Consider the following 53,804-nt stretch of genomic DNA (forward strand, 5'->3'; position numbering starts at 1 on the left):
CGCCACCGCCCCGCTCCCCGCCCCCGGGAGTGACTCCTGCACACTCGCGGGAGCCGGCGAGGACCGCGCGCACCCGCGAGTGGCCGCGCGTCCGCGAAAGCCAGCACACATTGCCCGCGGCAGAATGTGGACATGCGCAGCCTCGAAGTCCTCCTCGATCCGGAGTCGGAGGCTCGCGTCCGCAGCCAGTGGGAGGCGCTCGAGGCGGCCGGCATCCCGAGCCTCGCACTGCACACGTCCGCCAGCAACCGCCCGCACCTCACCCTGGTCGCCGGGCCCGAGCTGACCGCCCCGGAGCCGGGCGCGCTCGGTCCGCTGCCGGCGACGGCCGACCTCGGTGCCGTCCTCCTCTTCCCGCACGCCGGGCGCTTCGTCCTCGCCTGGGGAGTGGTCCGCTCGCCCGCCCTCGACGCTCTGCACGATCGGGCCACGCGCCTCGTGCCGGGCGGCGTCGACACCTCGCTCCCGGACGCCTGGACGCCGCACATCAGCGTCTCTCGCCGCCTCCGCGCCGAGCAGCTCGGCGACGCCGTCCCCCTCCTCGGCGAGCCGTTCACCGTCGGCCTCGCGGGCGTCCGCTTCTGGGACGGCGACACCCGCACCCTCACCGACCTCTGATCCGGGCGCCGCAGAAGACCCCCGACCTCCCCGCATCCGCCTCCCCAGCTCCCTCCCTGCAGCCCTTCTCCACAGTTCCCCGGACCCCCGGGGCGGCGTCGGAGGCGGCGGGTAGAGTTCCCCGGGTGACAGAGCCCACCGCGACAGCCCTCCCCGCCCCGCCGCTCGCCGACCCCTCGGCGGAGTCCCGCGGCGGCGTCCGGAGCGACGCGGCGAGCGGCGCTGCGGGCTCCGGATCCTCCGAGGCGCAGGCGATCCTCGAGAAGGTCTTCGGCTACGGCTCCTTCCGCGGCGAGCAGCAGGCCATCGTCGAGCAGGTCATCGGAGGCGGCGACGCCGTCGTCCTGATGCCCACCGGCGGCGGCAAGTCGCTCTGCTACCAGATCCCCGCCATCGTGCGCCCCGGCACCGGCGTGGTCGTGTCCCCGCTCATCGCGCTGATGCAGGACCAGGTCGACGCCCTCCGTGCGAACGGCGTCCGCGCCGAGTTCCTCAACTCCACCCAGGACGCGGGCGAGCGCAGCCGCGTCGAGCGCGCCTACCTCGACGGCGAGCTCGACCTGCTCTACGTCGCCCCGGAGCGCCTGGGCAACGAGGGCATGAAGCAGTTCCTCGCCCGCGGCCGGATCGCCCTCTTCGCGATCGACGAGGCCCACTGCGTCAGCCAGTGGGGCCACGACTTCCGCCCCGACTACCTCGCACTGGGCGAGCTCGCCGAGCGCTGGCCCGACGTCCCACGCATCGCCCTCACCGCGACCGCCACCGAGGCGACGCACCGCGAGATCACCTCGCGCCTGCACCTCGGCGCCGCCCGCCACTTCGTCTCGAGCTTCGACCGCCCGAACATCCAGTACCGGATCGTCAACAAGGTCGAGCCGCGCAAGCAGCTGATCGACTTCCTGCGGCGCGAGCACGCGCACGACGCGGGCATCGTCTACGCCCTCTCCCGCAAGAGCGTCGAGGCGACGGCCGAGGCGCTGCGCTCGGCGGGCTTCGACGCCGTCGCGTACCACGCGGGCCTCGACTCGCGGGTGCGCGCCGCCGCCCAGTCGCGGTTCCTCCGCGAGGAGGGCGTCATCGTCTGCGCGACCATCGCCTTCGGCATGGGGATCGACAAGCCGGACGTGCGGTTCGTCGCGCACATCGACCTGCCCAAGTCGGTCGAGGGCTACTACCAGGAGACGGGTCGCGCCGGCCGCGACGGACTGCCGTCCACCGCCTGGCTCGCCTACGGCCTGCAGGACGTGGTGCAGCAGCGCCGGATGATCGACGAGTCGCCGGGAGACCTGGCGCACCGTCGGCGGATGTCCGCGCACCTGGACGCGATGCTCGCGCTCTCCGAGACGGTCCAGTGCCGCCGGGTGAACCTGCTCGCCTACTTCGGCCAGGAGAGCACCGCCTGCGGCAACTGCGACACCTGCCTCGAGCCGCCCGCCTCCTGGGACGGCACCGTCGCGGCGCAGAAGTTCCTGTCGACGGTCGTCCGCCTCAAGCGGGAGCGCAACCAGCAGTTCGGCGCCGGACACATCATCGACGTCCTCCGCGGCAAGACCACGCCGCGCACCACTCAGCACCAGCACGACGGCCTCGCCACCTGGGGCATCGGCGCCGAGCTCAGCGACACCCAGTGGCGCGGAGTCGCCCGCCAGCTCCTCGCGCAGGGCCTTCTCGGCGTGAACGACGACGGCTTCGGCACGCTCGTGCTCACGCCCGCGTCCGGCTCCGTCCTCAGCGGCGAACGGAAGGTCGAGCTGCGGCAGGAGCCGGAGAAGCCGGCCCGCTCCAGCGGATCCTCCCGCTCCGGACGGTCCACCGTGGCCGAGCTGTCGGGTGAGGCTCAGCCGCTGTTCGAGCGGCTCCGGGAGTGGCGCGCCGCGCAGGCCCGCGCGCAGGCGGTCCCGGCCTACATCGTCTTCAACGACGCGACCCTCCGCGAGATCGCGACCGCCGAGCCGGCGACGATGGACGCGCTCAGCATCATCGGCGGCGTCGGCCAGAAGAAGCTGCTCACCTACGGCGGGGCCGTGCTCGCAGTCGTCGCGGGGGAGAGCCCCGAGATCGCCGTCCCGGAACCCGGTGAGGAGGCTCCCGCTCCCCGCCGCGCGCCGGCCGCCCGTGGCGGGTCGTCCCGCTCGCAAGGGGCGAAGCCCTCGTTCGGCCGCGAGTCGTCCGGTCCGCCGGTGTCCGCCGCTCAGCCGCCGGAGGACGACTGGGTGCCGCCGGACGAGCCCGACTGGGAGCCCGGCTGGGACAGCTACTGATCCGTCGCTGAGGCGCGCGGTTCACCACCCGCGACGGAGGCGGGCGCCGGCGCGGGCGATCGTGTTCCGGGCTCCGCGTCGACGATCGTGCCCACCTCGTCACCGACGCGAGCGTCCTCGGTCCGAGGCGCCGGCGAGCGCCCTCAGCCGTTCGCGCCCGTCGACGCCATCCACCCGCCGAGCAGCGTGCAGCAGAACGACACCGCGAGGCCCGCCACCGGCACCCAGAACGCGATCCGCCGCCGCACCAGCAGCACGATCGAGACGACCAGCGCCGCGAGGAACGGCACCCACACTCCTCCCGCGGCGAGGACCATCCCGCCCTCGATCAGGCCGATGTCGCAGGCGTTCGATCCGCCGCACGAGTCGCTGGCCATCGCGAAGAACAGCCCGAAGAACGACAGCAGCAGCGTCACCGCGGAGGCCACGAGGATCAGCACGATCGTCAGCACCAGGTCCCAGACGCGGACCGGGTGCCGATGCGGCACCCCGGATCCCGGCGCGGCCGGAGGCGCGGGAGGCGCGGCCGCGACGTCCACGGGCGGCGCACCCGGAGTCCGGGGAGGCGCTGCCGCGACGTCCGCGGGCGGCCCGGCCGCCGGGTGTCGGGCGGGCGGAGGGGGAGGCAGCGGCGGCTCGCTCATGCCGAGAGACTAGCGAGGCGGCCTCCGGTGCGGCGTCCCTCCTCCGCAGAAGCAGCCCGCAGGGACAGCCCGTTCAGCACACGGACGAGCCGCCCCCTCCTCCGCTCCCGTCGGCAGGGACAGCCCGTCCAGCGCACAGACGAGGCGCCCCGCCTCCGCCTGGTCGGTTCCGACAACGCGCTTCCGCCTCCGCCCGGCGCCGTTTGTGCCCGGGCGACGGAACGTTTCCGCCGCGCCGCCGCGCGACCTACCGTGCGAGGACCGCCTCCGCTGCCGCGCCCGTCGGCACACGACGCACCGGGAGCGGCCCGAACCGCAGACGGTCGAAGGGACACGAACACCATGGTCAGCACCGCTCCCCACCCCCGCTCCGCCGCCGACGCCGCCGACCGGGCGGCCACCGGGCGCACGCGGGCCCGGCGCTCCCGCTCGGGCTCCATCGCGCCCACGCCGCCGGTGGACTCCCTCGGCTCCGAGGTCGACGCGCGCCTGGACGAGGACGGCGCCCCCTCCGTCGACGTCGCCGCCCTCGGCGAGACCCTGCTCGGCGCCTGGCGCGAGCAGCGCCTCGCCAGCCGCGCCCTGACCGCCCGCCCCGAGCTGCACCGCACCGACGGCCTCCCGATGAAGGAGCACCGCCTCCGCGTCTCGGAGCAGATGCGCGTGCTCGCGGCCGAGGGCGGCGTGCACCGCGCCTTCCCGGTCGACCTCGGCGGCGAGGCCGATCACGGCGGCAACATCGCCGGCTTCGAGGAGCTGGTCACCGCCGACCCCTCGCTGCAGATCAAGTCCGGCGTGCAGTGGGGGCTCTTCGGCGCCGCGGTCCTGCACCTGGGCACGCGCCCGCACCACGAGAAGTGGCTGCCGGGGATCATGAGCCTCGAGATCCCGGGCGCCTTCGCGATGACCGAGACCGGGCACGGCTCCGACGTCGCGTCGATCGCCACGACCGCCACCTACGAGGACGGCGAGTTCGTGCTGCGGACGCCGTTCCGCGCGGCCTGGAAGGACTACCTCGGCAACGCGGCGGTGGACGGGCGCGCGGCGGTCGTCTTCGCGCAGCTGGTCACCCAAGGGGTGAACCACGGCGTCCACGCCTTCTTCGTCCCGATCCGCGACGAGCAGGGCGCGTTCCTGCCCGGCGTCGGCGGGGAGGACGACGGCCTCAAGGGCGGTCTGAACGGGATCGACAACGGCCGCCTCCACTTCGACGGCGTCCGCGTCCCGCGCGAGAACCTGCTGAACCGCTACGGCGACGTCGCCGCCGATGGCACCTACTCCTCGCCGATCGCGAGCCCGGGCCGCCGCTTCTTCACCATGCTCGGCACGCTCGTGCAGGGCCGTGTCTCGCTCGACGGAGCCTCGGTCGCCGCGGCGAAGATCGCGCTGACGGTCGCCGTCACCTACGGCGATCAGCGCCGCCAGTTCACCGGCGGCGGCGAGCGGGAGGAGGTGCTGCTCGACTACCAGCGGCACCAGCGCCGCCTCCTGCCGCGCCTGGCCACCACCTACGCCGCCGCCTTCGCGCACGAGAAGCTGCTGACGGCGTTCGACGAGGTCTTCTCCGGCGCGAACGACACCGAGCAGTCGCGGCAGGACCTCGAGACCCTCGCCGCGGGGCTGAAGGCGCTCTCGACCTGGCACGCTCTCGACACGCTGCAGGAGGCGCGCGAGGCCTGCGGAGGCGCGGGCTTCCTCGCGGAGAACCGGCTCACGCAGCTGCGCGCCGACCTCGACGTGTACGCGACCTTCGAGGGCGACAACACCGTGCTCCTCCAGCTGGTCGCCAAGCGCCTGCTGACCGACGTCGGACGCCGCTTCAAGGGCGCCCAGCCCGCGGAGCTCGCGCGGTACGCCGCCTCGCAGGTCGCGGGGGCGACCGTCGACAACTCGGGTCTGCGCCGTCTGGCCCAGGTCGTCGCCGATCGCGGATCGACGGCCCGCTCGGTCGGCCAGCTGCGGGAGGACCAGCGCGAGCTGCTCACCGGCCGCGTCGAGAGCATGGTCGCGGGGATCGCCTCACGGCTGCGCCCGGCGTCGAAGCTGCCCTCCGACGAGGCGGCCCGCCTGTTCAACGCGCACCAGAGCGAGCTCATCGAGGCGGCGCGCGCGCACGCCGAGCTGCTGCAGTGGGAGGCGTTCACGGAGGCGCTCGCCGGCGTCGAGGACGCGGGCACGCGCACCGTCCTCACCTGGCTCCGCGACCTGTTCGGCCTGGGCCTGATCGAGAAGCACCTCGACTGGTACCTCATCCACGGGCGCCTGTCGTCGCAGCGAGCGGTCGCGGTGACGTCCTACATCGACCGGCTGCTCGCCCGCATCCGCCCGCACGCCGCCGACCTGGTCGCGTCGTTCGGCTACGGGCCCGAGCACGTGCGCGCGGCGATCGCGACCGGCGCCGAGGCGGAGCGCCAGGAGGAGGCGCACGCCTGGTACGAGGCCGCCCGCGCCTCCGGCACCCTCCCCACTCCGGAGAAGCGCCGCTGAGCCCCTCCTCGAGATGCCGCTCCGGTACGCGACACGTCGCGCGAGGCGCACCAGAGTGGCATCCCGTGGCGACAGGACGGGGAGGGGCGCGTCAGGACGCGAGGAACGCCAGCGCCTGGTCGCGCTCGGCGCGCAGCTCGAGCACGGACTCGTCGATCCGCGCGCGGGAGTGCGCGTCGATCTCGAGCCCCTCGATGATCCGCCACTCGCCGTCGACGGAGCGGACCGGGAACGAGGAGATCAGCCCCTCCTCCACCCCGTAGGAGCCGTCCGACTCGACGGCGGCCGAGGTCCACGACGTGCCGTCGACCCAGTCGCGCACGTGATCGATCGCGGCGGAGGCGGCGGACGCGGCCGAGGAGGCTCCGCGGACCTCGATGATCTCGGCGCCGCGCTTGGCGACCCGCGGCTCGAACTCCGTGTGCAGCCACTCCGCGTCGACCAGCTCGGGCACCGGCCGTCCGCCGACGGTGGCGTGCGTCGCGTCGGGGTACTGCGAGGCGGAGTGGTTGCCCCAGATCGCGACGCCCTCGATCGCGTCGACGGGGGCGTCGAGCTTCGCGGCGAGCTGCGCGACCGCCCGGTTGTGGTCGAGGCGCGTCATCGCGGTGAAGCGGCCGGCGGGGATGTCCGGGGCGCTGCGCCGCGCGATCCAGGCGTTGGTGTTGGCCGGGTTGCCGACGACCAGCACGCGGATGTCGGAGGCGGCGTGCGCGTTCAGCGCGGCGCCCTGAGGCCCGAAGATGCCCGCGTTCGCGGCGAGCAGGTCGGCGCGCTCCATGCCCGCGCTGCGCGGCCGGGCGCCCACGAGGAGGGCGACGCTCGCGCCGTCGAACGCGGCGGCCGGGTCGTCCGTCGCCTCGATCCCGCGGAGGAGGGGGAAGGCGCCGTCCTGCAGCTCGAGCGCCGTGCCCGCGGCCGCGCGGAGGCCGGAGGGGATCTCGAGCAGGTTCAGGCGGACGGGGACGTCCGGCCCGAGGAGCTGACCCGAGGCGATGCGGAAAAGGAGCGCGTAGCCGATGGCGCCTCCCGCTCCCGTGACCGTGACCGTGACCGGAGTGCGCTGCTGGTTCATGCGCCGAGCGTATTCCCGCCGGCTGGGGGAGGGGGAGGAGTCAGCCGGACGGCGGGCCCTCGGCGGGAGGCGCCGTCGACCCGCGGAGCACGAGCTTGTTGCGCAGCCGCACGTGCTGCTCGGCCACGCTCCCGCCGTCGATCAGCGTCAGGAGCGCCCGGGCGGCCGCGCGCCCCACGCGGTGCAGCGGCTGCCTCACCGTCGTGAGCGCGGGGACCACCCGGGAGGCGTCGGGCACGTCGTCGTAGCCCACGACCGACAGCTGCCCCGGCACCGAGAGGCCCAGCGCCCGGGCCGCCTCGATCACGGCGATGGCGGAGGCGTCGTTCGCGGCGAGGACCGCCGTCGGGCGGTCGGGCAGCAGCAGCAGCTCGTGGGCGGCGGCGAGGGAGGGGTCGTGCCGGTAGTAGCCGACCCGTACGAGCGCGGGGTCGTAGGGGAGGCCGGCGTCCGCGAGCGCCCGCTGGTAGCCGGCGCCGCGCCGGTGCGACGACTCCAGGTCGGGGCGGCCCGCGACGAAGCCGATGCGGCGATGGCCGAGCCCGATCAGGTGGCTCGTCGCCAGCTGCGCTCCGCCGAAGTCGTCGGTCGCCACCGAATGCAGCTCGGTCTGCGCGGTCAGCGGATCCACGACGACGAGCGGCAGGTCCGACGAGGGGATCACGCCGGAGGGAGTCACCAGGATCGCTCCCGCTACCTGCGCCTCGGTGAGACGCCGCAGGGACTCCTGCTCCCAGCCCGCCCGGCCCCGGCGGCTCGCCCCGCTGCCGGCGAGGAGGTCGAACCGGGTCCCCCGGAGCGCCGTCGCCACTCCCTGCAGCACCTCCGTGCCGAACGGCTCGAAGTCGCCCAGGAGCACGCCGATGACGCCCGAGCGCTCCGCGCACTCCGTCGTCACGACCTCCTGCTCGGCCTCCGCCGTCGCCGCCCCTGCGGACATCCTCGTCCCCTCCCGCCGTCCCCGCCCGGCCGCGGCGGAACGCGGTGATCGCCTCGCTGCGCTGCTCCGGACGGTTGAGAACACGTCCTTGCAATCGGAAATGTTCCCGGTAACATTGCCCGCAAGACTAGCTGAGGGAAAGCTCAGCAGTCGAGAGAGACGAGTGTCGGGCAGCCTTTCTCCCCTCAGTGCTGAGGGGGTCGAGAGCTGGAGCTCGCGTGGCCACGCTGTGGAAGCCGCCGCGCACGAGCCGTCCGCCGCTCTCCGCGCGTCCTGCGCTCCAGGCGCGGCCGAACGCCCCTCGGGCTGCGCCGCGCTCCGTCCTCTCGCGGCCTCGGGCCGCGCCACCACTCCGCGCCGTCCGGCGCTCGACCTGATCGGCGACGATGCCGATCGAGTGAGGAACACCATGTCCACGCGACGCACCCCCCGACCCCTCTGGCTCGTCCGCTCGGGCGCCGCTCTCGCCGGCTGCCTGCTCCTGTCCGGCGTCGCCGCCGCGGCCGCGGCCGCCGACACCGAGTACGGCTCCGACGACGTCGACGTGAACGTCAGCATCGAGGAGCTGGAGCAGCCCGGCGCCCTCTCGATGTCGATCGACGGCACCTCCGCCACGCTCGCCGAGGAGGGCTCCACCCCGACCGTGCGCGCCTTCACGGGGCAGCTGCCCGACGTGACCGTGACGGACACCCGGACCGTCGACGAGATCCCGGCCGGAGCCGGCTGGTACGTCCTCGGCTCGGCGAGCGCCTTCACCGGCGACGCGGACCAGGAGGACATCTCCTCCGACCACCTCGGCTGGACGCCGGTCCTCGTGGACGGCGGCGAGTCGGGCCTCGTGTCCGAGGGCGACCCGGTCGACACGATCCTCGACGAGGGCGCCGACGCCGTGGGCCTGTTCGACCAGGAGCTGCTCGCGCTGTCGCTCGACTCGCAGGAGACCGCGACGGACGGGTCCTGGACCGTGTCCGCGGGCCTCACCCTGAAGACCGAGGCCGACGTCGCCCCCGGCGACTACTCCTCCGTCCTGACGCTGTCGCTGTTCGAATGACCCCGATGCGCGCAGTCGCCTCCACGGCGATCGGCGCCCTCCTCGCGGCGGGCCTGCTCGCCTCCGGCGCGGCTCCGGCGACCGCGGCCGGCGCGTGGTCGCCGAAGGCCTCGTACACGTCGACGGACCGCGGCGACGGCACCTACTCCGTGCCGCTGCTGAACGCCGACGTGCCCGACGTCAGCGTCGAGCGCGTGCCCGCGGCCGAGAACGACGAGGGCCGCGACATCTACTACATGATCAGCACCACGATGCACCTCAGCCCGGGCGCCCCGATCATGAAGTCCTACGACCTCGTCAACTGGGAGATCGTCAACTACGTCTTCGACCGGCTCGAGATCGGCGACCGCTTCTCGCTCCGGAACGGGCAGAACTCCTACGGCAACGGCCAGTGGGCCTCGTCGCTCCGGTACCACGACGGCCGCTACTACGCGGTCTTCAACACCAACAACCTCGGCGGCTCCTACCTCTACTCGACCGACGACATCGAGGACGGAGCCTGGACCCGCACGGCCCTCGGCCGCGCCTTCCACGACCCGTCGCTCTTCTTCGACGACGCGGACGGCGGCACGCCGTACATCTTCTACGGCTCCGGATCCACCAGCGCCGTGAAGCTGAGCGAGGACCTGACGACCGTCGTCGCCGAGTACCCGAACATCCTCCGCACCTCCGACTACCCGGGAGCCGGCTACCTCGGCGGCCTCTTCGAGGGCGCGCAGGTGCAGTACATCGACGGGCAGTACTACATCGTCATCATCACCTGGCCCTCGGGCCAGGGCCGCCAGGTGGCGCTGTTCCGCTCGTCCGCGCTGCTGGGCCGCTACGCGACCGCCGACGGCAGCAACCCCTACGAGGGCAAGGGCGTGCTGAACTCCAGCGGGTTCGCCCAGGGGAGCCTCGTGCCGATCGCGAAGGAGGACGGCTCGACCGCCTGGCACGGCATGTTCTTCCGCGACAGCTTCCCGACCGGCCGCATCCCCGGGCTCATCCCGGCGACGTGGAAGGACGGCTGGCCGACGTTCGGGACGAACGGCTCGGTGCCGGTGGGCGGGAGCTTCCCGAAGCCGATCCGCCTCAGCCCCGAGGAGGAGCTGTTCGAGCGGCAGAAGAGCATCGTCGTCTCGGACGACTTCGACAACGACGCCCCGGCGAAGGCCTACCAGGACGAGTCGTGGACGATCCCGCCCGCGCCCGCCTACGACGCGTCGCTGCTCGGCGTGCAGCTGCTCCAGAACCCGGGAGCCGAGTCGGGGACGGCGCCGTGGGCAGGCCAGTTCGGCGCGACGCTGTCGGCCGACACGACCGACCCGGCGTCCGGCACCGCCGCGCTCCGCGTGGGCACCCGCACGCTCAACGGCTCCGGCCCGAGCCAGGTGCTCGCGAGCAAGCTGCAGCGCGGCGTGACCTACACCGTGTCCGCGAAGGTGAAGTACACGACCGGCCCCGCGTCGGTCCGCTTCAACCTCTGCGCCGACTTCGGCGCGGGACCCGTGACGATGGCCTCCGCCGCCGTCACGCAGGGGCAGTGGACGACGATCACGGGGACCTACACGGTGCCCGAGACCGCGAACGTCGGCAGCGTGAAGTTCGCCGTCGAGACGCCGTGGGGCAATCCGCAGCCGGCGTCCTCGAGCACCGAGTACCTGCTCGACGACGTCTCGCTCGTCGGAGCCGCTCCCACCCTCGAGCGCCCGACGGCCGCCGAGATCGAGCCGAACGGCTCGACCCTCGCCCTCCCCTGGCAGTGGAACCACGCCCCCGACAACCGCTACTGGTCGCTGACCGAGCGCGAGGGCTGGCTCCGCCTCACCAACGGGAAGGTGCTCAGCGGAACGGCCGCGCACACGCGTCTCTCGGGCTCGCCCGAGATGACGTACCTGGAGGAGGCGCGCAACACGCTCTCCCAGCGCATCGTGGCTCCGAAGCAGTCGGCGGAGGCGGCGTTCGACGTCTCCGGGATGAAGGACGGCGACGTCGCCGGCCTCGCGGCCTACAACCGCGGCTTCTCCTACGTCGCGGTCAAGCGCGTGGACGGCGTCACCACCGTCGGCGTCGTGAACCGCAGCCAGCCGTTCGCGACCACGTTCGACCAGGCGGCCGTGGAGTCCTTCCTCCCCGGCACCACCGCCGCCCTCGGCGACGCCTCGCAGGTGCGCCTGAAGGCCGACCTCGAGCTCTCGGCCCCGGCCGGACAGCTCTGGACGACCTTCTCGTACAGCCTCGACGGGACGAGCTGGACGAAGCTCGGCAGCCGCGTCGGCCCGCAGACCCTCGACGGTCAGCTCACGCACTTCATGGGCCACCGCCTCGGGCTGTTCAGCTACGCGACGAAGACCGCCGGCGGCCACGTCGACGTCGACGAGTTCCTCCTGAGCGACACCCTCTCCTCGGAGGGGAAGGCGCTCGACCGCTCGCAGCTCGACGCGGCCGTCGCTCACGCGGCGACGCTCCGCTCCGACGACTACCCGGCCGACGCCTGGTCCGACCTCCAGTCGGTCCTCGCGAAGGCGCAGGCGGTCGGCACCGCGGGATCGCAGAACCAGATCGACGCCCCGGAGCGCGCGCTCAGCTACCAGCTGGCGCGCCTCGGGACTCTGAAGGAGGCGTCGCTCGACGTGACCGCCGCCGCCGCGACCCGCTGCATCGCCGGGAAGGTCGTCGTGACCGTGCGGGCGACCAACGCCGACGACGTGCCCGTCGCCCTCCGGATGGAGAGCGCCTCCGGCGCGAAGACGGTCGCCGCGCTCGCACCCGGCGCCACGACGAGCCACGCCTTCACCACGCGGGCGGCCTCGGTCCCCGGCGCCGAGGTGGTCGTGACCGCGACCGCCACCCTCGACGGCGAGCCGGTGACGACCACGGTGAGAGCGCCCCACCCGGCCGCGTCCTGCGGCTGAGCACTCCGGGGGCGGCCCGCGCGGCCGCCCCCCCCCCGAACGCGTCAGCGGCACCCGTCGCCGACGATCTCCTGCACGACACGATCAAGGAGGATCCGTGAGATCACCACAACGAGAAGCCGCTCCGAAGGGGCGGTTGCGGCTGAGGCTGCTGGCCACGGCCGCGCTGACCGCGCTCCTGGTGGCCCCCTTCGCCGCCCAGACCTCGTCCGCCGCTGAGGCGGAGCTCATCGTCAACGGCGGCTTCGAGAGCGGCATCAGCAGCTGGTTCGTCAACAACGGCAACGCCGCCGACGCCGGCACCATCGCGACGACCACGGATGCGCGCACCGGCACCGCCGCAGCGCTCGTCACCGGCCGCACGACCACCGGCGCGGGCGCCATGCAGGACCTCAGCGGCAAGGTCGTCGCCGGCCAGACCTACCAGGTCAAGGCGCAGATCAAGTACGAGAACGCCGCGAGCCCCGCGACCAAGCAGTTCTTCGCCACCATGCACTACGGCGGAGGCACCTACACGAACCTCGCGAGCGTCACCGCCACGAAGGGGCAGTGGGCGACGATCAACGGATCGTTCACCATCCCCGCCGGGCAGAGCGTCGCGACCGCGCGCCTCTTCTTCGAGACGCCGTGGACCGCGACTCCCTCGGCCGCGCCCGAGACGCACCTCATGGACTACAAGCTCGACGACGTCTCGCTGGTCGGAGCGGCGCCGCCCGCGCCCGCCTCGCGCACCATCGAGGTCGTGGGCAAGATCCCGGGCGACCACAACCCGCTCATGGGCTGGAAGTTCGGCGCCGACGGCTTCGGCTTCGTCGAGAACGGCCGCGTGTACATGTACATGACGAACGACACCCAGGGCTACGCTCCGAACCCCGCCACGGGCGTCTCGGCGGGCATCGACTACGGCAAGATCAACCAGATCACCGTGATCTCCTCGGACGACCTCGTCAACTGGACCGACCACGGCGAGATCCAGGTCGCCGGCTCCACCGGAGTCGCGCCCTACACCGGCAACTCGTGGGCTCCCGGCATGGCGAAGAAGACCGTGAACGGCGTCGACAAGTACTTCCTCTACTACGCCAACGGCGGCGGCTCCAGCAACGTGATCACCGGCGACTCGCCGGTGGGCCCGTGGACCAGCCAGCGGACCTCCACGCTCATCAACGCGTCCACCCCGGGCGCCGAGGCGGTCGCGTGGAAGTTCGACCCGGCACCGCTCGTCGACGACGACGGCCAGGGCTACCTGTTCTTCGGAGGCGGACCCGCCTCGACCGCGCTCCCCGCGGCCGAGCGATTCAACAACCCGAAGAACATCCGCGTGATCGAGCTCGGCGACGACATGATCTCGACCCAGGGCACTTCCGCCGTCGTGGACGCGCCCGTCGCGTTCGAGGCGGCCCAGGTGTTCAAGCGCCAGGACAAGTACTACCTCTCGTACTCGTCCCACTTCGGCGGCAACGACTTCGGCGGCAACCAGACCCGCGAGCCCGGCTACCCGGGCGGCGGCGAGATCGGCTACATGATCTCGGACGACCCGATGTCCTGGCCCAAGGAGAACTACGCCGGCGTGATGTTCCCGAACCAGAGCCGCTTCTTCGGAGCCGGCACCGGCGGCAACAACCACCAGTCGGTCTTCGAGCTGGGCGGCAAGTACTACTTCACCTACCACGCGCCGACGCTCAACAAGCGGATCAACGGCGACACCACCCAGGGGTACCGCAGCCCGCACATCCAGGAGCTGCAGTTCAACGCCGACGGCACGGTGCAGCAGGTGGTCGGCGACTACAAGGGCGTCGACCAGGTGAAGGACTTCGATCCGTACCGCACCTTCCCGGCCGAGACCATCGGCTGGAGCAAGGGCATCGCGACGGCGCCGCTCGGCACCCCCGCCGCGGGCGCGACGCAGAACCTCGTGCTGAAGGACCTCGACAACGGCGACTGGACCGCGCTGTCCGCCGTCGACTTCGGGGACACCGGAGCCGCGACGTTCACCGCGAAGGCCAAGGCGCTGCAGGCCGGCGGCACCGTCACCGTCCGCCTCGACTCCGAGACCGGGCCCGTCGCGGGCACCGTCGCGGTGAACGGGACGACCGGTGAGTGGACCGACGTCAGCGCCGCGCTGACCGGAGCGACCGGAGTGCACGACGTGTTCTTCAGCTACTCCGGACCCTCCGGCGACCTGTTCGAGCTCGACACCTTCGCCTTCACCGAGGGCGAGGCGGCTCCGGCGCTCGACATCACGGCGAGCGCGGCGACCCGCTGCATCGCGGGCAAGGCGATCGTCACCGTCCAGGCGAGCAACGGCTCCGACGTCCCCGTCGGCGTGACCTTCACGTCGACGTCCGGCACGAAGTCGTTCACCTCGGTGGCGCCCGGCAAGACCGTGTCGCACGCCTTCACCACCCGTCAGGCGAACCTGCCCGCCGGTGCGGTGACCGTCGAGGCCACGGCCACGATGAACGGCGCCCCCGTCGAGACGGAGGTGAGCGCTCCGTACGCGGCGCGCCCGTGCTCGTAGCGCACGGCTGAACCACCGGGGAGCGCCCCCGGCCCTGCGGGGCCGGGGGCGCTCCTGCGCGTGCGGGGGGATCTCGATGCGCCCTCCGGGGCTGCTCGATCAGCATGTGCCGGCCGCGCAGCGGGGTGATGAGACCCCGCTGGGTCAGCGGGTGTCGGCCAGGCGCATCGTGCCGCCGGCCTGGGCGGCGAAGGCGCGGGCGGTCGCCGCGATGGTGCGCTGCATGACCCGCGCCGCGGCGGTCGGCGCGAGGTCCGCCGGGCGCGCGAGGCTGATCGTCCGGGTCAGCGTGGGCTTCTCGAGCGTCGGCTCCTCGATGCGGATCGAGCGCAGCCCCGGGCGCCCCTGCAGCACCATCGCCGGGACGACCGCGACGCCCAGGCCCCGCTCGGCGAAGCGCAGCACCGCGTCCATCTCGGCGCCCTCCAGCACCACGTCCGGCTCCAGGCCCGCGGCGGCGAACGCGGCGTCGGTCGTGCGGCGCAGGTCGTAGCTGGAGTTGAAGACGATCTGCGGGAGGCGGGCGACCGCGGCCAGGTCGAGCGCGCCGGTCGCGGCGAGGGGAGGCTCTGCGGCGGAGGAGACCACGACGAGCTCCTCGACGAGCAGCGGGGTCACCGTGAAGGCGCCGGGAGCGGCCGCGGTCGAGGTCGTCACCAGCGCCAGGTCGAGCTCGCCCCGGGCCAGCCGGTCGAAGAGGCTCCGCGACCCGTCCTCGGCGAGGTGCAGCTCCACGGCGGGATGCGCGGAGTGGAACGCGTGCAGCACCTCCGCGACGAGGCTGATGCAGAGCGTCGGCGTCGCGCCGAACCGCACTCGGCCGCGCTCGAGTCCGGCCAGCTCGGCCAGCTCGCGGCGCACCGATCCGGCGTCGGCGAGCATGCGCCGGGCGAGCGGCAGCAGCAGCTCCCCGGCCGGTGTGAGGGTGCTGCCGGAGCGCGCCCGGTGGAAGAGCTCGGAGCCGAGGTCCTGCTCCAGCGCGGCGATCCGGCGGCTCAGCGAGGGCTGCGCGAGATGCAGCTCCTCGGCGGCGCGGGTGAAGCTGCCGAGGCGGGCGACCTCGACGAATCCGGTGAGCTGCTCGAGATCCACATGCATACCCTATGCGCATGGCTGTGCCCAGCATTATGCATTGGAGTAATCGATGCGCCGTGCCTAGCGTGGAGGCATGACCACTTCAGAGACCACCGCACCGGAGCGCCGGATCTCCACCTCCGTCCTCGTCATCGGCACCGGCGGATCGGGCCTGCGCGCCGCGATCGAGCTCGCCGAGGCGGGCATGGACGTCCTCGCGCTCGGCAAGCGCTCGAAGTCGGACGCGCACACCTCCCTCGCCGCCGGCGGCATCAACGCCGCCCTCGCCACGATGGACCCCGACGACAGCTGGCAGCAGCACGCGGCCGACACCATCACCGAGTCCTACCAGCTCGCCAACCCGCACACGGTCGAGATCGTCACCTCCAACGCCGCCCGCGGCATCCAGGACCTCGAGCGCTACGGCATGCCGTTCGCCCGCGAGGACGACGGCCGCATCTCGCAGCGCTTCTTCGGCGCGCACACCTACCGCCGGACCGCCTTCGCGGGCGACTACACCGGCCTCGAGATCCAGCGCACGCTCGTCAACCGGGCCGCCCAGCTCGAGATCCCGATCCTGGACACCGTGTACGTCACCCGCATCCTCGTCAACGAGGACGGAGCAGTGTTCGGCGCCTACGGCTTCGACCTCGTCGACGGCACCCGCTACCTGATCCATGCGGATGCGGTGATCCTCGCCGCGGGCGGCCACAACCGCATCTGGCGCCGCACCTCCTCCCGCCGGGACGAGAACACGGGCGACTCGTTCCGCCTGGCCGTCGAGGCCGGCGGGCGGCTGCGCGACCCGGAGCTGGTCCAGTTCCACCCGTCGGGCATCATCGAGCCCGAGAACGCGGCGGGCACGCTGATCTCCGAGGCGGCCCGCGGCGAGGGCGGCATCCTCCGCAACGGCCTCGGCGAGCGCTTCATGGGCAAGTACGACGCCGAGCGCCTCGAGCTCTCGACCCGTGACCGCGTCGCTCTCGCCTGCTACACCGAGATCAAGGAGGGTCGCGGCACGCCGAACGGCGGGGTCTGGCTCGACGTCTCGCACCTGCCGCGCGAGACGATCATGACCCGGCTGCCGCGGGTGTACCAGACGATGCTCGAGCTGCAGATGCTCGACATCACGAAGGACCCGATCGAGATCGCGCCCACGGCGCACTACTCGATGGGCGGGGTCTGGGTGCGCTCGGACGACCACAGCACCGACGTCCCCGGGCTCTACGCGATCGGAGAGGCCTCCAGTGGACTGCACGGCGCCAACCGCCTCGGCGGCAACTCGCTGATCGAGCTGCTGGTCTTCGGCCGGATCGTCGGGCAGGCGGCGGCGGAGTACTCCGCCTCACTGACCGCCCAGACCCGCTCGGCCGCGTCCGTCCAGGTCGCCCGCGACGAGATCGCCGGCCTGCTCGCGGCCGACGGCACCGAGAACGTCCGCGCCCTGCAGCGCGCGATCCGCAACACGATGACCGAGCACGCCGGAGTCGTCCGCGACGAGGAGGGCCTGCTCGCCGGGCTCGCCGAGCTGGACGCGATCGAGGCGCGCATCGCCGACATCGGCGTGCACCCGGACATCGCCGGCTTCCAGGACCTCGCCCACGCCTTCGACCTCAAGTCGGCCGCGATGGCCGCGCGGGCCACCCTCGAGGCAGCGCTCGAGCGCCGGGAGAGCCGCGGCTGCCACAACCGCAGCGACTACCCGGACATCGACCCGGCCCTCCAGGTGAACCTCGTCTGGTCGCCCTCCACGGGGATCACGCGCGAGGAGATCCCCGCGGTGCCGGAGGAGATCCAGGCGCTGATCAGCGGCGAGGTCGCCACCGCGGGCAAGCTGCTCGAGTAGCAGGAACCGCGACGGCACGACGCCGGTCGCCCTCACCGCCTGCTCGCCGGGCACCACCGGAGCCCAGGCGCCCCCGGGATCCTCCTGGGGACCACGGACAAGGTCACCGCCCTGGATCCCGCCGGCTCCTGGGACCTCGGCTCGGCGACGCTGCAGAACCAGGTCTTCTCCTGGCTGCTGACCTCCGCCCCCGGATCGACGGATCCCGTGCCGGACCTCGCGGCCTCGGCCGAGTTCACCGACCCCACCCACTACCGCGTCGCCCTGCGCGAGGACGCCGCCTTCGCCAACGGCAATCCGCTCACCGCCTCGGACGTGGTCTTCACCTTCGAGCGCCAGGTGGCGATCGCCGCTCCGAACGGCCCCTCGTCGCTGCTCTCGGACATGGTCTCGGTCGAGGCGGAGGACGACTCCACCGTCGTCTTCACGCTGGCCACCCCGGACAACGCCCTCTGGCCCCAGATCCTCACCAGCCCCGCCGCCGCGATCGTCGACGAGGACGTCTTCTCGGCCGACTCCCTCACCACCGACGACGACATCGTCGCCGGCGACGCCTTCAGCGGGCAGTACTCCATCACGAGCTACACGCTGAACTCGCTCGTGCAGCTCACCCGCAACGACTCCTATGACGGCCTCCTCGGCGCCGCCGCCAACGAGTCCGTGATCGTCCGCTACTACGCGGACGAGAGCAACCTCAAGCTCGACATCCAGCGCGGCGAGATCGCGGTCGCCTACCGCACGCTGAACGCGACCGACACCGAGGACCTCCGCGGCGAGGAGGGCCTGACGGTGCACTCCGGTCCCGGCGCCGAGATGCGCTTCCTCGTCTTCAACCCCGAGACCATGCCCTACGGCTCCGCGACCCCCGAGGCCGACGCCGACAAGGCGCTCGCCGTCCGCACCGCCGTCGCCGACCTGATCGACCGCGACGAGCTGTCGGACCAGGTCTACAAGGGCACCTACGCGCCGGTCTACTCGATCGTCCCCAGCGCCCTGACCGGATCGACGCCGGCGTACGAGCAGGCCTTCGGCGACGGGAGCGGCGGTCCCAGCGCGGACGAGGCCGCCGCCGCGCTCCAGGCCGCCGGGATCACCGGTCCCGTCGATCTCAAGCTGCAGTACAACACCGACCACTACGGCTCCAGCACCTCGGACGAGTACGCGCTCATCAAGAACCAGCTCGAGCGCAGCGGGTTGTTCACGGTCGACCTGCAGTCGACGGAGTGGACGCAGTACGTGAAGGAGAAGTCGACGTCCTACCCGCTCTACCAGCAGGGCTGGTTCGCGGACTACCCGGACTCGGACAACTACCTGAATCTGCTCTACGGCACCGACGAGGCCCCCTCCATCCTCGGCGCCGCCGTGAAGGACGACGCCTACAACGAGGTCGTGCTGCGCGAGCGGAGCCTGGCGCCCGGCGACGAGCGCACCGCGGCGATCGAGGAGGCGCAGCGCCTCGCGGCGGAGAAGGCGATCACCGTGCCGCTCCTCGAGGGCACGGAGACCGTCATCGCCTCCTCCACGATCTCGGGCATCGACGACACGCTCGACGGCTCCGGCCGGTTCCGCTTCGGGCTGCTCCGGAGCGAGTGATCGGGACGCGCTGATCGGCCGGACGGGCCGCGGCGCCGCAGAGGGGGAGACCCTCGGCGGCAGCCGCGGCCCGTCCGTGCGTCCGGGGGCGGCTCTGCGAGGACGGCTCTGCGAGGACGGCTCTGCGAGGACGGGGCACCCGGATCGATCAGCGCGCCAGCGCCGCCAGCTCCGCCCGGGTGCGGGCCCCGGCCTTGCGCAGCAGGTTCGACACGTGGAACTTCACGGTGTTGCCGCTGATGCCGAGGTCGTCCGCGATCCGCTGGTTCGAGGCGCCGAGCGTGATCAGGTTCAGCACCTCCCGCTCGCGGGCGCTGAGCTCGGCGAGGTCGAGCCCGTCGGGCTGCGCCGGCGGATCGAGGGGGAGGCGGATCGACAGGGTCGACCCCCAGCCCGCGGTCGACGCGACCGAGAGCTCCCCGTCGAGCCCGCGGACGCGCTCGGCGATCGGGCGCAGGGCGTCGTCGCGGGTCGTCAGCTCGCCCCGGCCGTCGTCGCGGATCTCGATGAGCAGGTTGAGCCCGTCGCAGTCCCACTGGATCCGCACCCGGCGCGTCTGCTCCGACTCCACGAAGGCCAGCACGGCGCTCCGCACGATCGCGCGGGCCGCGTGCGCCACTTCGCCGGGGAGGGCGCGCCCGGTGGCGGGCGGCTCGACGAACTGCACGTCGAGGTCGCCGAAGCGCACGAGCGGACGCAGGTCGCTCCGGAGTCGCGCGAACGCGCCCACGACGGGCTCCAGCATCGCGCTGCGCTGCTCGTCCGAGGCGGTGCGCAGCTCGACCAGGGCGTTCGCGGCGATGTCGATCGCGACGGTGCGGGCCGCACGGTCGTCGAGGCGCTCGGCGCGCAGGGCGGCGAGCACCGACTCCAGCGCCACCGCGTGCCGGTCGGCCTGCTCGGCCACCGTGCGGGCGTGCTGCTGCAGCAGGGTGCGGGAAGCGGGGGACTCGGCGGGATCCATCCCCCGAACCTACCCGTCCTACCCGCGAGCGGCATCGCCCACCCGATCGGGTAGGCGGACCTCCTCGATCAGGTGGCGCGCGGATCCGGTCGCCGGGCGCACTGTGGATCCATGCCCGCTGACGACCGCACCACCGACCCCGCAGAGGCGCTCGCCGTGATCGCCGCCGAGGTGTCCGCCGCGACCGCCTCGCTGCCGACCGACCGCCTCGAGCCCGTCCTCGAGCTGCTCGCCGGCGCCGATCGCGTCTTCGTCCACGGCGCCGGCCGCTCCGGCCTCGCCCTGCGGATGACCGCCATGCGCCTCATGCACCTCGGACTCGTCGTGCACGTGGTCGGCGACGTGACGACCCCGGCGATCCGCAGCGGCGACGTGCTGCTCACCGCGAGCGGCTCCGGCACCACCGGGGGCATCGTCCGCGCCGCGCAGGCCGCCGTCGACGCCGGAGCGCGGGTCGCGGCGATCACGACCGCCGCCGACTCCCCGCTGGCCGGGCTCGCCTCCGCCGTGGTGGTCGTGCCCGCCGCCGACAAGCTCGACCGCTCCGGCGCCGCCTCGGCGCAGTACTCCGGCGGGCTCTTCGAGCAGGTCGTCGTGCTCACCGGCGACGCCCTGTTCCACGCGCTCTGGCAGCGCCGCGGCGACAGCGCCGACGAGCTCTGGCCGCGCCACGCGAACCTCGAATGACCCGACTCCCCACCTCGACAGGAAGAAGAACCCCGTGAAGCTCCAGTTCGCCATGGACACCCTCAGCACCGACGCCGCCCTCGAGCTCGCCGCTGCCGCCGCCCCGCACGTCGACATCCTCGAGCTGGGCACCCCGCTCATCAAGAGCGCCGGCCTCTCCGCCATCACCGCCATCAAGGAGGCGCACCCCGACAAGACGGTCTTCGCCGACCTCAAGACGATGGACGCGGGCGAGCTCGAGGCCGACATGGCCTTCGCGGCCGGCGCCGACCTCGTGACGGTCCTCGGCGTCGCCGGCGACAGCACCATCGCCGGCGCGATCGCCGCCGGGAGGAAGCACGGCAAGGGCGTCGTCGTCGACCTCATCGGCGTGCCCGACAAGGCCGCCCGCGCCCGCGAGGTCGTCGCCCTCGGCGCCGAGTTCGTCGAGATGCACGCCGGTCTGGACGAGCAGGCGGAGGAGGGCTTCACCTTCGAGACCCTGCTGCGCGACGGCGAGTCCTCCGGCGTGCCGTTCTCGGTCGCGGGCGGCGTGAGCACCGCCACCATCGAGTCGGTGCAGCGCGCCGGCGCCCTCGTGGCCGTCGCGGGCGGGGCCATCTACGGCGCCCCGGACGTCGGCGAGGCCGCCGCGGCCCTCCGCGCCGCCATCGTCTGACCCGTCGGCGCCGCCGCCCCCGAGGCCCGCTGATCCGGGTCGCGAGGGCGGCGGCGCCCGCGTTCCGCGCGGGAGGCGGCAGCGCATCCCCGCCGGACGCCCGGCCCCTCTCGACTCGCCGACGGCGCGGTCCTACAGTGGCTGCGACGACCCTCGACTCCCGCCGCGGGACCGACGGCGCCGTCGCGAGCGGAGGGAAGCCGTGTCCTCGACCGCCCCCGTGCCCGGAGCCGACGCCGACACCTCGACGAAGCTCCGCGACTTCCACCAGATCCTCCTCAACACCGCCGTCGCGAACGTGACGACGAGCTTCCTCTGGTTCGCGCTCACGTTCTGGGTGTACCTCGAGACGCGCTCCGTCCTGGCGACCGGGATCATCGGCGGCGCCTACATGCTGCTCGTCGCGGTCTTCGCGATGGCCTTCGGCACGATCGTGGACCGGCACCGCAAGTTCCGCGTCATGGTGTTCGCCGGCGCGGTCACGCTGGTGTCCTTCGGCGTCGCGGGCGGTCTCTTCCTCGCGCTGCCCGAGGCGGCGCTCCTGGACTTCCGCGCCCCCTGGTTCTGGGTGTTCTCGGGCACGATCCTCTTCGGCGCCGTCATCGAGAACATGCGCAACATCGCCCTGTCCACGACGGTGACCCTGCTGGTCCCGGTGGAGGGGCACGCCCGCGCGAACGGCCTCGTCGGCACGGTCCAGGGCCTCGCCTTCGTGGTGACGAGCGTCTTCAGCGGGCTCGCCATCGGCCTGCTCGGCATGGGGTGGACGCTGGTGATCGCGATCGGCCTCTCCGCCGCCGCGCTCCTGCACCTCCTCTTCCTGCGCATCCCGGAGGACCGGCCCGCGCCGACGGGGGAGAGGGCGCCGCTGATCGATCTCCGCGGCAGCATCACCGCGGTGCGGGCGGCGACCGGGCTGTTCGCGCTCATCGTCTTCTCGACGTTCAACAACCTGATCGGCGGCGTCTACATGGCGCTGATGGACCCGTACGGCCTCGAGCTGTTCCCGGTCGAGCTGTGGGGCGTGGTGCTCGGAGTGACGGCGACCGGTTTCGTCATCGGCGGTCTGCTCGTCGCGAGGTTCGGTCTCGGGAGGAACCCGATCCGGACGATGCTGCTGCTCGTGATGGCGATGGGCCTGATCGGCGCGGTCTTCACCCTCCGCGACTGGTGGTGGCTCTACGCCGGCGGCATCTGGATCTACATGACCCTGATCCCGGCGGTCGAGGCCGCCGAGCAGACGGTGATCCAGAAGGTCGTCCCCTTCGAGACCCAGGGGCGCGTCTTCGGCTTCGCGGCGGCGTTCGAGTCGGCCGCCGCTCCGATCACGTCGTTCCTCATCGCCCCGATCGCCGAGTTCGCGCTCATCCCGTACATGGAGTCGCCGGCCGGGCGCTCGGCGTTCGGCGGGCTGCTCGGCGACGGCATCGGCCGGGGGATCGCGCTGGTGTTCCTGGTCGGCGGAGTCGTCATGATCATCGCGGCCGGCGCGGCGATGCTCACCCGCTCCTACCGCGTCATGTCGGCGCAGTACCTGCGGGAGGCCGCGGCGAGCGGGGAGGCGGAGCCCGTCCGCACGGAGGCGCCGGAGACGCACCGGACCGCGCCGAGCACCGTCGAGCAGAACCGCTAGCGCCCGCAGACGCCGCCCGTCATGCGCCTCCGGGGGGTCCGGCGGACCGGACGGCGCGGACACGAGGGGGACGTGCCGGACGCCCCCTCCCCAGGGTGCGGCGTCCGGCACGTCGGCTGCGACCACCCGGTCGAGGGGCCCTCCTCGACTCCCGAGCGCTCCGCTGCCCCGCGCCTCCGGAGGGAGACATCGGGGCATGCGGCGCCGGCGGGGGGGAGGGCTCTGGTTCCCCGCCCCGCCGGCGCCGGCCGCCCGCGAGGGGCGGCGAGGATGCTCGTTCGGGCGTGCCTCGAGTGACGGCTACATGCCGTCACTGAGCATGGACTGCACCAGCTTCACGTGGCGCTCGAGGTTCAGCTGGCTGAACTCGCTGTTGTAGTTGAGGCCGTAGTTCAAGATGTGACCCGGGGTGCACTGGATTGTCGCGTCCGGTCCGTCCCAGGTGCGCAGCAGTGCCAGGGCCGAGTCCCAGCTGCTGTTCTCGCAGTTCGTGTTGAAGGTGGTCGACGTGCCCAAGCCCACGGTGTGCGAGATCTCGTGCATGGCGGTGCCCTCCACCATGTAGACGCGCTCCTTGCCGAAGCGGATCTGGCCGTAGATGTTCGCATCGGCCGTCGGGGTTCCGGGGCTGTACGAGACGGTCAGGGAGCGGGAGATGTTGCTGAGGCGGTTGTAGCGCGCCACGGCGCGGTCCATCGCGTCGGTGATGCGGGCGTAGGCGTCGGCCTCGTCCGCGGTCGGGCTCGCGACGCGGTTCAGCGTCCAGGTGATCTTCTGCACGGTCGGATCGGTCAGTGCCCAGCGCTGGGCCTTGGAGCCGGTGCAGGTCCACTGCTGAATGGGGGAGCCGTCGATCTGGCGGAAGTCCTTGTTGTCGAGGCAGAGGTCGCTGTGCCGATTGGCGATCTCGGCGTAGCCTCCGCCGACGGAGGTGATCCGCCACTGCTGGGCGGTGCTTCCGTTGCAGCTCCACTGCCGCACCTCCGAGCCCGGAGTGGTGCCGAAGTCGAAGTTGTCGAGGCAGAGGTTGCTGAAGGTGTTCTTGATCTCGGCGTAGCCGGTGCCGAGGTCGGTGACCTGCCAGCGCTGGTTGCTCCCCTCGGTGCAGCTCCACTGCCGCACCTCGGCTCCGGGCTGAGTGCCGAAGTCGAAGTCGTCGAGACACATGCTGCTGTGCTGGTTGCGGATCTCCTGCGCCGATCCGAGGCCGACCGGGGCGGTGGCTGCAGAGGCGGGCGAGCTGATGCCGAAGGTCGTGATGCCGACGACGGCCGCGATCAGGGCGCCGATCAGGCGCTTGGAGGGGTGGGACTTCGTTGTCCGGGACATGGGTGCCTTTCACAGACATCCGGCGTCCCCGAAGGGACGCGGATGAGGGTCGCAGGAAGGAGCCGTGTCCGAAGGGATCGGAGCACGGCAGAGGATGCGCCGGAGCGACCGGGATGGTGATCCGGTCGTCCCGCCGCGGGACGCGTCAGCGCCGACGCTCCGAGTGGGATGGGAAGCTGATCACGACCTGCATGTTGACGTGGACAACCATCGACCGGTCGCGGAGCCGGTGTCAAGTGCCGGTCTCGAGCGGATCCGGTCCGAGCCCCGCCGGGCGAGGGTGATCCGTCCACGCGGATCCCCGTGCTCGCAGGGAGAGAGCGCTCACACCCGCCGTCGCTGCGGCATCGCCCGGGAATCCGCCATTGTTACCGTTAACAAAAGTCGGTACGGTGTCACCTGAAGTGGGCAAGCGCGTCCTCGCGCCTCGCGTCCCACTCCGACCGGTTCGAAGGCGAACCTGAGAGGAACGTCGATGATGACGACAGCACCACCCTCCCGCCGCACCCTCCCGCCGCAGGCCCACGCCCGGCCCCGATGACTGTCGGCCCGGCCGACACCTTCCACGCGGTGACCGCGGTCGGCGCCCGCAGCGCGCGACGTCTCGTCCTCGCACCCACGTCGACCTCCGCCTCCCGATCACGGGTCGCCAGGCCCGCGTCCCGGGCCGCCTTCCGGCGATTCCCTCCCCGCCAGACGGACGCCGGACTCACCACTCCGCCGGCCGATCGCGCGGGCTCCGTCCTCCCCCTCCGACCCCTCACCTGAAGGACCCCCCATGTCACGAACCCCCCGGCAGGAGCGCACCCGGCGCTCACGCCTCCCCCGAGCGGGCGCCGCGCTGACGCTCGCCATCGCCTGCCTCGGCGGCGTACTCGGACCGATCGGCGCCGCCGGCGCCGCAGAGACCGTCCCCGCTCCCGCGCTGCAGTACTCGTTCGACGGCATCGGCGCGACGCTCGCCAATGGAGCCGTCGTCGCCGACTCCGCTCCGGGCAACCACCCCGGCACCCTGATCAACTCCGGCGCGACCAGCGTCGCGGGTCCCTCCGGCGCCTCCACCGACCGCGCTCTCTCGCTCCCGGGCGGATCGAGCACGTCGGCCGCGCCGCACGTCCGGATCGCCCCGGGCCTGATCCCCGCCGGCACGCAGGACGTCACGATGTCCGCCTGGCTGCGCTGGAGCGGTGCTCCGGACTGCACCTGGCCCTTCACGCTCGGCTCCAGCGTCGACTCCCACGTCCTCTCCACCACGAAGTGCGGACCGGCCGGCTTCGGCGCGATCAAGAGCGGCTCCGAGGTGCGGGCCGCAGGCAACACTCCGGTCGCCGCGAACCGCTGGGTGCACATGGCGGTCGTCGTCAAGGGCGGCCAGTCGGTCTCGACCTACTTCGACGGAGCTCTCGTCGGCCAGGGCAGCACGACCTTCACCGCCGCGTCCGCGATCGGCACGTCCACGTTCTCCGGCTTCCTCGGCAAATCGTTCTACGGCGCGGACGCCTACTGGGCCGGTGCCATCGACGACATGCAGGTCTGGACCTCCGCGCTCACCGCCGGCCAGGTGCAGCAGAGCGCCGCATCCGTGCACTCGGTTCTCGCGAACCAGGACGCCGCCGTCTCGCTCGGCGACACCTCGAACGTGACCTCGAACCTCGCCCTCCCCACGACCGGCGCCAACGGCTCCACGATCACCTGGACGTCGAGCGCCCCCGGCGTCGTCAGCACCAGCGGCGTCGTCACCCGGCCCGCCGCGGGCAGCCCGGACGCCACCGTCACGCTGACCCCGACCGCCGTCCACGGCGGCATCACCGTCGTCGGCCGTGCCACCACCGTGTTCGTCCCGGCGTACGCCGCCGGTGACAGCGCCGAGGCCGAGCTCGCCCGGGCCGTCGCCGACGGCATCAGCAACGATCCCGCTCTCGCCGGACCGGTGCGCGGCAGCCTGAACCTGCCCTCGACCGGAGCCGACGTCGCCGCCACCGCCGCGCGCGCGAACAGCTCCAGCGCCGTGGTCAGCTGGACCTCGTCGAACGAGGCCGTCATCACCTCCGCCGACAAGGGCACCGCGCCGAACGTCGTCGCGAAGGGCTCGCTCACGCGCCCGTCCGCCGACACCACCGTCACCCTCACCGCGACGGTCACGGTGCCCGGCACCACGCCCCTCGTGCGGACGCTCACGCGCACCGTTCCGGCCGCGGCTCCCGTGGCCGCGAGCGACCTCGACGCGTACCTGTTCGCGTACTTCACCGGCGACAGCATCGAGGGCGAGAAGATCCGCTTCGCGACCTCCGACGGCAACGACTCGCTCACGTGGAAGACCCTGAACGACGCCCAGCCGATCCTCACCTCCACCATGGGCACGAAGGGGCTGCGCGACCCGTTCGTCTTCCGCTCGAAGGAGGGCGACCGCTTCTTCCTGATGGCCACCGACCTCTCCGTCGGCACCACCGGCTTCGGCGGATCGACCAACCGCGGCAGCCGCTACCTCGAGATCTGGGAGTCCACGGACCTCGTCAACTGGGGCCAGCAGCGCCACGTCGAGGTCAACCTGCCCAACGCGGGCATGACCTGGGCACCGGAGGCCACCTACGACCCCACCATCGACGCCTACGTCGTCTACTGGACCTCGGCCCTCTTCACCGACAGCACGCGCAACGTCGAGGACGGCAACGGACCGCAGATCCTCACGTCCACCACCCGCGACTTCCGCGACTTCACCACCCCCGAGGTCTGGTTCAAGGCCGCTGACGTCCCCTCGCTCAACAAGAGCAACGGACTGATCGACGCCACGATGCTCAAGGACGGCGACACCTACTACCGCTTCACGAAGGCGACCCAGACCAGCGGCTGCCCCTCGCCCGACATCATCGGACAGAAGTCGACGAACCTCCGCGCCACCACCGCCTCCGGTGCGTGGAGCCTCATCGACACCTGCATCGGCCGCACCGCCGGAACGCCGGAGGTCGAGGGTCCCGAGATCTTCAAGACCAACGAGGGCGACCGGGCGGGGTACAAGTACTTCCTCTGGACCGACAACTACGGCGGACGCGGCTACATCCCGCTCGGCACGAACTCGCTCGAGGGCGACATCCAGTGGACGATCCCCAGCAGCTTCTCGCTGCCGACGTCGCCCCGCCACGGATCCGTCGTCTCCATCACTGCGAAGGAGCGCGACGGGCTCGCCGCGAAGTGGAACCCGTCGCTCCTGGTGACCTCGATCGACGCCGTGGCGCGGACCGTTCAGGCCGGATCGACCACCGTCGACCTGCCCGCCACGGTGGGCGCGACGTTCAAGGACGGCCACCGTGAGACGGTCGCCGTGACGTGGGCGACCGCCGATCTCAGCTCGCTGAAGAAGGCGGGCGACACCGTGCAGGTGCGCGGACAGCTCGCCAACTCGGCAGCGACGCCGGCCATCGCCACCATCACCGCCACGGCTCCTCCCGGACCGTCGCTGACGGCCTCGGCCGCGAGCCGCTGCGTCGCCGGCAAGGTGACGGTCACCGCGACCGGCACCAACACGAGCGGCTCCACGGTCGAGATGACCGTCGGCTCGCAGTGGGGGAGCAGGACCTTCGCCGGGGTCGCTCCCGGCAAGTCCGTGTCCGCCGCCTTCACCACCCGGGCGACCTCGGTCACCGCGGGCGAGGTGAGCGTCGCCTCGAAGGACGCGAACGGCACCAGGACGGCCACCGCGCCGTACTCGGCGCTCACCTGCCGCTAGGCCGGTGACAGGGGAGGAGCGGCGTCCAGCCGCCCCTCCCCTGACCTCCTCCGTTCCGGGGCCTCCGGCCACCGGAGCAGGGGAGCATGGACCCTGGGTCCGTGCTCCCCGCATCCACCTCTCCCACGGAAGTAGACGAACAATGCGGTTCCGACGCACGACGGCCCTCCTGGTCGCCGCGAGCCTGACAGCGGGAGGGGCTGCGCTCGGCGCGGCACCCGCACAGGCCGCGGTGCCCAGCCCGGTCCTCTCCTACGACTTCTCCTCGTCCGCCGCCGTCGGCTCCGCCGTGGGCGCGGGCACGACCCTGACCGACTCCGCTGCCGGCCGCTCCGCCACCGTGCGCGGGACCGGAGCGACGACCGTCGCCGGTCCGCGCGGCGGCACCGACCGCGCACTCCGCCTCCCCGGCGGCGCCGCAGGCAGCTCCGCCGCCTACGCCGAGATCGCGCCGGGACTGACCACGGCGGCCACCACCGACGTGACCATGTCGGCCTGGCTGCGCTGGGAGGGGAACCAGAACTGCAGCTGGGCGTACGCGCTCGGGCAGTCGACCGAGCGGTACCTCTTCACCACGCCCCAGTGCGGAAGCAGCCTGATCGGTGCCGTGAAGAACGGCTCGGAGCAGCGCGCGGCCGACTCCGGTCCCGCCGCCACCGGCCGCTGGAGCCACGTCGCCGTGGTCCTGCGCAGCGGCGTCAGCGTCTCGACCTACGTCGACGGCCGGCTCGCCCAGACCACCCCGACCTCCGCGACCGGAGCGGCGACTGTCGGCACCTCCGCCTTCTCCGGCCTCCTCGGCAAGTCGTTCTACGGCCCCGACCCTCTCTTCGCCGGGGCGATGGACGACGTGCACGTCTACTCCTCCGCACTGACCCAGGACCAGGTGCGCGAGGACGCGGCTCCGGCCGCTGCCGCGATCGCTGCATCGGACGCCGCCGCGGCGACCATCGCCGTGACCGGACCCGTCACCAGCGACCTCTCCCTCCCGACCCGCGGCGCGGGCGGCTCCGTCCTCACCTGGGCGAGCAGCGACCCCGCGGTGATCGGCACCGACGGCTCCGTGCGCCGCCCGGCACCCGGCTCGGCGAACGCCACCGTGACCCTGACCCCGACCGCGACGTTCGCCGGATCCGCCGCCACCGGCACCGCGCGAACCGTCACCGTCGCCGCCGACACCGAGGCCGACGCCACGGCGCGCCTGCGCACCGCCCTCGTCGTCCCGCCGACCGTCGCCTCCGGAACCGCTCTTCCCACGGTCGCCGGCTACACCGTGTCGTGGAGCGCGGACGGTGCCGGCCTGTCCGGCAGCCGCCTCGTGAACGACTCGGCGACCGACCGGGCACTCGCGCTCACCGCCTCCGTGAAGGTCGGCGCCACCACGCTGACGAAGACCTTCCGCACCACCGTCCTCAGCGCCTCCACGGCGAAGACCGTGGTGTCGTACACCCGGACGCCGACCGGCGAGGACAAGGCGAACCAGGACACGATCGCCCGCGGCCTCCACCTGGCACTCGGCTCGTCCGTCGCCGACGCGGCACCGCTCTCGGGCAACTCGGGAGTCCTCTTCGCCGACGGGGTCTTCCTCGGAACCGACAAGGCCGACAACCGCGGCCTCGCGAACCCCTCGCTGTTCACCTTCGCCGACGGCACCGTCGGCGTGATCGCCACGCGCGTCCTGCAGTCGGGCGCGTCCGACGGCACCGGGGACTCGAGCGCTCTGATCTTCAAGGCCACGGACGCCACCGCGTCCGACTTCACCGAGCTCGGCCTCATCGACCTCGGCACCACCGGCGGCGTCGTCGCGCCGAAGGCCGTCTACGACACGGACCAGAACCGCTACCTCGTCTCCTGGACGGACTCCTCCGGGGCGGCGAAGTACACGACCGTCACGGACCTCGCCCGCACCGAGCTCCGCGCGCAGGCGTTCTGGCCGAAGGACGGCGGCCGTCGCAGCGTCGTCGTGACCGACGGGAACCGCGGTGCGGTCCTCGGTGGAAGCCCCGCCACCGTCGCCGCTCCCGACCTCTCCGGAGTCCCGGGCCGCGTCGCCGACGCTCTGCCGGGCGGCGCGCTGACCGTCTCCGGCTCCGTCGCCGACTCGCTCGTGAAGAGGTTCGGCCGCACGGTCAACACCGGATCCTCGGTCGCACCGCAGACGATCGATCAGGGCGACACCTCCGCCCTGTCCGGAGTGAAGGCGCAGCTCTCCTACAACGACGGCTCGACCGGCAGCCTCGGCATCGACTGGAACCAGCAGCAGCTCGCCGACCTCGCCGCGAAGGGCCCGGGAACGTACGACCTCTCCGGGACCGTCCGCCAGCGGCAGTACAACGAGCCGTTCGCCTACAACCGCGCGGATCCGACGATCTACCGCTACGAGCGCAACGGGAAGACGCAGTACCTCTTCACCGCCACGGACGACACGAACAACAACAACGTCGCCTCGCAGCACCTGCCGATCCGGGTCGCCGACAGCATCGACCAGCTCAGCGACGACAACGGCGGACGGGCCCGTGAGGTGGACCTCCTCAACCGCACCACGCGGATGGACCGCACCGCCGAGGGCAAGGTGATCGCGGGCTGCTACTGGGCCCCCGAGATCCACGAGATCGGCGGCAAGCTCTCCATCCTGTTCGCCCCGTGCTTCAACCCGGACAACGACCAGTCGAACCAGAACGGTCAGTGGTTCACGGTGCAGGCGCACATCATGCAGCTGCGCGACGGCGGAGACCCCGCGAACCCCTCCGACTGGAGCGCGCCGCGCGCCGTCGTGAAGAGCGACGGGAGCGCCCTCGGACGCCCCGGCACGGGACGCAACATCAGCCTCGACATGACCTACTTCGAGTCCGGTGGAACTGCGTACTACGCCTGGTCCCAGCGCTACGTCGACAACGGAGTGAGCGACCCGGCGACCTGGATCGCCAAGGTCGATCCCGCGAACCCCACCCGCGTCATCGGCGAGCCGACCCCGATCATCGTGCCCTCGCTGACGTTCGAGGACCACCTGTCCGAGGGAGCGTTCGCGATCCAGCGCGACGGGAGGATCACGCTCGTCTACTCCAGCAGCGGCGTCAGCCCGAAGTACATCGTGGGCGGCGCCTGGGCGAAGGAGGGCAGTGACCTGACCGACATCGCGAGCTGGACCAAGTACGACGCCCCGCTCCTGCAGAGCGTCCCCATGCCCAACGGCGTCCTCGACTACCGCACCTACGAGCAGGGTCCCGGCCACGGAGCCGTCACCCAGGACGAGGACGGCAACGACGTGTACGTCTACCACACCTGGGGCAACGGAGTCGGGGGTGACGGCCGCGACACCCGTCTCGCCCGCATCCACTACGCCGCCGACGGCCGGCCGGTCTTCGACCTGACGCCGACGGAGGAGGTCGCACCCGCGAACCGGACTGTGACCGCCAAGGTCACCGTCACGTCGCCCCTGACCGTGACCGCCACGGCGTCGACCCGCTGCGTCAGCGGGAAGGTCGTCCTGACCACTGTGGTCAAGAACGACAGCCGCTCGATCATGGACATCACGACGGTCACCGCCTTCGGCTCGAAGAGCGTGACCGGAGTCGCTCCGGGATCGTCCGCGTCGAGCGCCGTCACCACCCGAGCGGTCTCGATCCCCGCGGGGTCGGTGGCCGCGACAGGAAAGGCCGTCGTCGACGGGAAGACGGTCAGCACGCAGACGAGCGTCGACTACCCGGCGCGCAGCTGCCGTTGAGAAGGCGGGGGAGCGGGCGCCACGATCGCCCGCTCCTCCGCTGTCCCGCCCCGACCGGCACTGCGCCCGACCTGCAGCGCCGCCACCTCTGGAGGACGACCGACGAGATGCACCACAGAGTGAGAACCAGGACCGTCCCGACCACCGGGCTCGTGCTGACGAAGGTCGTGCAGTCGCACCCCCTCACCGAGGAGAAGGACGACGGAGCGGCCGGGAGCGCAGCTGCCGTCGGAGGACACGACCTCCTGCTGATCAACGGCAACGCCCTCCCTCTCTCCTGAGCCCCCCTGCGCCGTACGGACGGGTCCTCGACCCTGATCGCCCGACGATCCCGCCGCGGCGGCATCACCACCGGCTGCGGACCGGGGCGGCGATCGGGCCGTATCCTGCTGTCCGGACCGATCGCTGATGTGCGAACCTCTCCTGAGCGGACTCCCGGACGCGCGCCGGCGGTGACCGGCCCAGCCCCTTCCTCCCGATGCAGCAGGAGACCGCCGTTCCCCAGGAGACACCCGTGATGCGCCTCGATCGATTCCTCGTGTCCCTGGCACGCTCTGCGCGGTGCACGAACCGCTGCGGAGCCTGCGGGCTCGACTGCAGCATCGACGTCTTCATCCTGATCGCGCTCGCGACCGGAGAGAACCGCGACGAGACCCGCCTGCGAGCAGTCCTCGACCTCCGCTCCGGCGACCGTGTCGAGGTCCTCGAGGTGCGCAAGCGGCTCCTCCGGCTCTCCCGCCGGGGCCTGGTGCTCCTGGAGAGAGGCAGGAGGACCGCACTGCAGCGCATCGAGCGCTTCTCGATCACGCGCGACGGCCGGGCCTTCCTGGCGTCCCACGCGAGAGCGCTGGACCTCCTCGCCGAGGAGATCCACGTCGCGCTGCTGTCCCGCTGACGAGCGGAGTGCCTGTGCGGGCGCACGCGGGACGTCTCCTGGTCGGCCGTCGTCGGACCGGTCGTGTCGGTGACGCTCCACGTGGCGCGACTTCGACATGGACGTCGCCTCCGGCTGCGTCCTGAGCGCTCCGGGGCAGCACGAGGCGTCGCCGACCATCCTGGGCGCCGCGTTCGCGACCGTGCTGCCGTGGCGCGACGCGATGGCGGCGCTCCTCGAGGATGCCGTCCCTGCTGCATCCTCAGCAGTGCGAGGCCGGCCTGGGGCTCGCCTCGACCCAGGAGCCGGGTCCGGGGACAGGCTTGTCCTGATCCTCGACCGCAGAAGGAAGAGTCTCGGTCCCGGTCGAGCTCCTCCGACCGGGATCCGCCTCGCGCCGGAAAGCGCCCTTCGTGCATCACCCCGTGCTGGAGAGCTGGATGATCTCGGAGATCACCGCGGCTCGAATGTCGTCCGGTATCCGATCGCCTCCGAGGGAGTGGTGCGACCACAGGCCGTCAGCCGCAAGGCAGGCGATGAACTGGCGGAGAGTGATCGGATCGGTCGCGGTCCCCTCTGCGGAGGGCGTCCACCTTCGGCGCACCTCCGCTACCGGCGCTCGGAGAGCGGTGTCGCTGCCCGTGGCCTGGAGGAGTCCGATCTGCATGTGCGTCGACGGCGTCAGGGCGACGGTGACGTAGGCACTCACGCGCTCCGTCAAGGTGGCCTCGTTCGCGGTCTTCCCCGCGACGTCGATCAGCTGGGCTTCCCAGCCGGCCGCGACGTGCTCCTGGAGAGCATGGGCGAGATCGGCTCGATCGGGGAAGTGGTACATCATTCCACCGCGTGTCAGCCCAGCCTCTTCGGCAGTCGCTTCGAGCGTGACGCGAACAGAACCTTCCCTCGCCGCGACACGGACCGCTGCGTCGAGGATCCGAGTCCGGTTGTTGGGTCGCGTCGCGCGAGGAGACGTCCGAGGAGAGGGCAGGACCCCCTCACCGCTGGGCGGGTTCGGTTCCATGTCGTGATCGATTCCGCCGCTCCCTCGGTCCGAGTGAGCGGCTAGGGATGGCGGGTGCTGAGGCGCCCGGAGGGTGTCGACGCGTCACCGCACGAGCGGGTGCGACAGCGTCGGCCGCCAGTCTGCCATCCTCTCCTGCCGACGTCGGAAGGTGAGGCCCGACCCCCTCGGTGTCGAACTGTCCTGACGACGGCGCTGGTGCCTCTTCGTCAACCTCATCTTCGTCGCCTTCGGCCTCGTCGGCGGGGCTCTCGTGCTCCGCGAGAGCAAGGCGGAAGGAGACAACCGCTACGACGTCTGGGGAACCGTCACCGTGACCCTGGGACTGGGCGCGATCGTCTACGGGTTCACCCGAGCCGAGCACGGATGGGGCGCGATCGACACCGTCGCCTTCCTCGCACTCGGCATCGTCCTGCTGACCGTCTTCGTGCTCATCGAACGCAAGGTCGACCAGCCGTTGCTGCCCCTGCGCGTCATCCTGCGTCGTGTGCGAGGCGGCGCGATCCTGATCCAGGCCGCCAATGGCGCCGTGATGATCGGGGCCATCCTCTATCTCGCGTTCTACTTCCAGATCGTGCTCGGAATGGGACCGCTGATGGCAGGACTCGCGAACCTCGCCATGACCGTCGCGATCATGGCGTTCTCGCCCGTCACCACGAAGATCCTCAACACGTTCGGCCCCCGACCCCTGATGATCGTCGGGCCGCTCGTCTCGGCAGCAGGGCTCTTCCTGCTCCTCGGCATCACCCCGGACGGGAACTACTTCCTCCAGGTCCTGCCCGCCCTGGTCGTGCTCGGAATCGGACTCTCCATGCTCTTCGTGCCCGTCCAGAACCTCGCCCTTCTCGGGGTCGAGAACGAGGACGCCGGAGTGGCCTCCGCCGTCGTCAACTCCGTCTTCCACATCGGCGGGTCCATCGGTCTCGCGGTGTTCACCGTGTTCTACGCGAGCACCGCGGACTCCGCCATCGCGTCCGGAACGGCCGAGCTCACCGCATTCACCGACGGCTACAAGGCCGTGTTCCTGGCCGCAGCAGTGACCATGGTCGCCGCCTCTCTCACCGGATTCCTCCTCATCCGAGGGAAGAAGGAAGACCTGAACCCCGCCTGGGACGAGGCGGAGGCCGCCCTCGTCCACTGAGACGATGCCGAAGGGGCGGGCCGGTTCGTGCAGCAGCGGCAGACCGGCTCGCCTCTTCCCGTCCGACTCACGACACCCCGTACGTCGCCGACCGACGACCTCCCCTCGATGGGGAGTCGTTCGTGGATCGCAACGGTCCGGTCGTCCGACGCGGCCGCGTCATCCGGTGGGTCTTCTCCCGCGATGCCGGCTGCACCGCCGAGATCATCGAGGGTCGCGACCCGGTCGCCCGGCACATCACCGCAGACCGGAACGACGACGCCCGGCCGCCCTCAGGTGAGAGGCGGCCGGGCGTCGTCGGTCGGAGGACCCGGTCAGGTCAGCCGCAGCGGAGCGCCGGGTAGGCGGCGCTCACGGGAGCGGAGGCGCTGCCGACGGTGGCGACCCCCTGGACGGTGCCGGCGGCGACCGAGGCGGCCCGCGTGGTCACGGCCAGCGAGGCGGTCCGGCCCGCATCGATCTGCTGCGTCTTCGCGCCCCACAGGGTGTTCCAGCGGAGGTCGGCGGTCGACGCGGCCTTGTTGACAGTGGTCAGCGTGACCACCACCTTGCCCGCGACGCAGCGAGCCGCTGCAGTGGCGGTGACGGGCACAGCCGGCGCCTTCACGGTGATCGTCGCCGTGACGGTGCGGTTGGCCGAGGCCACCTCCTGCTCCTTCGAGAGCGAGAGGTCGAGCCGGCCGCTCGCGCGGATGTTCACGCCCTTGAACCAGGTGTTGCGGTCCGAATCGAACAGGCCGCCCGCGTTCTGCGGGTCGGTCGCCGTGTGCGGGTCCGGGTAGGGGCGGGCGTGGTAGGCGAGGAGCAGGTTGCCCGACTCGTCCTCGACGAACGAGTTGTGCCCGGTGCCGGCCTGCTGGCGCGAGAAGTACTGCGTCTCGTCCGCGCCGAGGCGGCCCAGGTAGGTGTCCTCGGTGTCCAGCACGGGGAACGCGGTCTGCGTCCACGTCGCGGGGTTGAGGAGGTCGGCACTCGCGTCGGCCGTGAGCAGGCCGAGCGAGTAGTACTTGTCGACCGTTCCGCCCGAGTAGGTGAGGTACATGCGTCCTCCCTTGGACACGATGAACGGCGCCTCCACGACGCCCTGGTCGTTGCCCTCGGTGGTGTCGGACGGGGTCGGCGAGCGCTTGCCCGACTCCCACGGCTGGCTCTCGCCGTAGATGCGGGTGACCGCACCGGTCACCAGCGGGACGGTGCCCTTGGGCCCCATCGTCGCCTTGGCGAGGGAGAGCGTGTTGCCGTTGGGCAGGACCCAGTAGCCCTGGGTGGCGCCGTTCTCCTGGCGGTCGATGTAGCTGACGTCGAAGGCCGCGCCCTCGAGGACGACCGGCTCGCCCCACTTCGTCTGGTCGAGGAATCCGCCCTCGGCGATCGAGGCGTCGGTCCCGGTGTAGGGGATCAGGACGGTGTTGTCGCACCAGCCGCCCACAGGCGCGTAGCCCTTGTTCATGCCGGCGACGATCCACCAGGTGCCGTTGATCTTGTGGAACTCCTGCGCCCAGATGTATCCGCCCCAGCCGTAGAAGGTGTTCGGGTACTGGCTCTGGCGACCGGGCGTGCCGGCGTCGGGGTCGATCACGATCTGCTCGGGAGCGGAGTCGAGACCGGCGATGGTCTTCGAGCGCTTGAGGCCGATCTTGCGGTAGCTGGAGCTCTCCTCGATCGGGCCGAGCGAGTCCTGACCGTAGTGCGAGCCCGTGAGGTAGTAGTAGCCGTCGTCCTCGTTGAAGAAGACGTGCGGATCCGCGCGGGCCTCGTTGACCATCGCCTCGGGGTCCTGCTGGACGGAGCCGGTGACCCGGTAGGTCCCGGGACGCGAGGTGTCGACGGCGGTGGTCAGATCGTCCTGCCAGTCGACGTTGAGCGACTTGGTCGAGCCGTCGTTGTACTCCATCACGGCCTGCCCCGGGAGCGCTGCGGCGATCGCAGCGGATCCGGCGCCGGAGTCGACGGAGCCGCTGAGCGACTTCACACCGGTGTTCTTCAGGTCGACGTACTCGCGGTAGAACGTGCTGAACTCGGTCGAGGTCAGCGCCGTCTCGCCGGCCTGGCCCTGGGTGAACCCGGCGGGGAGACCCGAGCCCTGGACACCGGGGACGCGGGCGTCGGCGCGGGTGGTCGCTCCGGGAGCGGTGCCGGAGGCGAGGTCCGTGAACAGCGTCACGCGGCCCTCGGTGGTGAGCAGATCGGTCCAGAACAGCTTGTAGACGCCGAGGGCGGAGTCGAAGACGATCCGCGGGTCGGTCACGACCGAGCCCGGCGCGACCCGGAGGACGCGCTGGTCGCGGAACGTGCGGCCGTCGGCGGAGCTCCAGAGGTAGACGGAGTCCGTGGCGTTGTTCTGCGACGAGACCGCGCCGAGCGAGCCGTCCTTCGAGCGGAACAGCAGCGGCGAGCCCATCTGGGCGTTCGGGCGCTGCGCCTGATCGCCGTCCTTGAGGACGGAGAGGATCGACTGCGAGCGGTTCAGCGGCTCCCAGGTGGTCGCGCCGGCGGGCAGTGCGGCCGTGAAGAGCGAGTCCGCGCGACGGTCGTCGTTGTACGCCAGCGGGTCGTCCTTCACTCCGTTCGTCGTGGTGACGGTCTTGACGGAGGTGGCGATGCGCCCGCCGGGCACGGCGAGGGTGCTGTCCCACGCGTAGGTCTGCCCGGCGACGGCTGCCTGGAGGCGGACGGCGACGGGAGCGGTGAGGCCCGAGAGGTTCACGGCGCCGGTGGAGGAGACGCGCGCGGCGCCGGCGCCGGAGGCGGTCCACGTCACGGTGTTCCCGAGGACCTGCGCGGGCAGGTCGCCGAGCACGGTCGTGGGGACGTCGAGTGCGGCGCGCAGGTCGGTCGCCACGGTGCTGCTCGTCGCGCCCAGCTCGGCCCCGGTCAGGGCGCGGTCGTAGACGCGCAGATTGTCGAGGAGTCCGGTGAAGTACTCCCCGCCGCCCCAGTTGGCCTTGCCGATCTGCAGGACTCCGCCGGTCGATCCGAGGACCGTCGCGAGCGAGGGGCCGGCCGTCGTGACGGCGACGGGCTTCGCGTCGACGTAGAGGCGGGCGGTGCCGGCGCTCAGCACGAGATCGACGTGCTTCCACTCCGTGCTGCTCGGGCCGGTGAGGTTGCCCGAGGAGTCGCGGGCGCCGCTGTTGGCGTACCGCTCGACGGTGATGCCGTTCGTCCTGTCGAGGACGCCGACGTACTTCTCCTGGGCGTAGTCCTGGGTCGCGGCCGAGCGAGCGGCGAAGACCGACCAGCCGACGTTGTCCGCGGCGGCGGGCTTGGAGTCGTACGACAGGGTGACGGAGTCGCGACCCTTCAGCAGCGGCTGCCCGTCGGTCGCAGTGAGGTCGAGCCAGAACGAGGACGACAGCGAGACGGCGCTGCCCTGCCCGGTGCGGCCGGCGACGAGGGTCGGCGTGCCCTTCACGGCGGCGCGGGTCGACCTGTCCGTGAAGGCGCCTCCGCTCGGGGCGGTGTCGAAGGTGAAGTCCGCGAGCAGGCTCTGCGCGGGAGTGGTCGCCGCTGTCGCGGCGACGGCGACCGGCACGGCGGCGCCGGCGGCGAGGGCGATCGTCGCGGATGCGGCGAGGGTGGCGGCGAGCAGGCGCGAGGGCCTGCCTCCGCCCGGGGGTCGTGACGTCATCGTCGACGTGTCCTCTCGGGTTCTGCAGCGAACCGGTGGGCGGACGGGGGATCCCGCCTGCGGTGTGGTCTTCGCACGGTACCGGCGATTGTTCACGGTAACAAGGGAGCACGACCATCGGTTGCGAAACTCCCACACCCGTCGGACATCCGGGCGAGCAGAACGCCGAAGCGGGAGGGCCGGCAGCCTCTGCGCCGGCCCCGCCCGGTCAGTGCCCGCGCGCGATCCACTCCTCGCGGTGCGGCGCCTCCGCCCCGATCGTCGTCGAGTCGCCGTGGCCGGTCCGGACGACGGTCTCGGCGGGCAGCGTCAGCAGGCGCTCCGTGATCGAGTCGATGATCGTCGGGAAGTCGCTGTAGGAGCGGCCGGTGGCCCCCGGCCCGCCCTGGAAGAGCGTGTCGCCGGTGAACACCGTGCCGAGCGCCTCGGCGACGAAGCAGACGGCGCCGGGGGTGTGACCCGGGGTGTGCCGCACCTCGAGCTCGACGCCGGCGACGGGCACGATCCGCCCGTCGACCAGGGCGCCGCTCGGGGCCGTACCGGGGTGCACGGCGTCCCACAGCATCCGGTCGGCCTCGTGGAGCAGCACCGGGGCGCCGGTCGCAGCGCGGACTCCCTCGACCGCGTCGAGGTGGTCGTCGTGCCCGTGGGTCAGCAGCACGGCGAGGAGTCGGCGCTCGCCGACGGCCGCGAGGATCGCGTCCGCGTCGTGGGCGGCGTCGATGACGACGCACTCGGAGTCGTCGCCGACGATCCAGACGTTGTTGTCGACATCCCAGGTGCCGCCGTCGAGGCTGAAGGTGCCGCTCGTGACGAGCTGCTCGATCCGCGCGCCCATCAGAGCACCACCACCGAGCGGAGCACGTCGCCGCCGGCCATCGTGGCGAAGGCCTCCTCGATGTCCTCGATCCCGATCCGCTCGCTCACGAACTCGTCCAGGGGCAGTCGGCCCTGGAGGTAGAGGCCGGTCAGCATCGGGAAGTCGCGCTCGGGCAGGCAGTCGCCGTACCAGCTCGACTTCAGCGAGCCGCCGCGGCCGAAGACGTCGAGCAGGGGGATCTCGAGCGTCATCTCGGGAGTCGGCACCCCGACCAGCACCACGGTCCCGGCGAGGTCGCGGGCGTAGAACGCCTGGCGCCAGGTCTCGGGGCGGCCCACGGCGTCGATGACGACGTCCGCTCCGAAGCCGTTCGTCAGGGCCTGCACCGCCGCGACGACGCCCGCCTCGTCGAGGCCGCTGGAGTCGATGACGTGCGTGGCGCCGAGCTTCTCGGCCGCGACCAGCTTCTTGGGGTCCCGGTCGATCGCGATGACCGTGCCGGCGCCCGCGAGAGCGGCGCCGACCACGGCGGCCGTGCCGACTCCTCCGCAGCCGATGACCGCGACGGAGTCGCCGCGCGTCACGTTCCCGGTGTTCATCGCCGCGCCGAGGCCGGCCATGATCCCGCAGCCGAGCAGGCCCACCGCGGCGGGGTCCGCCTCCGGATCGACCTTCGTGCACTGCTTCGCGTGCACGAGGGTCTTCTCGGCGAAGGCGCCGATCCCGAGGGCGGGGCTGAGCTCGGTGCCGTCCTCCAGGGTCATCCGCTGAGTCGCGTTGAAGGTGTCGAAGCAGTACCAGGGCTCGGCCCGGGTGCAGGCCCGGCACTCGCCGCAGACCGCGCGCCAGTTGAGGACCACGAAGTCGCCGACCGCGACATGGGTGACTCCCTCTCCGATCGCGCTGACCCGTCCGGCCGCCTCGTGACCGAGGAGGAAGGGGAAGTCGTCGCTGATCCCGCCCTCGCGGTAGTGGAAGTCGGTGTGGCAGACACCGCAGGTCTCGATGTCGACCACGGCCTCGCCCGGGCCCGGATCGGGGACGACGATGTCGACGAGCTCCACGGGAGCGCCCTTCGACCGGGCGATGACGCCGCGCACAGTGGTGGGCATGGGGGCTCCTTCGACGGGGGCGTGCAGGTCCGCTCCACAGTAACGACCGCGGGAGGCGGGTGCGCCGGGTGGACGCGGGCGCTCCCGCCCACTCCGGGGCCGGGCCGCCCGCCTCGCGGACCGCGACCCTGACAGTCGGTAGGGTGCGGGCCATGCGCACTCTGTACCCCGAGATCGAGCCCCACGACTCCGGCATGCTCGACGTCGGCGACGGCCACTCGCTCTACTGGGAGGTCTCGGGCAACCCCGAGGGCAAGCCCGTCGTGTTCCTGCACGGCGGCCCCGGAGCCGGCACCTCGCCCGCCCACCGGCGGCTGTTCGACCCCGAGAAGTACCGCATCGTGCTGTTCGACCAGCGGATGTGCGGCCGCTCCACCCCGCACGCCGGCGAGCCGGAGGCCGACCTCTCGACCAACACCACCTGGTACCTGGTCGCCGACATCGAGCGCCTCCGCGAGCACCTCGGCGTCGAGCGCTGGCTCGTGCTCGGCGGCTCCTGGGGCTCGACCCTCGCCCTCGCCTACGCCGAGACCCACCCCGAGCGGGTCAGCGAGATCGTCCTCCGCGGGATCTTCACCCTCCGGCGCGCCGAGCTCGAGTGGTTCTACGAGGGCGGCGCCGCCGCGGTCTACCCGGACCTCTGGGAGGGCTACACCTCCGTCGTCCCGGCCGGCGAGCGGGGCAGCCTCATCGAGGCGTACTACCGCCTGCTCCACGACGCGGACCCCGCCGTGCACGGCCCCGCCGGCGTCGCCTGGACCACCTGGGAGGCGTCGACCATCACCCTCGTGCAGAAGCCGGAGCTGATCGCGGACTGGTCCGATCCCGTCTTCGCGCTCGCCTTCGCCCGCATCGAGAACCACTTCTTCGTGCACAGGGGCTGGTTGGAGGAGGGGCAGCTGATCCGCGACGCCGGCGTCCTCCGCGACATCCCGGCCGTCATCGTGCAGGGCCGCTACGACATGTGCACCCCGGCCTTCACGGCCTGGGACCTGCACCGGGCCTGGCCCGAGGCCGACTTCCGGATGATCGCCGACGCGGGCCACGCCTTCGACGAGCCGGGGATCCTCGACGCGCTGATCGAGGCGACGGACCGCTTCGCGTCCTGACGGGCGGGGCGGTCCGCGCCTCGCGGCCGGGATGCCCGGGCGCCCGTGCCTGAGCGTCCCGCGCCCGGTGCCGTCGTGTCCCGGGAGCGGGTCTACCCTGATCAGATGCGCGCGGACGACGCCTCCGGGATGGAGGACTGGCCCACCGGCCGGCTGCTCTCCACCGCCTCCCGGATGGTCGAGCACGCCTGGCACGGCGCCCTCGCCGAGATCGGCCTCACCCACGCCGGCCTGATCGTGCTGCACCTCCTGCAGGCGGGTCCCGTCGCGCAGAAGGAGCTGGCCGCCGCGGCCCACGTCGAGGTGCAGACCATGTCGCGCACCATCGAGCGCCTCGAGCGCGAGGGCCACGTCTCGCGCACCACGGATCCGTCGGACCGCCGCCGGCAGCTCGTCGCGCTCACCGACGTGGGCAGCGAGGCCTGGCGCCGGGCGCACCGCCTCGAGGTCGACATGTTCCCGGGCTCGCTCGAGCACGGCCCCCTGCGCGAGGCGCTGCTCGAGATCATCCGCTCGGCCAGCGAGTCGCGCTGGGGCTGACCGCAAGCCCGAGCGGAGCCCGTCCGCGGAGCGCTAGCTTCGTCGGCATGACCTTCAACGACGACTCCCAGCTCAGCGGCGGCAAGGTCCGCCGTCGCGGCCGCACCACCGGCATCGCCGTCGGCGGGGGCGCGGTGGGCGTGGTCGTGCTCGCGCTGCTCTCGCAGCTGCTCGGCGTGAACCTCTCGGGCCTCGGCGAGGTGTTCGGCGGAGGCGGGTCCTCGCCGGAGGGCGTCACCTCCACCGCGGTGGCCTGCGACAGCGGCGCCGACGCGAACACGCAGGTCGACTGCCGCCTCGAGGGTGCGGCTGAGTCGCTCGACCGCTACTGGGGCGAGCAGACTCCGACCCTCGGAGTCGCCTACACGACCCCGACCGGCGTCGACCTGTTCGAGGACAGCACCACCACCGGCTGCGGGAGCGCGACCGCCGCGGTCGGCCCGTTCTACTGCCCGCCGGATCGGACGATCTACCTCGACACCGACTTCTTCGACGAGCTGCGCACCCGGTTCGACACCTCGGGCGGATCGCTCGCGCAGATGTACATCCTCGCCCACGAGTGGGGCCACCACATCCAGAACCTGACCGGCGCGATGGAGTCGGCGGACCGCTCCGGCACCGGCCCCGAGTCGGACTCGGTGCGCCTCGAGCTGCAGGCCGACTGCTTCGCCGGAGCCTGGGTGGGCGACGCCTCGACGGTGCCCGACGAGACCGGCACGCCCTACCTCAAGCCGGTGACGGCGCAGGAGTACCAGGACGCGCTCGGCGCCGCGGCCGCCGTCGGCGACGACCGCATCCAGGAGCAGGCCACCGGCACCGTCGATCCGGAGGGGTGGACGCACGGCTCGGCCGAGCAGCGCCAGCGCTGGTTCCAGGCCGGCTTCGAGGGCGACGCCATCGACTGCGACACCTTCGCCGCCGCGCAGCTCTGACCCGGCGCCGCTGAGCGCTCCTCGCCGCTCGATGAGGACCCGCGCGGGTCAGGACACGGAGTCGGCCGGCTCCTCCATGTACCACTCGGTGAACGAGCGCGCCCGCCCGTCAGGGGCGAAGCGGATGACCCAGAGGTTCAGGTAGGTGCGGTCGCCCGGATAGACGGTGCGCGCCTCCACCACGCCGGTCTCCTCCGTCAGCGCGACCAGGCCCCACGCGAACGTCGGGTCGGCGGGCTCCTCCTCCGCCAGCCACCACTCCACGATCGCGTCGCGCGGAGTGATCGCGTCGCGGTGCGGCGCCGTGAAGTACTCGGCGTCCTCGGTGAACAGTGCGGCCACATCGGCCGCGTCGTCCGTGGCCCAGGCCTTCTCGTAGCGGGCGATCCAGCTCTCGATGTCGATCATCCGCCCATCCTCGTCCTGCCCGACGCGCGCGGGAAGGAGAAGGAGGGAACAAAGCGGCGCCCCGCGCTGTTGAGCCCCGAGCCGGTCGAAAGCAGAGCCGAGCGATACGATCCCGCCGACGACGGCCCGCCCGCCGCCGCGGTCCGGGTGCACGTCCGCCGCCGACACGAAGGACAGCCGTGCCCGACTCCGACAGACGCTCCCTGACCCGCTCGCCGGACCCGCGCCTCATCACCGCCGTCCTCGCCTTCGCGGGGATGAGCGCCTCCTTCATGCAGACGCTGGTCGTCCCGATCCAGTCCGAGCTGCCGACGCTGCTCGGCGCCGACCGCACCGAGACCGCGTGGGTGATCACCGCGACGCTGCTCAGCGCCTGCATCCTCACCCCGGTCTCCGGCCGCCTCGGCGACCTCTACGGCAAGCGGCGGATGGCCGTGGCCGCGCTGGTCGTGCTCGTGATCGGCTCGATCGTGTGCGCCTTCGCGGGGGACGTGTGGACGCTGGTCGTGGGCCGGGCCCTCCAGGGCGCGGTGATGGGCGTCATCCCGCTCGGCATCTCGATCCTCCGCGACACCCTCCACCGCGACCGGCTCCCCGGTGCGATCGCCCTGGTCAGCGCGACCCTCGGCATCGGCGGCGCGCTCGGCCTGCCGCTCAGCGCCCTCATCGCGCAGAACACCGACTGGCACGTCCTGTTCTGGATGTCCGCGGGCCTCGGCGTCCTCGACATCGTCCTCGTCCTCCTGGTCGTACCGGTGTCGACGCTGCGCTCGCCCGGCAAGTTCGACGTGGTCGGCACGATCGGCCTCGCCCTCGGACTGAGCGGCGTGCTGATCGCCGTCTCGCGCGGCAACGACTCCGGCTGGACGAGCCCCGCGATCCTGGGCTCCGGCCTCGGCGGCATCGCCGTCCTGCTCCTCTGGGGCTGGTACGAGCTGCGGCAGGAGAGCCCGCTCGTCGACCTCCGGGTGGCCGCCCGCCCCGCCGTGCTCTTCACCAACCTCGCCTCGGTGGCGGTCGGCTTCGCGTTCTTCGGCGCCCAGATCACCCTGCCGCAGCGCCTCGAGCTGCCCGCCGCGTCGGGCGTCGGCCTCGGCCTGAGCCTGATCGTGGCGAGCCTCGTGCTCGCCCCCTCGGGCCTGGCGATGATGGCGACGTCCCCGCTCGCCGCCCGCCTCTCGGCGCAGTCCGGGCCGCGGCTCGTGCTGATCGCCGGCTCCGGGCTGATCGCGGTCTCGTACCTGCTGATCCTCCCGTTCGGCGGCGAGGTGTGGCAGATCCTGGTGATCAACGCCCTCATCGGCGTCGGCCTGGGCCTCGCCTACGCCGCGATGCCGACGCTCATCATGCACGCCGTCCCCGCCTCGGAGACCGCCGCCGCGAACGGGCTGAACTCGCTGATGCGCACCCTCGGCACGACGCTCTCCTCCGCCGTGACCGCGGGCGTGCTCGCGCAGCTGACCGTGTCCGTCGGCGACGTGCAGCTGCCGAGCTCGCAGGGCTTCGAGACCACGTTCGTGATCGGCGCGATCGGAGCGCTGGTCGCCGTCGCCCTCGGCCTGCTCATCCCGCGGGCGCCCCGCCCTGAGGCGCGACCCGCTCTGCCCTGACCGGCCCGCGCGTCGTCGGCCGCGAGTGCTCCTCGCTGAGGAGACCTGGTCGCGGCCGGCGACGCGCGGCCCGCTACTCGTCCTCGAGCAGCATCCGCTCGATCTGCAGCTCGCGCAGCCGCGTCGAGGCCTGCAGGTTCTCGCGCGCGGCGAGCACCAGGCGGCACAGCAGCACCAGCAGCACGATCGCGAGCACCGCGACCGCCGTCACGACGACTCCGTACAGCGCGGTCAGGACTCCCCAGGTCTGGATCATCCCTCGACGCTACGGAGCCGCACCCGCCCTCGCGTCCCCCGCCCGACGGAGTGAGCGGGGCGAGGCGAGCGGCCCGTGCAGGGGCAGCGGACGCGCAGAGCCCTGCCCGCAGGGGCTCAGCCCGCGAACGCCCCGCGGTACGCCCGCGCCGGGTGCGTCGCCGGCAGCTCGTCCGTCCCGAACAGCTTGCGGCGCAGCGTCCCCTCGGCGTACTCGGTCTGCGCGAGGCCCCGCTCCTGGAGCACCGGCATCACCCGGTCGACGAACTCCTCGTAGCTGCCGGGCAGGATCCAGTTGACGACGTTGATCCCGTCGATCCCCGCGTCGCGCCAGCCCGCCAGGTGGTCGGCGATCTGCTCCGGAGTGCCGACGACCCGTCCGCGCAGCTTCGCCGAGAGCCGGGCCAGATCACGGACGGTCGGCTCGCGGTCGGGGGAGGCGTCGCGGATCCACTGCAGGTGGCTCTGGCCGGCGTAGGTCTCGATCGCCGAGAGCGGCAGGTCGGGGTCGAGCTTCTCGCCCGTCGCCGGGTCGAAGCCGAGGTTCGAGTGCACGAGGAAGGCGTCGGAGGAGAGGTACTCGTCGATCTCGCGCTCAGCGCGTCGCGCCTCCTCCTCCGTGTCGCCGGTGATGAAGGAGAGCCCCAGGTAGAAGGAGGGCGCACCCGCTCCGCGACCGGCCGCCGCGGCGAGGGCCCGCGTGTCCTCGATCAGCTCGCGGGTCTTCTCCGGCGACCCCGAGAACACGAACTGCGCCTCCGCGTTCCGCGCGGCGAAGCGCCGGCCCGCGGGGGAGGAGCCGGCCTGGAAGAGCACGGGCGTGCGCTGGGGGGACGGAGCCGAGAGGTGCGGCCCCTGCACGCGGTAGCGCTTCCCGACGTGGTCGATGCGGTGGATGCGCGCCGGGTCGGCGAAGGAGCCGCTCTTGTCGCGCAGGAGCGCGCCGTCGTCCCACGAGCCCTCCCACAGCTTGTAGACCACGTCGAGGTACTCCTGCGCCCAGGCGTAGCGCTCGTCGTGCTCCTCGAGCCGGTCGTAGCCGAAGTTGCGGGCCGCGCCGTCGAGGGCGCTGGTGACGATGTTCCAGGCGATCCGCCCCTTCGAGAGATGGTCGAGGGTCGAGACCTTCCGGGCGAAGTCGAACGGATGCGACTGCAGCACCGAGCTCGTGAACGCGAAGCCGAGGTGCTCGGTGCTCACCGCCAGGGCCGAGAGCAGCACCGACGGGTCGTTGCTGGGCAGCTGCAGCCCCTCGCGGGCGTTGACGTCCCAGTCGCCGTCCGCCGGACCGTAGAGCCCCGCCACGTCGGCGAAGAACATCGCGTCGAAGCGGCCGCGCTCCAGCGTCCGGGCGAGGTCGATCCAGAGCTGCACGTCGTCGAACTCGTGCTGCCGGGCGTCGGGGTGGCGCCAGAGGCCGTGCTGGATGTGGGAGGCGGTGTTCATGACGAACGCGCAGAAGCGCAGCGGGCGGGGCTCGGTGATCACGCTCCCAGGCTAGGCCGGGTGCCTCCCACCGGTCTCGAACGACTCCGCGCGTAGGGTGTCCGACTGTGGAATCCCGCATCCCCGAACCCGCGCACGCCGTCCCTCCGCTGACGGATGCCGTCGCCGAGGCGCTCGACGCCACCACCGTCGCCGAGATCCGCGCTCTGCGCGACGACTTCGCGCGCTTCATGCTCCAGTACAAGTTCGGGATGGACGAGATCGTCACGAAGGTGTCGATCCTGCAGGAGGAGTTCCGCGAGCTGCAGGAGTACAACCCGATCGAGCACGTCACGAGCCGGCTCAAGTCGGCCGACAGCCTGATCGAGAAGATCGAGCGCAAGGGCTGCGAGACGACCTTCGACGGCATCGCCGACGCGATCACCGACATCGCCGGCGTGCGGATCACCTGCAGCTTCGTCTCGGACGTCTACCGCGTCTTCGACCTGCTCACCTCGCAGTCCGACGTGACGGTGCTCGAGGTGAAGGACTACATCGCCGAGCCGAAGGAGAACGGCTACAAGAGCCTGCACGCGATCGTCGAGGTGCCCGTGTTCCTCTCCGGCGGATCGGTCGACGTCTGCGTCGAGGTGCAGTTCCGGACCATCGCGATGGACTTCTGGGCGAGCCTGGAGCACAAGATCTACTACAAGTACGACCGCCAGGTCCCGCAGGAGCTCCTCGACGGCCTCGCCGACGCGGCCCGCACCGCCGCCACCCTCGACGCCGACATGGAGCGCCTCCACCGCCAGGTCCGCGGCCCGCTGCCCGGGGCGCGCACCTACGACGTCTGACGCGCCGCCCCACGCCCCCGATCGGGCCGCCCAGACTCCTGCCGATCGAGCAGCCCGCGCAACGGGCGTCTCGAGATCCCCCTACGGAGTCAGCAGCGGCAGCAGCGCCAGCAGCAGCACCGCGGAGCCGTTCAGCGTCGCGTGCGAGACGATCGCCGCTCCGAGCCGCCCGGTGATCGTCGCGATCCAGCCGTGCACGAGTCCCGCGGTGACCGTGGTCACGCCGAGCGTCACGATCGTCGCCGGGTTCACCATCTGGTGCCCGTGCAGCAGGGCGAAGACCGCCGTGGACGCCAGGATGCTGAACGCCATCGCCCAGACCCGGTGGCCGCGGGTGGGCGGCGCCGACTCCGCGGAGCCCCGAAGCATCCGGTTCCGCACCGCGCGCATCACGACGCCGCGGCAGAGGACCTCCTCGACCAGCGGCGCGACGACGACGGGGATGAGGACCGAGCTCAGCACGAACCACAGCGGGTCGGGGTCGATGTCGAGGTTCCCCTGCGCGTCCTGGAGGAGCGGAGCGAACGCGGCGAGCACGAACAGGATCACGACGCGCACCGCGATGCCGAGCCCGATCCCGATGGGCACGTCGATCCAGCGGAACCGCAGCCCGAAGTCGGCCGCCATCGTGCCCAGCCCGCGCAGCCGAGACGCCGCGAACGGGACGATCAGCGCGACGAGGTAGCTCGCGAGCGCCCCCGCGAAGGCGAGTCCGGCGGAGTAGGGGAGCACGCCGAACCCGAACAGCAGGATGAGCACGGCCAGCGGCAGGACGATCCCGACGATCGTGAGCACGGCGGTCGGCAGGCCCCAGCGGACCCGAGGATCGGGCAGGTAGAGGAGGGAGGAGTAGGGCGCGTGGACCGAGGGGAGGGGCTCGGCCGGCCACGACGTCGTCGCAGCGGAGTCGGGCGCGAGCGTCGCGGGATCGGGCGGCGGGAAGGCGTCGGGTTGCATGGCCGGGCCAGCCTACGCAGACCGCCTGGACGGGATCCGGGCCGCAGTCACTGCTCGGCGCGGGCCGGAACGGGAGGGATGTGCGGCAAATCGCGGCGGCGGGGACCTCCGGGTACGAAGAAACCCCCGCCATGTAGAAGCTAGGCGAGGGTTCCAGTGGCTCCGACGGGCGTCGATCCCGTGACCTCACGATTTTCAGTCGTGCGCTCTACCAACTGAGCTACAGAGCCGTTGCGACGTGATGTCGCTGGAGAGGTGATCTCCTGAAAAAGGCCCTTCCTCTCGGAAGGGCCTCTTTGCGACCCTGACGGGACTTGAACCCGCGACCTCCGCCGTGACAGGGCGGCACGCTAACCAACTGCGCTACAGGGCCTCGTTGCGAAGACAAGCATACTGCCTTCGAGGCTGTTCTATTTTCACGCCCCGACCCTCTCGAGCCGGCGCACTTTCCGGTGGTGCTGGTACTTCTGGTGGTGCTGGTAGTACCGACCCATCCGTGACCCCAACGGGATTCGAACCCGTGCTGCCGCCGTGAAAGGGCGGTGTCCTAGGCCACTAAACGATGGGGCCGGAGACTCGCGGGGCGACCCTGCGGCCGACCCCCCATGACTACCGACACGCAAGCATAGGGGGCCGCGGCGCAGGATGCAAAATCGACGGTTCCGCAGGCGGCGTGCACCCCGTCCGGGGTTGACCCGGGTCTAGGAGATCGGGCAGGGCCGCGGTTAGGGTGGGGCGGAATCGCTCTTCCCCCCACCCGCGCGCCGGAGCCGCACCGCCGCGGAGGGAGGGCCCCCTATCCCCGAGGTCCCATGCCCCACTCCCTGCGCCGTCCGCGTTCCGCCCGCCTCCCCGGCGCGCCGCGACTCGGGCGACTCCGAGGTGCTGCCCTGGCCTCCGCCGTCGTCGCGCTCGTCGCCGGCCTGCTCGTCGCCACTCCCGCCCAGGCGGTCGAGTACCCGTCGTGGGCCGACGTCGAGGCGGCGAAGGGCGACACCGCCGCCGCGGCCGCTCAGGTCGACCGGATCACGTCCCTGATCGGCGACCTCCAGAGCGAGGTCGCCTCCGCCCAGCAGCTCGCGCAGCAGCGCGGCGACGAGCACTTCGCCGCTCAGCAGGCGTTCGACGAGGCCTCGGACCAGTCGAAGAAGCTCGAGGACCGGGCCGCCGCCAGCGCCGAGGAGGCCGACAAGGCCTCGCAGCAGGCGGGCCTGCTCGCCGCGCAGCTCTACCGCAGCACCGGCACCGACCTGTCCGTCAACATCTTCCTCGACCAGAAGGCCGGCCAGGCCGACCAGCTGCTGTCGAAGATCGGGAGCATGACCAAGCTGGTCGAGCGCTCCTCCGCGATCTACGAGCAGGCCAGCACCGCCCGCAACACCGCGTCCTCCCTCGCCGACCAGGCCGAGGTCGCGCAGACGGAGCGCGAGCGCCTCCGCGTCGCCGCCGAGCAGAAGCTGGCCGAGGCGACCGCCGCCCAGGAGGCGTCCGAGGCCGCGCTCGCCGAGCAGCAGGAGCAGAGCGTCGTGCTCGAGCAGCAGCTCGCCGCGCTCCGCGACACCGAGTCGAAGACCGTGGCCGAGTACGAGGCCGGCGTCGCCGCCCGCGAGGCCGAGCGCCTCCGGAAGCTCGCCGAGGAGGAGGCCGCCCGCCAGGCCGCCGCCCAGGCCGAGGCCGCGCGCCGCGAGGCCGCTCGGGCCGCAGCCGCATCCAGCGGCGGCAGCGGTGGCGGTGGCGGGTACGTCGCCCCCTCGGGCGGCGGCGGCTCCAGCGCCGTCAGCGACTCCGGCTGGGTCCGCCCTGCCGGAGGCCGCATCACCGGCACCTTCGGCCCGCGCGACAGCATCTCGACCGGCGGAGGGTCCTCCGGCTCGTACCACCGCGGCACCGACCTCGCGGGCGGCTGCGGCATCCCGATCTTCGCGGCGCACAGCGGCACCGTCTCCTACGCGGGCCCCAACGGCACCTACGGCAACTGGGTTCTGATCGACCACGGCAGCGGCATCAGCACCGGCTACGCCCACATCATGTCCGGCGGGATCTTCGTCCGCGTCGGCCAGCAGGTCCAGGCGGGCGAGCAGATCGCCGCCGTCGGCTCGACCGGCGCCTCCACCGGCTGCCACCTGCACTTCGAGACCCGCGTCAACGGCTCCGCCGTCGACGCCCAACCTTTCATGGCCCAACGAGGAGTCACCCTTGGCTGACGCACAGACGACCGCACGCACCTTCACCCCGGCACCCCGGGAGCGCGCCTGGAAGGGCCGCCTCCCGCTCGTCATCTCCGCCGCCTTCGCGGTCACGGCGGTCACCGCGTCCCTCGGCATCACCCCGGCCCTCGCCGACGACGCGAAGTACCCCTCGTGGGACGACGTGCAGAACGCCAAGAAGGACGAGGCGAGCAAGCAGGCCGAGATCGACTCGATCACCGGCCTCATCGCGAGCCTGCAGACCGCGGTCGACGAGAAGTCGATCACCGCGATGAAGAAGGCCGAGGCCTGGCGCCAGGCCAAGGAGGCGCTCGACGCCGCTGCGAAGGCCGTCGCCGACCTCGAGGAGAAGGCGACCACCGCCTCCGCCAAGGCCCAGACCTCGAAGATGCGCGCCGGCCTGCTGGCCGCGCACCTCTCTCGCGCCGCCGGTGGCGACCTCTCCGCCAGCCTCGTGGCCAAGGGCAAGGACGCGGGCGACCTGCTCTACCAGCTCGGCGCGATGTCGCAGCTCTCGGAGCAGTCGCAGAAGGTCTACGCCGACGCCCTCGCCGACAAGCAGAACGCGGAGTCGCTCGGCGACCAGGCCGACCGCGCCGTCACCGAGCACCAGGCGCTCTCGGACGAGGCCGACGCCGCCCGCAAGGACGCCGACGCGGCCGCCGAGTCGGCCCGCGCGTCGCTCTCGGCGCAGGAGGAGAAGTCGCAGGAGCTGGTCGCCCAGCTCGCGCTGCTGAAGGACTCCTCGGTCGAGGCCGAGACCCAGTACCTCGCGGGCGAGCAGAAGCGCCAGGCCGACGAGGCCGCCGCTCAGGCGCAGGCCGAGGCGGAGGCCGCCGCTCAGGCGCAGTCCACCGCCCGCTCCGCCCAGCAGCAGTCCTCGGCGCAGGCCGACACCGCCGCCCCGTCGCGTCAGACCGCGTCCCTCCCGCAGCCCGCCGCGCCGCAGCCCGCGCAGCAGCAGCCCGCTCCTGCTCCGGCCCAGCCCGCTGATCAGCCGGTCGCCCAGCCGGCGGCTCAGCCGCTCCCGCAGCCGGTGACCGCTCCGGTCCTGGTGCCGACCAGCGGCGCCGTCGAGAACGCGATCTCGTACGCGATGGCGCAGCTCGGCGAGGAGTACGTCCTCGGCGGCATGGGCCCGGACCAGTGGGACTGCTCGGGCCTCACCAAGGCCTCGTACGCGTCCTCGGGCATCTACATCGGCACCCACTCGGCGACGAACCAGTACAACACGATGGCCGGCGCCGGCAAGCTCGTCCCCTACAGCCAGCGCCAGCGCGGCGACCTGATCTTCTGGGGCGGCGGCGGGGACTACTACCACGTGGCCATCTACCTCGGGAACAACCAGATCATCGAGGCCGCCGACTACGGCAAGCCCGTGCGCATCTGGAACACCTGGGGCACGCCCGCCGGCATGGTCGGCCGCCCGGCCGCCTGAGCCGCGGCCACACAGCACAACGAGAGAACCCCCTCCTGTCGAGACGACGGGAGGGGGTTCCTTCGTTGATGCGAGGGGTCAGTGACCCTCTTCGGCCAGCTTCTTGATGCCGTCCTGGACGATCTGCTCCGCCTCGGCGGCGTCGCCCCACGCGTCGACCTTGACCCACTTGCCGGGCTCGAGGTCCTTGTAGCGCTCGAAGAAGTGCTTGATCTCGTTCTTCGTCTGCTCCGGGACGTCGCCGATGTCCTGGATGTGCTGCCAGCGCGGGTCCTTCGCGGGGACCACGATCACCTTCGCGTCGGAGCCGGCCTCGTCGCTCATGTTGAGCACGCCGACCGGGCGGACGGAGACGCCCACGCCCGGGAAGACGGGGTACTCGAGCAGCACCAGCGCGTCGACCGGGTCGCCGTCGAGGCCGAGGGTGTTCTCGAAGTACCCGTAGTCCGTCGGGTAGACGAAGGAGGTGAAGAGCACGCGGTCGAGGTAGACGCGACCGGTCTCGTGGTCGACCTCGTACTTGTTGCGGCTCCCCTTGGGGATCTCGACGACGACGTCGTATGCGGCCATGCTCTCTCCTTGAGTCGGTGGCGCCGTGAGCGGCGCATCGGCGGACGGATCGGCCTCCGGAACGCTCGCGCGGGTGCGCGCGCGGGAGGGGCGGATCGCTGGCATTACGTTACTTGATGTGCCCGATCGCCCCCGCCTGACCCCCGCCGTCGCCGATCTGCGGCGGGCGGTGCGCGAGAGCCTCGACGGGCTCGACCCCGGAGCGCTCGTGCTGGTCGCGCTGAGCGGGGGAGCGGACTCGCTCGCGCTCGCGGCGGCGGTCGGCTTCGAGGCCCCGCGGGGCGGGAGGCGGGCCGGCGCGGTGATCGTCGACCACGGGCTGCAGGAGGCGTCGGCGGAGGTCGCGCGGCGGGCCGCGGAGCAGGCGCACGGGCTGGGGCTCGCTCCGGTGCTGCGCGAGGTGGTGACGGTGTCCGCCGAGGGCGGTCCGGAGGCGGCCGCCCGCAGCGCGCGCTACCGCGCCTTCGACGACGCGCTGACCGCGACGGGCGCCGCCGCGATCCTCCTGGGCCACACCCTCGACGACCAGGCCGAGACGGTGCTGCTGGGGCTCGCCCGCGGAGCCGGTGCGGCCTCGCTGCACGGGATGGCGCCGGTGAGCGGGCCGCTGAGGCGGCCGCTCCTGGGCCTGCGCCGCGAGACGACCCGCCTCGCCTGCTCCGACCAGGGGCTCGTGCCGTGGGACGACCCGCACAACGACGACCCCCGCTACTCGCGGGTCCGGGTGCGGAACCGCGTGCTGCCCGTGCTGGAGGACGAGCTCGGGCCGGGAGTGGCCCAGGCTCTGGCGCGCACGGCCGAGCAGCTGCGGGAGGACGGGGACGCGCTCGACGCGCTCGCCCTCGACTGGGCGCTCGAGCTGGTGGGCCAGGACGAGGCGGGGCACGTCACGGTCGACGCGCGCGGGCTCGCCGCGGACCCGCCGGCGCTGCGGCAGCGGATCATCCGCCTGGTCGTGGCGAACGAGTTCGGAGTCGCGCTCTCGCGCTCGCAGACGCTGGCGGTCGCCGCGCTGGTCACCGACTGGCACGGCCAGAAGGGCGTCGACCTCCCCGGCGTCCTCGCCACCCGCCGCGGCACCACCCTCGTCTTCGCACCCGCGGCCCGCCGCGCGACCTCCGCCGACGCCTCCTGCAGCCCGTGGTCGACGATCACCGCGCCGGCCCGCCTCCCGCCC

The 53,804-nt window shown here is 72.2% G+C and carries 39 protein-coding genes and 3 tRNA genes; 24 read left to right on the forward strand and 18 right to left on the reverse strand.

The genetic code is table 11. The annotated features are described in order from the left end of the window. Positions 1-132 precede the first annotated feature (132 nt). Together C5C33_RS11180 and recQ are read left to right on the forward strand one after the other, a co-directional pair. Complete coding sequence (locus C5C33_RS11180; RefSeq protein ID WP_104226039.1) at positions 133-618, forward strand: 2'-5' RNA ligase family protein; 486 nt, start codon at positions 133-135, stop codon at positions 616-618. A 125-nt stretch (positions 619-743) separates the two neighbouring features. After that, positions 744-2,879: a DNA helicase RecQ gene (gene recQ / locus C5C33_RS11185; protein WP_104261144.1), complete on the forward strand. Its 2,136-nt coding sequence runs from the start codon at positions 744-746 to the stop codon at positions 2,877-2,879. A 143-nt stretch (positions 2,880-3,022) separates the two neighbouring features. Here the strand turns inward: recQ and C5C33_RS11190 are convergent, their stop codons facing one another. Beyond that, positions 3,023-3,523, reverse strand: a complete 501-nt coding sequence (locus tag C5C33_RS11190; protein ID WP_219814946.1) for a DUF6264 family protein — start codon at positions 3,521-3,523, stop codon at positions 3,023-3,025. A 342-nt stretch (positions 3,524-3,865) separates the two neighbouring features. On the opposite strand from C5C33_RS11190, the gene C5C33_RS11195 reads away from it, so the two are divergent. After that, positions 3,866-6,010 carry an acyl-CoA dehydrogenase gene (locus C5C33_RS11195; protein WP_104261146.1) on the forward strand — a complete coding sequence of 715 codons (2,145 nt, stop codon included), beginning with the start codon at positions 3,866-3,868 and terminating at the stop codon, positions 6,008-6,010. A gap of 91 nt (positions 6,011-6,101) precedes the next feature. Here the strand turns inward: C5C33_RS11195 and C5C33_RS11200 are convergent, their stop codons facing one another. Then, entirely contained in the window at positions 6,102-7,085 is a 984-nt protein-coding gene (locus tag C5C33_RS11200) for a malate dehydrogenase (protein WP_104224379.1), read from the reverse strand. A gap of 40 nt (positions 7,086-7,125) precedes the next feature. After that, positions 7,126-8,025 (reverse strand): LacI family DNA-binding transcriptional regulator, encoded by a 900-nt coding sequence (locus C5C33_RS11205; protein WP_104261147.1) that lies wholly within the window; start codon positions 8,023-8,025, stop codon positions 7,126-7,128. Between the two features lie 409 nt (positions 8,026-8,434). Between C5C33_RS11205 and C5C33_RS11210 the strand changes: the two genes are divergently transcribed. From C5C33_RS11210 to C5C33_RS11220, 3 genes are all read left to right on the forward strand, one after another. After that, positions 8,435-9,076, forward strand: coding sequence for a hypothetical protein (locus C5C33_RS11210; protein WP_104233676.1), 642 nt, complete (start codon positions 8,435-8,437; stop codon positions 9,074-9,076). Between the two features lie 5 nt (positions 9,077-9,081). Next, a complete protein-coding gene (locus C5C33_RS11215; RefSeq protein WP_258069225.1) occupies positions 9,082-11,973 on the forward strand; it encodes a family 43 glycosylhydrolase in 2,892 nt (963 codons plus the stop codon). A 97-nt stretch (positions 11,974-12,070) separates the two neighbouring features. Then, a complete protein-coding gene (locus C5C33_RS11220) occupies positions 12,071-14,491 on the forward strand; it encodes a family 43 glycosylhydrolase (protein ID WP_219812654.1) in 2,421 nt (806 codons plus the stop codon). 144 nt (positions 14,492-14,635) lie between these two features. On the opposite strand, the gene C5C33_RS11225 is transcribed toward C5C33_RS11220, so the two are convergent. Continuing rightward, positions 14,636-15,589 carry a LysR family transcriptional regulator gene (locus C5C33_RS11225; RefSeq protein ID WP_104261150.1) on the reverse strand — a complete coding sequence of 318 codons (954 nt, stop codon included), beginning with the start codon at positions 15,587-15,589 and terminating at the stop codon, positions 14,636-14,638. A gap of 70 nt (positions 15,590-15,659) precedes the next feature. Here C5C33_RS11225 and C5C33_RS11230 point away from each other — a divergent pair, with 70 nt between their 5' ends. Next, a complete protein-coding gene (locus C5C33_RS11230) occupies positions 15,660-17,411 on the forward strand; it encodes an L-aspartate oxidase (RefSeq protein WP_104261151.1) in 1,752 nt (583 codons plus the stop codon). Between the two features lie 207 nt (positions 17,412-17,618). Beyond that, on the forward strand, positions 17,619-19,004 hold the full coding sequence (locus C5C33_RS11235) for an ABC transporter substrate-binding protein (RefSeq protein ID WP_181136237.1): 1,386 nt from the start codon (positions 17,619-17,621) through the stop codon (positions 19,002-19,004). Between the two features lie 148 nt (positions 19,005-19,152). Here C5C33_RS11235 and C5C33_RS11240 read toward each other — a convergent pair whose 3' ends face one another. Continuing rightward, entirely contained in the window at positions 19,153-19,968 is an 816-nt protein-coding gene (locus tag C5C33_RS11240; RefSeq protein ID WP_104239653.1) for a response regulator transcription factor family protein, read from the reverse strand. Between the two features lie 111 nt (positions 19,969-20,079). Here C5C33_RS11240 and hxlB point away from each other — a divergent pair, with 111 nt between their 5' ends. From hxlB to C5C33_RS11255, 3 genes are all read left to right on the forward strand, one after another. Next, positions 20,080-20,655: a 6-phospho-3-hexuloisomerase gene (hxlB, locus tag C5C33_RS11245; protein WP_104261153.1), complete on the forward strand. Its 576-nt coding sequence runs from the start codon at positions 20,080-20,082 to the stop codon at positions 20,653-20,655. A 34-nt stretch (positions 20,656-20,689) separates the two neighbouring features. Further along, positions 20,690-21,313, forward strand: coding sequence for a 3-hexulose-6-phosphate synthase (gene hxlA / locus C5C33_RS11250; protein WP_104224387.1), 624 nt, complete (start codon positions 20,690-20,692; stop codon positions 21,311-21,313). Between the two features lie 202 nt (positions 21,314-21,515). After that, positions 21,516-22,946: an MFS transporter gene (locus tag C5C33_RS11255; RefSeq protein ID WP_104261154.1), complete on the forward strand. Its 1,431-nt coding sequence runs from the start codon at positions 21,516-21,518 to the stop codon at positions 22,944-22,946. 300 nt (positions 22,947-23,246) lie between these two features. On the opposite strand, the gene C5C33_RS11260 is transcribed toward C5C33_RS11255, so the two are convergent. Next, on the reverse strand, positions 23,247-24,275 hold the full coding sequence (locus C5C33_RS11260; RefSeq protein ID WP_104226029.1) for an RICIN domain-containing protein: 1,029 nt from the start codon (positions 24,273-24,275) through the stop codon (positions 23,247-23,249). A 778-nt stretch (positions 24,276-25,053) separates the two neighbouring features. On the opposite strand from C5C33_RS11260, the gene C5C33_RS11265 reads away from it, so the two are divergent. From C5C33_RS11265 to C5C33_RS11275, 4 genes are all read left to right on the forward strand, one after another. Next, positions 25,054-27,999 carry an immunoglobulin-like domain-containing protein gene (locus C5C33_RS11265; RefSeq protein ID WP_104224390.1) on the forward strand — a complete coding sequence of 982 codons (2,946 nt, stop codon included), beginning with the start codon at positions 25,054-25,056 and terminating at the stop codon, positions 27,997-27,999. A gap of 142 nt (positions 28,000-28,141) precedes the next feature. After that, positions 28,142-31,723 (forward strand): LamG-like jellyroll fold domain-containing protein, encoded by a 3,582-nt coding sequence (locus tag C5C33_RS11270; protein ID WP_104261155.1) that lies wholly within the window; start codon positions 28,142-28,144, stop codon positions 31,721-31,723. Positions 31,724-31,842: 119 nt separating this feature from the next. Continuing rightward, a complete protein-coding gene (locus C5C33_RS18550; protein WP_181027229.1) occupies positions 31,843-32,004 on the forward strand; it encodes a hypothetical protein in 162 nt (53 codons plus the stop codon). Between the two features lie 233 nt (positions 32,005-32,237). Next, positions 32,238-32,618: a hypothetical protein gene (locus C5C33_RS11275; RefSeq protein ID WP_104249689.1), complete on the forward strand. Its 381-nt coding sequence runs from the start codon at positions 32,238-32,240 to the stop codon at positions 32,616-32,618. Between the two features lie 397 nt (positions 32,619-33,015). On the opposite strand, the gene C5C33_RS11280 is transcribed toward C5C33_RS11275, so the two are convergent. Continuing rightward, the gene (locus C5C33_RS11280; protein ID WP_104261156.1) at positions 33,016-33,618 is read right to left on the reverse strand and encodes a TetR/AcrR family transcriptional regulator; all 603 of its coding nucleotides are present in this window, start codon (positions 33,616-33,618) and stop codon (positions 33,016-33,018) included. Between the two features lie 253 nt (positions 33,619-33,871). On the opposite strand from C5C33_RS11280, the gene C5C33_RS11285 reads away from it, so the two are divergent. Continuing rightward, entirely contained in the window at positions 33,872-34,759 is an 888-nt protein-coding gene (locus C5C33_RS11285; RefSeq protein ID WP_374953594.1) for an MFS transporter, read from the forward strand. Positions 34,760-35,078: 319 nt separating this feature from the next. On the opposite strand, the gene C5C33_RS11295 is transcribed toward C5C33_RS11285, so the two are convergent. The 3 genes from C5C33_RS11295 to C5C33_RS11305 all read right to left on the reverse strand — a co-directional run bounded on the left by C5C33_RS11295 (position 35,079) and on the right by C5C33_RS11305 (position 40,322). Beyond that, entirely contained in the window at positions 35,079-38,390 is a 3,312-nt protein-coding gene (locus C5C33_RS11295) for a family 43 glycosylhydrolase (protein ID WP_104261158.1), read from the reverse strand. A gap of 208 nt (positions 38,391-38,598) precedes the next feature. Next, positions 38,599-39,228, reverse strand: a complete 630-nt coding sequence (locus C5C33_RS11300) for an MBL fold metallo-hydrolase (RefSeq protein ID WP_104247850.1) — start codon at positions 39,226-39,228, stop codon at positions 38,599-38,601. Next, on the reverse strand, positions 39,228-40,322 hold the full coding sequence (locus C5C33_RS11305) for an S-(hydroxymethyl)mycothiol dehydrogenase (protein ID WP_104226021.1): 1,095 nt from the start codon (positions 40,320-40,322) through the stop codon (positions 39,228-39,230). Before C5C33_RS11305 ends, C5C33_RS11300 begins: the two co-directional genes overlap by 1 nt. 152 nt (positions 40,323-40,474) lie before the next feature. On the opposite strand from C5C33_RS11305, the gene pip reads away from it, so the two are divergent. From pip to C5C33_RS11320, 3 genes are all read left to right on the forward strand, one after another. Continuing rightward, positions 40,475-41,431, forward strand: a complete 957-nt coding sequence (gene pip, locus C5C33_RS11310; RefSeq protein ID WP_104224398.1) for a prolyl aminopeptidase — start codon at positions 40,475-40,477, stop codon at positions 41,429-41,431. Between the two features lie 105 nt (positions 41,432-41,536). Then, positions 41,537-41,971 (forward strand): MarR family winged helix-turn-helix transcriptional regulator, encoded by a 435-nt coding sequence (locus tag C5C33_RS11315; RefSeq protein ID WP_104247849.1) that lies wholly within the window; start codon positions 41,537-41,539, stop codon positions 41,969-41,971. A 47-nt stretch (positions 41,972-42,018) separates the two neighbouring features. Next, the gene (locus tag C5C33_RS11320; protein WP_104247848.1) at positions 42,019-42,903 is read left to right on the forward strand and encodes a neutral zinc metallopeptidase; all 885 of its coding nucleotides are present in this window, start codon (positions 42,019-42,021) and stop codon (positions 42,901-42,903) included. 48 nt (positions 42,904-42,951) lie between these two features. On the opposite strand, the gene C5C33_RS11325 is transcribed toward C5C33_RS11320, so the two are convergent. After that, on the reverse strand, positions 42,952-43,311 hold the full coding sequence (locus C5C33_RS11325) for a nuclear transport factor 2 family protein (RefSeq protein ID WP_104261159.1): 360 nt from the start codon (positions 43,309-43,311) through the stop codon (positions 42,952-42,954). Between the two features lie 179 nt (positions 43,312-43,490). Here C5C33_RS11325 and C5C33_RS11330 point away from each other — a divergent pair, with 179 nt between their 5' ends. Beyond that, positions 43,491-44,921, forward strand: coding sequence for an MFS transporter (locus C5C33_RS11330; RefSeq protein WP_258069226.1), 1,431 nt, complete (start codon positions 43,491-43,493; stop codon positions 44,919-44,921). A 73-nt stretch (positions 44,922-44,994) separates the two neighbouring features. Here C5C33_RS11330 and C5C33_RS11335 read toward each other — a convergent pair whose 3' ends face one another. After that, positions 44,995-45,177, reverse strand: a complete 183-nt coding sequence (locus tag C5C33_RS11335; RefSeq protein WP_104224402.1) for a hypothetical protein — start codon at positions 45,175-45,177, stop codon at positions 44,995-44,997. 116 nt (positions 45,178-45,293) lie between these two features. Beyond that, complete coding sequence (locus C5C33_RS11340; protein ID WP_374953130.1) at positions 45,294-46,622, reverse strand: NtaA/DmoA family FMN-dependent monooxygenase; 1,329 nt, start codon at positions 46,620-46,622, stop codon at positions 45,294-45,296. A 230-nt stretch (positions 46,623-46,852) separates the two neighbouring features. Between C5C33_RS11340 and C5C33_RS11345 the strand changes: the two genes are divergently transcribed. Continuing rightward, a complete protein-coding gene (locus tag C5C33_RS11345; protein ID WP_104224409.1) occupies positions 46,853-47,455 on the forward strand; it encodes a GTP pyrophosphokinase family protein in 603 nt (200 codons plus the stop codon). A gap of 81 nt (positions 47,456-47,536) precedes the next feature. Here the strand turns inward: C5C33_RS11345 and C5C33_RS11350 are convergent, their stop codons facing one another. The 4 genes from C5C33_RS11350 to C5C33_RS11365 form a co-directional block, all read right to left on the reverse strand. After that, positions 47,537-48,412 carry a CPBP family intramembrane glutamic endopeptidase gene (locus C5C33_RS11350; protein WP_104261160.1) on the reverse strand — a complete coding sequence of 292 codons (876 nt, stop codon included), beginning with the start codon at positions 48,410-48,412 and terminating at the stop codon, positions 47,537-47,539. Between the two features lie 157 nt (positions 48,413-48,569). Beyond that, positions 48,570-48,642, reverse strand: a tRNA-Phe gene (locus C5C33_RS11355). A gap of 69 nt (positions 48,643-48,711) precedes the next feature. Then, positions 48,712-48,785 (reverse strand) — tRNA-Asp (locus tag C5C33_RS11360). A 124-nt stretch (positions 48,786-48,909) separates the two neighbouring features. Continuing rightward, positions 48,910-48,982: transfer RNA gene (locus tag C5C33_RS11365), tRNA-Glu, on the reverse strand. A 242-nt stretch (positions 48,983-49,224) separates the two neighbouring features. On the opposite strand from C5C33_RS11365, the gene C5C33_RS11370 reads away from it, so the two are divergent. Together C5C33_RS11370 and C5C33_RS11375 are read left to right on the forward strand one after the other, a co-directional pair. After that, positions 49,225-50,616, forward strand: coding sequence for a peptidoglycan DD-metalloendopeptidase family protein (locus C5C33_RS11370; protein WP_104261161.1), 1,392 nt, complete (start codon positions 49,225-49,227; stop codon positions 50,614-50,616). Continuing rightward, entirely contained in the window at positions 50,609-52,057 is a 1,449-nt protein-coding gene (locus C5C33_RS11375) for a C40 family peptidase (RefSeq protein ID WP_258069227.1), read from the forward strand. Before C5C33_RS11370 ends, C5C33_RS11375 begins: the two co-directional genes overlap by 8 nt. A 78-nt stretch (positions 52,058-52,135) precedes the next feature. Here C5C33_RS11375 and ppa read toward each other — a convergent pair whose 3' ends face one another. Continuing rightward, positions 52,136-52,627 carry an inorganic diphosphatase gene (gene ppa, locus C5C33_RS11380; RefSeq protein ID WP_068255683.1) on the reverse strand — a complete coding sequence of 164 codons (492 nt, stop codon included), beginning with the start codon at positions 52,625-52,627 and terminating at the stop codon, positions 52,136-52,138. 169 nt (positions 52,628-52,796) lie between these two features. Here ppa and tilS point away from each other — a divergent pair. Then, on the forward strand, positions 52,797-53,804 hold a 1,008-nt coding region (tilS, locus tag C5C33_RS11385; protein WP_374953824.1), incomplete at its 3' end, for a tRNA lysidine(34) synthetase TilS.

It is taken from the genome of Rathayibacter sp. AY1H3 (genome assembly GCF_002932015.1).

Bases quoted from the DNA above. Each gene is read 5' to 3' on its own strand.
- hxlB (WP_104261153.1), top strand. From the start codon at position 20,080: ATGCCCGCTGACGACCGCACCACCGACCCCGCAGAGGCGCTCGCCGTG.
- C5C33_RS11195 (WP_104261146.1), top strand. From the start codon at position 3,866: ATGGTCAGCACCGCTCCCCACCCCCGCTCCGCCGCCGACGCCGCCGAC.
- C5C33_RS11335 (WP_104224402.1), bottom strand. From the start codon at position 45,177: ATGATCCAGACCTGGGGAGTCCTGACCGCGCTGTACGGAGTCGTCGTG.
- C5C33_RS11350 (WP_104261160.1), bottom strand. From the start codon at position 48,412: ATGCAACCCGACGCCTTCCCGCCGCCCGATCCCGCGACGCTCGCGCCC.
- C5C33_RS11315 (WP_104247849.1), top strand. From the start codon at position 41,537: ATGCGCGCGGACGACGCCTCCGGGATGGAGGACTGGCCCACCGGCCGG.
- C5C33_RS11240 (WP_104239653.1), bottom strand. From the start codon at position 19,968: ATGGATCCCGCCGAGTCCCCCGCTTCCCGCACCCTGCTGCAGCAGCAC.
- C5C33_RS11280 (WP_104261156.1), bottom strand. From the start codon at position 33,618: ATGGAACCGAACCCGCCCAGCGGTGAGGGGGTCCTGCCCTCTCCTCGG.
- C5C33_RS11260 (WP_104226029.1), bottom strand. From the start codon at position 24,275: ATGTCCCGGACAACGAAGTCCCACCCCTCCAAGCGCCTGATCGGCGCC.
- C5C33_RS11215 (WP_258069225.1), top strand. From the start codon at position 9,082: ATGCGCGCAGTCGCCTCCACGGCGATCGGCGCCCTCCTCGCGGCGGGC.
- C5C33_RS11200 (WP_104224379.1), bottom strand. From the start codon at position 7,085: ATGAACCAGCAGCGCACTCCGGTCACGGTCACGGTCACGGGAGCGGGA.
- C5C33_RS11320 (WP_104247848.1), top strand. From the start codon at position 42,019: ATGACCTTCAACGACGACTCCCAGCTCAGCGGCGGCAAGGTCCGCCGT.
- ppa (WP_068255683.1), bottom strand. From the start codon at position 52,627: ATGGCCGCATACGACGTCGTCGTCGAGATCCCCAAGGGGAGCCGCAAC.
- C5C33_RS11265 (WP_104224390.1), top strand. From the start codon at position 25,054: ATGTCACGAACCCCCCGGCAGGAGCGCACCCGGCGCTCACGCCTCCCC.
- C5C33_RS11225 (WP_104261150.1), bottom strand. From the start codon at position 15,589: ATGCATGTGGATCTCGAGCAGCTCACCGGATTCGTCGAGGTCGCCCGC.
- C5C33_RS11230 (WP_104261151.1), top strand. From the start codon at position 15,660: ATGACCACTTCAGAGACCACCGCACCGGAGCGCCGGATCTCCACCTCC.
- C5C33_RS11270 (WP_104261155.1), top strand. From the start codon at position 28,142: ATGCGGTTCCGACGCACGACGGCCCTCCTGGTCGCCGCGAGCCTGACA.
- C5C33_RS11205 (WP_104261147.1), bottom strand. From the start codon at position 8,025: ATGTCCGCAGGGGCGGCGACGGCGGAGGCCGAGCAGGAGGTCGTGACG.
- C5C33_RS11300 (WP_104247850.1), bottom strand. From the start codon at position 39,228: ATGGGCGCGCGGATCGAGCAGCTCGTCACGAGCGGCACCTTCAGCCTC.
- C5C33_RS11325 (WP_104261159.1), bottom strand. From the start codon at position 43,311: ATGATCGACATCGAGAGCTGGATCGCCCGCTACGAGAAGGCCTGGGCC.
- C5C33_RS11190 (WP_219814946.1), bottom strand. From the start codon at position 3,523: ATGAGCGAGCCGCCGCTGCCTCCCCCTCCGCCCGCCCGACACCCGGCG.
- C5C33_RS11180 (WP_104226039.1), top strand. From the start codon at position 133: ATGCGCAGCCTCGAAGTCCTCCTCGATCCGGAGTCGGAGGCTCGCGTC.
- C5C33_RS11340 (WP_374953130.1), bottom strand. From the start codon at position 46,622: ATGAACACCGCCTCCCACATCCAGCACGGCCTCTGGCGCCACCCCGAC.
- C5C33_RS11295 (WP_104261158.1), bottom strand. From the start codon at position 38,390: ATGACGTCACGACCCCCGGGCGGAGGCAGGCCCTCGCGCCTGCTCGCC.
- C5C33_RS11370 (WP_104261161.1), top strand. From the start codon at position 49,225: ATGCCCCACTCCCTGCGCCGTCCGCGTTCCGCCCGCCTCCCCGGCGCG.
- C5C33_RS11210 (WP_104233676.1), top strand. From the start codon at position 8,435: ATGTCCACGCGACGCACCCCCCGACCCCTCTGGCTCGTCCGCTCGGGC.
- C5C33_RS11345 (WP_104224409.1), top strand. From the start codon at position 46,853: ATGCTCCAGTACAAGTTCGGGATGGACGAGATCGTCACGAAGGTGTCG.
- C5C33_RS11305 (WP_104226021.1), bottom strand. From the start codon at position 40,322: ATGCCCACCACTGTGCGCGGCGTCATCGCCCGGTCGAAGGGCGCTCCC.
- pip (WP_104224398.1), top strand. From the start codon at position 40,475: ATGCGCACTCTGTACCCCGAGATCGAGCCCCACGACTCCGGCATGCTC.